This window comes from Thermoflexus hugenholtzii, assembly GCF_018771565.1.
Classification (GTDB): Bacteria; Chloroflexota; Anaerolineae; order Thermoflexales; family Thermoflexaceae; genus Thermoflexus; species Thermoflexus hugenholtzii_A.
The window spans coordinates 2,494,075-2,549,588 of record NZ_CP076326.1 but is presented as its reverse complement, the minus strand read 5'-3'; the positions used below and the strand labels follow the sequence as shown (position 1 = coordinate 2,549,588).

The window sequence follows — 55,514 nt, the reverse complement described above, 5'->3', positions numbered from 1 at the left end:
TTCTTCTTCCTGCTCGCCCTGGTGATGATGCGGGACGGAGCCTCCCGGCTGGCGCCTCCGCTGCTCAGCTCCGGCAGGCCGCTTTCGCCCGGACGCAGCCTGGGGCTGGGATGGCTGATGGCCTGCCTGGCCCTCAGCGGGTCGCCGGTGGCGGCGGCGGCCGTCAGCATGCAGGATGCTCATCTGCTCTCCCCAGCCGCCGCCCTCACCATGCTCACCGGATCCCGACTGGGTGCTTCCTTCGTCCTCTTCCTCATCGGCTGGAGCTATGCCCTGCGAGGAGGTCATCGGCGGAACAGCATGACGGCCGGCTTCGTGACGTTCTGGGTGACTGCGACCACCTATTTCCCTGCCACCGCCCTGGGGCTTCTCCTGCTCGCCTACACGCCGATCCGCTGGGTTCCCGTCCGGCTGCCGATGGATCTTCCGTCGCCCTTGAGCCCTGTCCGCGCGCTGGCGGCGGCGGTGGAGCAGGCCCTGCAAGGCGGGCTGGGGCGCCTGGCCGGCCGTCCCGTTCCGGAGGAGGTGGTGGGGGGCAGCCTGTTCCTCCTGGGTTTCTTCCTGATCGGCCTGGCGTTGCAGGCGCTGGATCGCGCGATACCGCTGCCCGTTTTGCGATCCCCCGGCGACGATCCCCCGGACGATTCGCCGTGGCCGATGTTCCGCGTCGGCCTGGCTGTCACCGCTCTCACCATGTCCGTGTCCGTCTCCATCGGGCTGCTGGTCCCCTCTGTCGCCCGCGGATGGATCCGTCGGGAGCGGCTGATCCCCTACGTGATGGGAGCCAACATCAGCACCTTCGTAGACACCCTCTTCGCAGCCCTGATGCTGGGGAACCCGGCCGCGGCGGGTGTGGTGCTGACGGAGATCCTGAGCGTCGGCTGGATCTCCCTGGGGATCCTCGCCCTGGGCTACGCATCTTATTGCCGCTTGCTCGCAGCCGTCTTCGAGGGCGGGCTGAGGCATCCGCTGCTCCTCGGGTTCTTCCTGGCCGCCTTCCTCGGTGTTCCCCTGCTCCTGCTGGCCCTCGGATAGACCTCCCCGCTCCGCGCTATAATGGGCTGATGTAAGGAAGCGCAGGCTTGGGGAAGGAGGAGCGTCGAATGCGCGTCACCGAGCCGGGTTACGTGCCGCCCTCGGAGGAATACTGGACCGCTCTGATGGAGCAGGGGGAGTTCGCGCGATGGCCGGCCCCGGAGGCCGAGCCGGAAGAGATCTGGGAGGGCCTGGGGATGGGGCAGGGACGCCCGATCCCGATGCCGGGGCCCTGGGATCTGGGAGCCGGGGAGCCGGACTGGCGGGCTGCCCGGGCCTGTCTGGAGTCGGGCCAGCCCCTTACCGTCACCGTGGTGGGCTACAACCGCGGCGGGCTGATCGTCCAGGCCGAAGGGTTGCCCAGAGGGTTCGTCCCAGCCTCTCATCTCCTGCACTTCCCCAACGCCCTGGACGGGCCCTCCCGCGCCTCCGCCCTCGCCCGGTATATCGGCCAGACCCTGCAGGTTCGGGCCATCGAGGTCGATGAGGTGGGCGGCCGCTTCGTCCTCTCGGAACGGCTGGCCCATCAGGATCCCCGCCGCGTCGAGGCCCTCTTCGCCGAGCTGCGGCCCGGCCAGGTCCGCCGCGGGGTGGTAACCAAGGTGACCTCCTTTGGGGCCTTTGTGGATCTGGGCGGGTTCGAGGGGCTGTTGCATCTCTCGGAGATGTCCTGGGGTCGGGTCAACGACCCCGGGGAGGTGGTCCGCGCAGGCCAGGAGCTCGAGGTGCTGGTCCTGGAGGTCAACCCTCAGGAGCGCCGGGTCCAGCTCTCCCTCAAGCGCCTGCAGCCGGATCCCTGGGAGACCCTCCCGCAACGTTATCGGGTGGGCCAGGTGGTGGAGGGGGTGGTCACCACCGTCACGCATTTCGGGGCCTTCGTCCGTCTGGAAGAAGGCGTGGAGGGGCTTCTGCATATTTCGGAGCTGGGGGCGACGGTGGATCATCCCCGGGAGGCGGTGCGGGAGGGCCAGCGGGTGCGGGTTCGGATCCTGAGCATCGACCCGGCGGCCCGGCGGATCGCGCTGAGCCGACGCGGCCTGGAGGCCGACGTTTGATGGATCCGGAAGGATCTCGGTCAGGATGAAACGGCGCACGCGGACGATCCACGCCCGACCGGCTCGCGATCGCCTGCCCCGCGCGGGCCGGAACGGACACTCCTCCTCGCCCACGCTGCCGGAGTGGGTTCGCCGTCTGGGCCCGCCCCGCTGGTATGGCACGCCGTCCTTCGGGCGGCGGGAGCGGCAGATCGTCGCCTGGCTGCTGATCGGCCTGGGGCTGTTCTCGGGGCTGACCTTGCTGGGGCTCAGCCCGGGCCGGTGGAGCGATCTGTGGGCCGGGTTGCTGCGGCGCCTCTTCGGTTGGGGCAGCCTCCCCGTGGCCCTGAGCTGGGTCGGAATGGGGGGCTGGATCCTCTTGCGGACGATGGGGCGGGCTCCGCTCCCGAACGGCTGGCGCCTCCTGGCCCTGGAGGTCGCCTCCCTGGGGCTGTTCGGCCTGGCCCACGGTCTGGCCTTGCTGGACGGCGGGGCGCCCTGGGAGATCATCGAGCGAGGCGAGGGTGGGGGAACCCTGGGCTGGCTGGTGTGGACGGCGGTCTCCACGCCGCTGGGACCGGGGATGGGGACGGTCCTTCTGATCGGGCTGACCGGGGTGAGCGGCTGGCTCGCGCTGGCCCGCTCCGGACTGCCTTCCCCGCCTCCGGTGGAAGCCCCTGCGCCGGCCGCGCCGGCGCCTCAGCCGGCCCCGGTGCCTGCGAAGCCCCCTGCGCCCAAGCCTTCCCGGCCGGCCCCGGCGGACCTGAAGATCGTCACCGCCTCGCCCTCCCGCCCCGCCCGGGTCAAGCGGGATCGGCGGCTGCCGCCGCTGGACCTGCTGGAGGAAGAGGAGCCGGCGGCGGTCTCCCCGGAGGAGATCCGGCAGAAAGCGGCCATCATCGAGGAGACCCTTCGCCAGTTCGGGCTGGAGGCCCGGGTGGTGGAGGCCACCCAGGGCCCCGCGGTCACCCAGTTTGGATTGCTGCCGGGCTACATCGAACGGCCGGGGCCGGAAGGCGAGGTGCGCCGCCAGAAGGTTCGGGTGGCCCAGATCGCCGCCCTGGCCAACGACCTCGCCCTCGCCCTGGCCGCGCCCTCCCTGCGCATCGAAGCGCCGGTCCCCGGCCGCGGCCTGATCGGCATCGAGGTCCCGAACCAGCAGATCCACGTGGTGCGCCTGCGGGGGCTGCTCGCCTCCCCGGAGTTCCGGAAGGTGGGCTCCCCGCTGGCCATCGCCCTGGGGCGGGATGTGGCCGGACGGCCGGTGGTGGCCGACCTGGCGGCGATGCCGCATCTGCTGATCGCCGGGACCACCGGCTCGGGCAAGTCGGTGTGCATCAACGCGCTGATCACCTGCCTGGTTTACAACAACACCCCGGAGGAGCTGCGGCTGGTCCTCATCGATCCCAAGATGGTGGAGCTGGTGCGGTGGAACGGGTTGCCGCACCTTTACGGGAAGGTGGAGTTCGAGATCGAGCGCATCGTGGGGGTGCTGCGCTGGCTGACCCGACAGATGGAGGAGCGCTACCGGCAGTTCGCGGCGGTCGGCGCCCGTAACCTGAGCGACTTCAACGCCCGGGCGGAGGCGGCCGGGGAGCCCCGGCTCCCGTATATCGTGCTGTTCATCGATGAGCTGGCCGATCTCATGATGGCGGCGCCGGTGGATGTGGAGCGGACCATCACGCGGCTGGCGCAGATGGCGCGGGCGACGGGGATTCATCTGGTGATCGCCACGCAGCGGCCGAGCGTGGACGTGGTGACGGGGCTGATCAAGGCGAACTTTCCGGCGCGGATTGCGTTTGCGGTGGCTTCGTCGGTGGACTCGCGGGTGATCCTGGACATGCCGGGGGCGGAGACGTTGCTGGGGCGGGGCGATATGCTCTTCCTGCCGCCCGACCAGGGGAAGCCGGTGCGGGTGCAGGGAGCCTACGTCTCCGACGCCGAGGTGGAGCGGGTGGTGCGCTTCTGGCAGGAGCGCTACGCCGATGAGCGGCCGGAGCCCGCCCCCTGGGAGGGGATGGTCACCCCGTTGGAGGTGGGCAGCGGGCGCGCCGTCAGCCGCATCGAGGGCGAGGAGATGGACGAGGAGGCCCTGCTGCGGGAGGCCCTGGAGGTCATCAAGCGCCATCGCGGGGCTTCCACTTCGTTGCTCCAGCGGAAGCTGCGCATCGGCTACCCCAAAGCGGCCCGCCTCATCGACCGCCTGGAGGAGCTGGGGATCATCGGTCCCCCGGAGGCCAGCGGCCGGCTTCGACCCCTCCTCATCCCGGAGAACTGGGAGCCACCCCCGGACTGGTTCCGTCGCGGATAAGCGGGACGGGCTTGACGCTTCCCCATTCCGTGTTAAAATGGAATTGCAGTCTGATCAAACGAAGCCAATGCAACCAGGGGCGCGGGATGCGCCCCTGTGTTGTTGATAAGGCGGGTGGGTCCAAGCCTGTTCCCAGCCGGGTGGTCAGGGAGAACGAGAGGATGGCCAAGAGCGAGCTGCTGCTTGCCGTCAACCAGATCGCAACGGAGCGGAACCTCCCCCGCGAGGTGGTGGTGGAGGTGCTCAAGGGCGCGCTGGCCACGGTGTTCCGCCGCATGACGGAAACGGCGAGCACCCAGGCCGTCGAGGTGGAGATCGACCTGGAGAACGGCCAGGTTCGGATCTTCACCCAGAAAACCGTGGTCGAGGAGGTCCGGGATCCGCGCGTGGAGATCTCTCTGGAGGAGGCGCGACGGATCCGTCCGGACGTCCGGGTGGGGGAGACCCTGCGGGTGGACGTCACGCCGGCGAACTTCGCCCAGCGGATCGCCGCCCAGAACGTCCGCCAGATCATCCTGCAACGCATCCGCGAGGCGGAGCGCGAGCACCTCTACCGCTATTTCTCCGAGCAGGAAGGGGAGATCGTCCACGGGGTGGTCCAGGCGGTCACCCCGCAGGGGGCCACGGTGTTGCTCGCCCAGGGCCGGGCGGAGGCCATCCTGCCCCGTAACCAGATGGTGCCCGGGGAGCGGCTCCAGCCTCATCAGCGCATTCGGGCCTACCTGGCTGAGGTGCGCCAGACGCCGCGGGGGCCGCAGATCATCCTCTCCCGGACCCACAAGAACATGATCCGGCGGCTGCTGGAGACGGAGGTGCCGGAGATCTACAACGGTCTGGTGGAGATCAAGGCCATCGCCCGGGAGCCCGGCCAGCGCACCAAGGTGGCAGTGGCCGCCACGCAGCCCAACATCGACCCCGTGGGCGCATGCATCGGCCAGCGCGGCATGCGGATCCAGAGCCTGGTCCACGAGCTGGGCGGCGAGAAGATCGATGTCATTGAGTGGCATCCCGACCCGACGGTCTTCATCGCCAAGGCCCTGAGCCCGGCTCGGGTGTTGACGGTGCACCTTTTTGAGGAGAAACGATCGGAGCGGACGGCCCAGGTGGTGGTGCCGGACGATCAGCTCTCCCTGGCCATCGGACGGGAGGGCTTGAACGCCCGTCTGGCGGCCCGCCTCACCGGCTGGCGGATCGACATCCATAGCCTCACCGAGGCCCTGGAGCAGTGGCTGCCGCGGGTGGAAGACCCCGAGCTGCGGGAGCGCATGGGCGAGGCGGCCCGCCTGATCCCGGCGATGCAGGAGGCGCTGGCCCGCCATAAAGCGCAGCCCAACCTCACCTGGACGGCCGAGGAGCTCCGGGATGCCCGGACCTTCCTGGAGGCCGCCTACCAGGCCTATATGGCCCGGCGGGAGGCCGAACGGGCTCGCCGCAAGGCCCAGAAGGAGGCCCGGGTCGAGGCCCCGCCGGCGGCAGAGGCCCTGGAGCCCGCTCCCGCGGCCGCCGAGGAGCTCCCGGAGGCGGTCGCAGAGGCCGCCCCGTCCCCGGAGCCGGAACCGGTCGCGGTGCAGGCGGCCTCCGCTTCAGAGCCGGAGCCGGTCGTCCTCCCGGAGCCCGCTCCGGACGCCCGGGAGGCGACCCCGGAGCCTGCCGAAGCGCTCTCCGTCCCGGAGGCGCTCCCGGAGCCCTTCGGGGTCCCCGAACCCGAACCGGGTGGGGTGGAAGTGGAGGTTGAAGCCGAAGCGGTGCTGGGAGAGGATGCGGACGAAGATGAGGAGAAAGAGGAAGAGGAACGCCGCCGGCGGAAGAAGGCGGGGAAGGCGAAGGAGCGCCGGCGGGTCCGCTACGAGGTGGACTTCGAGGATGAGACCTGGTTGCGACGCATGCGCGGCGGCCGGGTGCGGGACTGGCTGGAGGAGTAAGGCCCATGCGGGTTGTGGTGGTGGGTCCGCAGAAGGAGCTCATCCTCCTCTTCGGGGGCTCTTAGACGTGGTGCGGGAGCCGGATCTCTTGCCGCCTGCGGCGGCGTGCTTGACGCGGATCCTTTCGGGGGTGTGAGCGCGAGAAGGCCGGGAAGGCGCCGGAATGAAAGGCCTGGGGAAGCGGGCGCGGACGATTGAGGTGGCGGAGCTTTATCCTCCTCCGGGACAGTGGACGGAGGAGGAATACTTCATGCTCCCGGAGCGCAATCGGATCGTGGAGCTCTCGGAGGGGAGGCTGGTGGTGCCGCCGCACCCGACATACAGCCATCAGACGGCGTTGCAGAACATCTTCCTGGCCCTCCATGCCTTTGTGCAGGAACGCCGGTTGGGTGTAGTGCGCTTCGCTCCCCTCCCCGTCCGATTGTGGGCGGGCAAGATCCGGGAGCCGGACGTCTTTTTCATCGCTCGCGAGCACATGGATCGCATCGGAGAGCAGGCCTGCGGGGTTCCCGATCTCGTAGTGGAGGTGACCTCCCCGGCCACCCGTCGGACGGATCGGGTGGAGAAGTTTGTGGAGTATGCCCGGGCGGGGGTGCGGGAATACTGGATCGTGGACCCGGAGGCCCGAACCGTGGAGATCTACGGGCTGGAAAGCGGCGCGTATGAGCTCGTTGGGAAGTGGGGGTCAGGCCAGCGGGCTCGCTCCCGGCTGCTGGAGGGGTTTGAGATCGGGGTGGATCGGATCTTCACATCATGAGCGGATGGAGATCGGCGCGATCCGGAGCGGAGCGCGATGGTCCGGAAACACATCCCACAGCGCACATGCGTGGGCTGCCGGCAGGTGCAGGCGAAGCGGGAGATGATCCGCATCGTCCGCACGCCGGAGGGCCGCGTGCAGATCGATCCCACCGGCAAGAAATCCGGTCGGGGGGCGTATCTGCACCCCCGTCGTTCCTGCTGGGAGCGCGCTCTGAAGGACGGGCGCCTGGAGCATGCCCTGCGGATCGAGGCGATGCCGGAGGAGGATCGGATGGCCCTGGTGGCCTACGCCTCGACCCTGCCGGAGGAAGAGGATTGATGTGACCCGGAGCGGGGCATCGCGCGAGCCGGGCGCTCCCCGGCTTGTGAGGCCTCCCGGATCCGCCGGCACGGTCGGCCTGGGCCACCGTGCCGGTTTTCGTGCCGGTGTTCCGTGAGGAGCGGACCGGCTGGATGACGGAGATCACCGCATGGCCCGGCCCTCGAAGGGGCCGGGCGCGATTCAGGGCTTATGAAAGGAGGAGGGGATGCGGCAGAACGGTCGGAAGGAGATCGAGATCCCGGCGACCATCACGGTGCGCGAGCTGGCCGCCTTGATGTCGGTCAGCCCCATCGATGTCATCAAGGTCCTGATGCACAACGGCATCATGGCCAGCATCAATCAGCGCATCGATTACGAGACCGCTGCCCTGGTGGCCCACGAGTTCGGCTTTGAGCCCCGGGAGCAGCGCCCTCCCGAGGCGGTGGAGGAGGAAGGCCCTTCGCTGCTATGGCAACGCCTCTACGCCGGGGAGGATCCCTCCAAGCTCAAGCCGCGGCCGCCGGTGGTGGTGGTCCTCGGGCATGTGGATCACGGGAAGACCGCCCTGCTGGATGCCATCCGGCGCACCAACGTAGCGGCCCAGGAGGTGGGGCAGATCACCCAGCGCATTGGCGCCTATCAGGTGGAATACAACGGGCGCAAGATCACTTTCCTGGACACGCCGGGCCACGAGGCCTTCACCCAGATGCGGGCCCGGGGCGCCCAGGTCACGGACATCGCGGTGCTGGTGGTGGCTGCCGACGATGGGGTGATGCCCCAGACCCGGGAGGCCCTGGCCCACGCCCGGGCCGCCCGCCTGCCGATCATCGTGGCCCTCAACAAGATCGACAAGCCCACGGCCAACGTCGAACGGGTCATGAGCCAGCTCGCCGAGCTCGGCTTGGTCCCTCAGGAGTATGGCGGCGACACCATCGTGGTGAAGGTCTCGGCCAAGCAGCGCATCGGCATCGAGGACCTGCTGGAGGCGATCCTGCTGGTGGCCGAGACCCGGGAGATCAAAGCGAACCCGGACCGCCCGGCGGTGGGCACGGTGATCGACGCCCGGGTCGACCGGCGGGGGCCGGTGGCCACCCTCCTGGTCCAGAACGGCACCCTGAAGCAGGGCGACATCATCGTGGCCGGCGCGACCTACGGTCGCGTCCGCGCGATGTTCGATGACCGCGGCCGCCCGCTGAAGAAGGCGCCGCCCTCCACCCCGGTGGAGGTGCTGGGGCTCTCGGACGTGCCAGAGGCGGGAGATCTGTTCGAGGTGGTGGAGAGCGAGCGCCAGGCCCGGGAGCTCGCCGAGCGCCGGGCGGCGGAGCGCCAGCGCCAGCGCCAGGTCCGGCGGATGAGCCTGGAGGACCTTTACCGCCGGATGCAGGCCGGGAAGGTCCGGGAGTTCAATGTGATCATCAAGACGGACGTTCAGGGCTCCATCGAGCCCATCGTGGGCCTTCTACAGCGGCTGGTGGAGCGGCACGCTAAAGATCAGCTTCAGCTGAACATCCTCCACGCCGACGCCGGTGAGATCAGCGTTTCGGATGTGACCCTGGCCGCGGCCTCGGACGCCATCATCATCGGGTTCAATGTCCCGGTGGACGCGGCCGCGAAACGACTGGCTGAGAGCGAAGGGGTGGACATCCGGGTGTATTCCGTGATCTATCACATCGAGGAGGATCTGGAGAAGGCCCTGAAGGGGATGCTGGCTCCCACCATCCAGGAGCGGATCCTCGGCCACGCAGAGGTCCGCCAGGTCTTCAAGGTGAAGGGCGGCCAGGTCGCCGGCTGCTACGTCCGGGACGGGGAGATCCGCCGCAACGCCCTGGTGCGGGTCCTGCGAGGGGGCCAGAAGATCCATGAGGGCCGCATCGCTTCCCTTAAGCGCTATAAGGACGATGTGACCGAGGTGCGGGCCGGGTATGAGTGCGGCGTCGGGCTGGAGGGATTCCACGACTTCGCCGTGGGCGACATCCTCGAATGCTTCGTCCGGGAGGAGGTAAGCGCGGCCTGATCCCCGTCCAGGGGTCCGGCCGCCCCTTCTCCTCAGGGCATCGGGCGGGGAACCTTGACAAACCTCCCCACCCGTGTTACATATTCTTTGTGGAAAGGGCCGAGATAGCTCAGTTGGTAGAGCACCCGGCTGAAAACCGGGGGGTCGGCGGTTCGACTCCGCCTCTCGGCACTACAGGCGGGCGTAGCTCAGCTGGTGGAGCGCCTCCTTGCCATGGAGGAGGTCGCGGGTTCGAGTCCCGTCGCCCGCTCTGTGGCGGCGTAGCCGAGTGGCCCAGGCGGGGGTCTGCAAAACCCCAGACGTGGGTTCGATTCCCACCGCCGCCTCTGCTCCACGCAACGCCCCGGGCCTTGGGGACCCGGGGCGTTTTGCTCTCCGGCCTTCTCCATTCGTTTCCTGGAAACCACCGTGACCGCCCGGCATATCGCGGAGGGCGTGGCGATCGATGATGCGGCCGAAGGAGGGGATTTCAATCCGCACCTTCTTGCCGGAGAGGCCCGCTTCTACCGCCGGGAGTCCGTCCCCCTGAGGCTCTGGCGGGGGATGCGGTTCTGCCAGTCGAAATAGCGAACGCGGGTCGGATCGTTGCGCTGGCGCTGGAGCCAGTCCTCGAAGGCCTGTTGCTGGCGGGCCTGCAGATAGCCGGGCGCCAGCTCCCGATCCTCGCGGCCGGCCACGAAGGCGATGTGAAAACCCAAGGGCGAGGTGATCACCGGGGTCGTCGAAAGAACCGGCGTGGCGAAGACGATCTTCTCCAGCTCCGCCCCATATAGCGGCCCCAGCCCGCCCACCGGGGTCCAGCCCGCATCCAGGGCGGTGGCGCTCACCACCTTGCCCGCCTTCACCTCCTCAAATACCGGATCGAACCCCTCGCGCTCAATCCGACGGCGCAGCTCGCCGGCCAGCTCCGGGGTCTCCGCGGTGATCAGACGGACGTTCACCTGCTCCTCGTGGGTCGGCACCTCCCGGGCGAAGGCCTCCCGGAGCTGCTGCTCCAGCAAATCGGCCTCCACCATGGCCCGGTAGTCCGCCTCCGTGATCCCCAGCTCCCCCCATTGCTTGAGCCGCGCCGCGTAAAGGGCCCGGAAGCTGGCTTCCGACATCGGCGTGGGCGTGGGAAATGGGGTCGCCGTAGGGGTGCCGGTGAGGACGGTCCCAACGGGAGGGGTGGCCGGGGGTGTCGGGGAGGCCGCCGGCGTGGGCGTTTCCCGGAAAAACCCGAAGCGCCGCTCGATCTCCCGGTCCACCGCCTCCGGCGAAACCCGGATCCCCCGCCGTTCGGCCTCCTGGCGGATCAGCCGCTCGTCGATCATCTGCTGGAGGACCGCCCGGCCCAGGACCACGGGGTCCTCGAGCTGCAGGTTGATCTGGTTCAGCTGCTGCCGGTAGATGGCCGCGATGGTGCCCTGGGTGGGATCGTTGGGGTCCAGCGCCGCGATCTCCTGCTGAAGGAAAGCGGCCTGCTGTTGCAACGCGGCCCGCGCGAACCGGAATCGCTTCTGGAACTCCCGGGTTGAGATGGGCTGGCCGTCCACAGTCGCCACCGGCTGTTCCGGCCAGATGGCCTGCTCATAAACCCATCCCCCTACGATGATCAGCAGGGCGAGCAGGACGACCCCGCCGGCGGCGAGCAGAAGAATCCGCTGCAGGCGAGCTTCCTGTTCCGCCCGGGAGAGGGCCTTGCGGTTGATGCTGCTCGGTTTCCGGGCCATACCCTCGCCTCAGGAGCGCTCGGAGGATGCACCCATAAACTCCCCCGGCCCGGCGCTCGGTCGCGCGGCCGGGGGAGCATGCCGGAGATGCCGGAGGGCCCATGGGGCCCCGGGCTTCCGCAGGCGTTCAGGGACCGCCCCAGCCATACTTGCGGACGTGCTCGGCGGTGAAGGGCAGGAGCCCCAGATGGCGCGCCCGCTTGATGGCCACGGAGAGGCGTCGCTGATGCTTGGCGCAGGTGCCGGTCTGTCGGCGCGGCTTGATGCGCGCGCGATCGTTCACGAACCGGCGCAGCAGATCGACGTTCTTGTAATCGATGGCCACCCGCTCGACACAGAAATAGCACAGCCGGGGTGGCTGCGCGTAGCGGCGCGTCGGCGCGGCCTTCGCCGGGGCCGCGGGCGCCGGAGCCGGGGCGGCGCTCTCCACCGCCGCTTCCACCGCCTCCGCGCGTGGTGTTTCGATCTCCTTCCGATCTTCCGTCAAGGCGAACCTCCTTCCATGCGATCTGGGCATCCCCGGGCGCGGTCATGCCCGGCGATCTTCTTCGCGGCCAGCATAAAGATCTGGCGAATCCATCCCCCGCTTAAAAGGGGAACTCCTCCGCGTTCTCCTCCTCGCCCGCCTCCTCTGCGAAGGATGGCGAGCCGGCTTGACCTTCCCCCAGCACGATCATCTCATTGGCCACCAGCTCCGTCCGATAGTGCCGGCGGCCCTCCGCGTCCTCCCATCCCCGGGTCTGCAGGCGCCCTTCCACATAGACATACATGCCTTTGCGCAGGCGCTGCTTGCAGACCTCCGCCAGTCCACCCCAGGCCACGACGTTGAACCATTCCGTCTCCTCCCGCCGATCGCCGTTGCTGGCGATCCAGGTGCGGGTGGTGGCCACCGGGAACGTCGTCACAGGGCGCCCGTTAGGGGTGAACCGCATCTCCGGATCCCGCCCAACCTGGCCGATGATCATCACCTTGTTCAGCCCACGCATGGAGCCCTTCCCTTCTCTTCTCTCCGGATCCACGAGACGGCCTCGCCCCCATTCAATCCTCATCCAGACGGACCAGGAGGTGGCGGAGCACCTCTTCGGTGATGCGCAGCGTGCGCTCCAGGGAGGCGGTCGCCGGCGCGGGCATCTCCGCCCGCATGAGGACATAATGCCCTTCCATCTTCTTGCGAATGGGGTAACAGAAACGGCGGCGACCCCAGGGGATGACCTCCTGGATCTGCCCACCGTTCGAGGTGATCACCCCTTTGATGCGCTCGATGGTCTGGTCCAGCTGCTCCGGGCTGAGATCCGGATCCAGGACCACCATCAGCTCATAAGGTCGAATGCGCGGCGCAGGCTGGATCAGCACGGAAATGACCTCCTTTCCACGGGTTTGCCCCCGCTCGGGGCGGGAGCGGAAAGGCGCAAAGCCGGAGGGTATCCTACCACATCCGGGGCGATTCGGCAACCATCTCGCGGGAGCTTACCCGAATCCGCCGGCGCTCAGAAGATATCCCAAGCTGTAGCCCAGGAGCGCTCCTCCGGCCAGGAACGGCAGCCCGGCCTGGACCTGTCGCCGGGCGCTCAGCCGGGCGGTCAGGAGCAGCTGCCCCGCCAGGATGCCGATCAGCGTTCCGATCGCCGGCCACGGGGCAGGATGTTCCCGCAAGGCGGAGAGCGTCAGCACGGCGGGCAGGACGGCATCCCCGAACCCCATGGCCAGGATGGGCCCTTGGGTCTTCGCGCGGGGGATCTCCAGCGGGATGATGAACAGCATGGGAAGGCGCTCCTCGAAGGCCCAGCGGGCCAGCTGCTGCATATGCCCCAGGACGTGCACGGCCAGCACGTCGTAGAGGATCATGATCAGAAGCAGGGCCGCAGCGGCCGGCGGGGGAAGCAGAGATCCCAGGTAGATGACGGCCCCGCTGCAGGCCAGGAGACCCATCAGGTTCGAAAGGGCCCAGGAGGAGCGCCGCCGTCCCTCCCGGATCAGGCCTACGGTCAGTCCTCCCAGCACGAGATCCGCCCAGACCGGCGGGGGAGCCGCGAGCAGCGCGGAGAGCAGCTCGTGCAGGGCGAAGAAAAGCGCTGCCCCGAAGGAGGCGAGCAAGGCGAAGCTCAGGATCCGGGAGAGGAAACGTCGATCCCGCAGCTGCAGGAGGAGCGCGAGGAGGGCTCCTGTGGCAATTGGGATCAAGGCGAGAGGAACGGCGAAGACCACCTGCTCGCCGATCGGCCGGGCGGCCAGCCGTTCCGAGAGCTGGCGGATGGCTTCCAGGGCCTCCCCCGGGGCAGAGGTCTGGGAGTTCGGAGGGAAGCCGGACCCCAGAAAAGCCAGGAAGTGCACGGAGAGGAGGACGGCCATCGCCCCGCCGATGCCGGTCGGCCCGATGGACCCTGGAACGGGATCCGGCGCGTCGGCGGACGGCTCGCCGGCTTCCGGAGGCGGTGCGACCCGGGTGACCTGCAGGCGGAGCCCCTGCACCGCCATGACCCGAACCCGCTCGCCGGCCGCGATCCGTTCCCCAACAGCCCGGGCGGTCCACGTTTCTCCCCGCACCCAGACGGTTCCCTCGGGATCCAGATCCGTCTGGGCGATCCCCTCCGCCCCGATCAGGCGCTCCGGGGACTGAAGGGGAGGGCGCCGGCCCATCTGACGCATCAGGTGCGCCAGGCCGAAAGAGGCGGCCGCTCCTGTTAGGGCGGTCCCTATGAGGATCGCCGGGGCCACGCGTTGCCCGGTGCCGGGCGGCAGCAGGAACAGGCCGCCCAGGCTCATGGCCAGGGCCCCGGAGAGCCCCAGATATCCCCCGCTCTGGAGGTAGAGCTCCCCCAGGAAAAGAAGGGAGCCCAGCAGGATCAGCAGGAGGCCGGCCGCGCTCACGGGCAGCCGGAGCAGGCCGATCACAGCCAGGCCCAGCAAGAGCACGGCCAGGCCCTCTGCCAGCCCGGTCCCCGGGATGCTCCACGCGGCGACGGCGGCCAGGATCCCGCCGACCAGAAGGAGATACGCGACATTTGGATCCGCCAGCCAGCCCCAGAGCAGCTGCAAAAGGTCCATGCGGGTTTCCGCCTCATCGCCTCATGTCTTGCGCAGGACGATGGCCATGGCCTCCTTCAGGCCCTCCAGGGCGGAGCGGCTCTCCGCGTCCATGGCGCAGGCGATGATACAGGCCTCCATATGGCTTTCCAGGAGCATCAGGATGGCTTGGTTGAGGGCGGACTTGACCGCCGCCAGCTGCACCAGCAGGCTGTTGCAGTCCTGGTGCTCGGCCAGCATCCGCCGGACGGCGGCCAGGTGCCCTTCGATGCGCGCCAGGCGGGCGTCTAAGGCGCGCTCCTGTTCGGGCGTGAGATACACCTGCACCTGCGGCCCTCCGGTCGTCCGGAGGAGGGCGTCCCGGGTCGGTTTGCGGCGCGATGAGGGTCGTCGGGGCATCCGGCCTCCTGATGGCGATCAGGGTCTTCTTCCAGCATACCACCGGTATGAAGGTAAGTGGGGGAGCCAGGCCATCCCCCGGCGCCCGGAGCGGGGATCCGGCCCCTCTTGTCAAAACGGCCGGAGGTGGTTATAACTAATAACGCAGAGCCCGAACGGAGGGGGAGCGGCCTTCGAGCTCGGCGTGAGATCAGCGCTGGCCCCGCTGCGGAGAAGTCAGTCATCTCAAGGCTAAAAGGAGGAGGTGCGATGAACCGCTCACGTGCTTGGTGGTGGCTCTCGCTGGTCGCCCTGGTGGGCCTGGTGCTCTCGGCCTGCGCCCCGGCGGCCACGCCAACCCCGCAGGTGATCGAGAAAGAGAAGGTCGTCGAGAAGGTCGTCACCCCGACGCCGGTTCCTCGTAAGGTCCTCCGCCTGAACCTGGGCCCCGGTGACGTCCCGACCCTGGATCCCTCCCTGGCGACGGACACCTCTTCGATCCAGATCATCGAGCTGGCCTTTGTGGGCCTGACCCGCCAGAACGAGGAGACGGCGGCGGTGGAGCCCGGGATGGCGGAGCGCTGGGAGGTCTCGCCGGACGGCAAGGTGTGGACCTTCTACCTGCGCAAGGGCATCCCGTGGGTGCGCTGGAACGGCCAGGAGGTGGAGCAGGTTAAGGATGAAAAGGGCAACGTCCGTTACGTGACCGCCCACGACTTCTACTATGGGGCCATCCGCACCCTGGATCCCAAGACCGGCGGCGAATACGCCTACGTGCCGGCCTTCTTCATTGAGGGCGCCAAGGAGTTCAACGAGGGGACCATCACCGAGCCGGAGAAGGTCGGCATCAAGGTGATCGACGACTACACGATCCAGTTCACCCTGAAGGAGCCCGTAGGCTTCTTCGCCAACATCGCCGGCCTGTGGATGCTGCGGGCGGAGCCCAAGTGGCTGATCGAGGAGAAGGGCGAGCGCTGGACGGAGACCGGCGCTTACCACTCCTATGGGCCCTATGTGATGAAGGAGTGGGTGCACGACAGCCACATCGTGATGGTGGCCAACCCCTTCTGGCCCGACAACATCCCCAGCGTGCCCAAGCCGAAGATCGAGGAGATCGTCTTCCGCATGCTGGATGAGTCCCCGGCCTTCGCTGAGTATGAGGCCGGCAACCTGGATGTGGCGGGCGTGCCTCTCTCGGAGATCGACCGGGTGAAGGCCGATCCCAAGCTCTCCCAGGAGCTGAAGATCGCGCCGATCCTGTGCACCTACTACTACGGCTTCAACGTCACCAAGCCGCCCTTCGATGATGCCCGCATGCGCCTGGCCTTCTCCCTGGCCGTGGACCGCAAGGCCATCGTGGAGAACGTGACCAAGGGCGGCCAGGAGCCGGCCCAGTGGTTCTCCCGGCCCGGTCTGCAGGCGGCGCCCACCCTCCAGACCCATCCCAACCTGGGCGTGAAGTATGACCCTGAGCGGGCCAAGCAGCTCTTCCAGGAGGTCCTCAAGGAGAAGTATGGCGGCGATGTGAAGAACCTGCCGCCGATCACCCTGATGGTCAACCAGGTGGAGGGCCACATCAAGATCGCCGAGGCCATCCAGCAGATGTGGAAGGAGGTCCTGGGCGTTGACGTGAAGCTGGAGACCCAGGAGTGGAAGGTCTACCTGAAGACCCTCCAGACCGACCCGCCGCAGGTCTGGCGGCTGGGCTGGTGCCAGGATTACCCCCACGCCAGCAACTTCCTGAAGGATGTGTTCTACTCCACCTCCGACAACAACCACACGAAGTGGGGGAATCCGGAGTTCGACCGCCTGGTCGATCAGGCCCTGCGGGAGACCGATGAGAACAAGGCCCGAGAGCTCTACGCCCAGGCCGAGGACATCCTGGTGGCCAAGGACGCGGCCATCATCCCCATCTACTGGTACACCCGCGTCACGGTCACCAAGCCGTATGTGAAGCGCACCTTCTCGGTGCTGGGCGGCCTGGAGCACATCGAGAAGTGGGACATCCAGCAGTGAGCCTTGACGCCGGCAGGAGGGGGCGGCGCGCCGCCCCCTCCTGTTCAAACGAGCCGACATGAGGTATAACAGGGGAGGCCGGGGGAGAGGACCCTTGCCGGCCTCCCCTGTTTTCGGGAAGAGGAGATCGATCCGGAGCTCAGCCGAACGGAACTCCGTCTCAGGAGTGAGGGGAGATGCTCCGTTACATCGTGCGGCGGATGCTATGGAACCTCTTGGTGCTGTGGGTGATCACGGTGATCACCTTCGCCCTCATGCACGCGGTGCCCGGAGGGCCCTTCGACCGGGAGAAGCCGCTCCCTCCGGAGATCCGGGCGAACATCGAGGCCAAATATCATCTCGATAAGCCGGTGGTGATCCAGTATCTTTACTACATGCGCGACCTCCTGGTCCCCCGATATTCCCCCACTTTGCCGACCTCTCTCCAGGAGGACGCGCTGATCCGCTGGAAGATCGGGCCGGGCTATTTCCTCTGGATCAACCTGGGCCCGTCCTATTCCTCCCGCAGCCGCTCCGTCAACGACATCATCCGCCAGAACCTGCCGGTGTCCTTTGAGCTGGGCGTCTACGCCCTGCTGGTGGCCGTAGGCATCGGGATCCCCCTGGGCATCCTGGCCGCCCTGAACCAGAACACCTTCCTGGATTACTTCGGGATGAGCCTGGCGATCTTCGGGGTCTCGGTGCCGGTGATCGTATTGGGCCCGATCCTGGTCTCGGTCTTCGGGGTGTGGCTGAAGTGGCTGCCGCCGACGGGGTGGGGGACCCCGGCGCACGCCATCATGCCCTCCATCGCCCTGGGGCTGGCCAGCTCCGCCCTCATCGCCCGCCTCACCCGGGCCAGTTTGCTCCAGGTGATCCGGGAGGACTACATCCGCACCGCCCGGGCGAAAGGCCTCGCCGAGCGCCTGGTCATCGTCCGCCACGCCCTTCGGAACTCCCTCATCCCGGTGGTCACGGTGCTCGGTCCCCTCTTCGCCGCCCTGGTGACCGGGACCTTCGTGACGGAGACGATCTTCGGCATCCCGGGGCTCGGCCGTTACTTCGTCACCAGCATCACCAACCGGGATCACCCGGTGATCATGGGGACCATTTTGATCTACGCCATTTTCCTGGTGATCGCCAACCTGGTTGTTGACATCACCTACGCCTTCCTGGATCCGCGGATCCGTTACACCTGATCTTGAGAAGCGAGGTGGACGATGGCGACGCAGGCGATGCGTCGAGGGGCAGAGGCCCTCGCGGTTCCCACCCGTCGGCCGGTGGGGTTCTGGGAGGACGCCCTCTATCGGCTCTCCCGCAACCGGGCAGCCATGGTCGGGGCGGGGATCGTCATCCTGCTCGTCCTGGTGGCGATCTTCGCACCCCTCATCGCTCCCTATCCCTACGACAAGCAGGTGCTGACCGACCGGGATAAGGTCCCGGCCTGGATGGTGAAGGTCTTCCCCTTTATGCAGCCCTACGCGCGGATCAGCGACCGCTATCTGCTGGGAGCGGACTACGTGGGGCGGGACCTCTTCAGCCGCATCATCTACGGGACCCGGGTGTCCCTGACGGTGGCCTTCGTGGGGCCGCTGATCAGCCTCATCGTGGGGACCACCTACGGTCTGATCTCGGGCTACTTCGGCGGGCGGCTGGATAACATCATGATGCGTCTGGTGGATGTTCTCTATGCTTTCCCGGGGTTGCTGTTCATCATCCTGTTGATGGTGTTCTTCCGTCAGGTGCCCCAGGAGGCCCGCTCGGTCTGGGACGCCATCCGGATCCAGATGTATAAGATCGACGCTGCCTTCGGGGGGATGTTGTTTATCTTCGTGGGCATCGGGCTGACGGCCTGGGAGAACATGGCCCGCCTGGCCCGGGGGCAGGTCCTCTCGGTCCGGGAGAAGGAGTTCATCGAGGCCGCCCGGGCCATCGGGGCGGGGCACCTGCGCATTATGTTCCGCCACATCCTGCCCAACATCATCGGCCCCCTGATCGTGGCCGAGACCCTGGCCATCCCCTCCTACATCACCACCGAGGCCTTCCTGAGCTTCATCGGCCTCGGGGTGAACCCGCCGACCCCCAGCTGGGGGCTGATGATCTCCCAGGGCGCCCAGGCGATCCGCACCTATCCCAACCAGGCCCTGGCCCCCGCCCTCGCCCTGGCCATCACCATGTTCGCTTTCAACTTCCTGGGGGACGGCCTGCGGGACGCCCTGGACCCGCGGATGCGGGGCACGCAGTAAAGGGAGCTCTCCCATACTCCCCGGGCCGGGATCGCCCGGCCCGGGGATTCTCGTACTGGATCCTCACGGCGGAGGCTGCGGATGGGACGCCTGATGAGCGAGGTGGCCATCGTCGGGGTGGGCTGGAGCGGCTTCCGATCGATCACCCCCGACCTCTCCTTCCGGGAGATGATGTTCGAGGCCGCGGCCATGGCCTACGCCGACGCAGGGATCCATCCCCGCCGGGACCTGGACGGCCTGGTCACCGCGGAGGAGGACTTCCACGAGGGCATCGCCATCAGCGACGAATACGTCCCGGACCAGATGGGGGCGGTGCTGAAATCGGTGCATACCATCGCCGGCGACGGCCTCCAGGCCCTGGCCGCGGGGGTGATGCAGATCGCCGCGGGGGCCGCCCGCATCCTGGCCGTCGAATCCCACAGCAAGGCCAGCAACATCCAGAACCTCCCCCAGATCACCGCCCTGGCCATGGACCCGGTCTTCCAGCGCCCCCTGGATGCCCACCCCCTCTTCATCGCCGGGCTGGAGATGCGCCGCTACCTGGAGGCCACGCGCACCCCTCTGGAGCATGTGGCTCGGGTGGTGGTCAAGAACCGGCGCAACGCCATGCGCAACCCCCGCGCCGCCTTCCCGGCGGATCTCACCGTCGAAGATGTGCTGAGGAGCGAGCCCCTGGCTGAGCCCCTCACCCGCCTGATGGCCGCCGAGCCGGCCGACGGATGCGTGGTGATCGTCCTGGCGCGGGGGGATATCGCCCGCTCCCTGACCGACCGGGCGATCTGGATCCGCGGGATCGGATGGGCGACCGACTCCTACACCCTGGAGGGGCGGGATTGGGAGGGCGCCCGTTACCTCCGCCGGGCGGCCGAGATCGCCTATCAGCAGGCCGGGATCCGTTCGCCCCGCCGGGCCTTCGATCTGGTGGAGATCGACGACACATTCGCCTATAAAGAGCTCCAGCACCTGGAAGCCCTGGGCCTCTGCCGTCCCGGGGAGGCCGGATGGTGGACGGCCGAGGGGGCGACCGAAATCGGGGGGGAGTTGCCGGTGAACCCCTCCGGCGGGTGTCTGGGGGAAGGCCATCTCCTGGACGCCTCCGGGCTGGCCCGGCTGCTGGAAGCGGTGCTCCAGCTGCGCGGGGAGGCCGGTCCCCGGCAGATCCCGCACGCCGGCACGGCCCTGGTGGCCTCCTGGCGCGGGCTGCCCACCGCTACCGGCGCGGTGGCCATCCTGAGTCGGGAGCCCTGACGATGGGCCTTGCCCGGATGTCCCCGGAACGCTTGTCGGTGAACGCCGGCCCTTCGAGCCGACCCGCCATGCCTCCCTGTGGCCGGGCCAGAAGCATCGGGGCGGCGCCTCGAACGGTCCGCCGCCGGGAGGAGGGGGAGAGGTTCCCCGCGCCGCGGGATGAACTTCCCCGCGATCGGCCGGAGGTGCCCATGCATCCGGAGGAGCTACGCGGAAGGCTGGAGCAGCTGGAGAACGAGGTCCTGATGCTCAAGCACGTGCTGCGCTTCATCCTGGCCGCTCACCGCCGCCATCTTCCCTCCTTCTCCGGCCAGCGGGTGGACCCGGAGCTCGTGCGCCAGGTGCGACGGGAGATCCAGGCCCGGTGGCATGAAGAGTGGGAGGATCTGATCCCGCCGAAACCGAGGCTCCTGTGAGAACGTACGTTCTGGATACTCACGCCCTGATCTGGTATCTCACGCGGGATGAGCGGCTCAGCCCGGCGGCCCGGCAGGCTTTCCGGGAGATCGAGCGAGGGGAGGCCAGAGGGCTGATCCCCATCGTTGTCCTGTTGGAGCTGATCCGGATCGAGGAGAAGGAGCTGATCCCGCCCCTCTGGGAGGCCGTCCTGGCCACGCTGCTCGGCGGGGGGAGATTCGAGGTGGTGCCCCTGGACCTCAACCTGTTGGCGCTGGTGCGGGAGCTGCCGGAGATCGAGGACCTGCACGACCGGGTGATCGTGGCCATCGCCCGGCGCTATGAGGCGGTTCTGGTCACCTACGATGAGATCATCCGGCGCTCCGGCCTGGTGGAAACCCTCTGGTGATGCGGATCTGCCCGAGGAGGTAAGGCCAAATGGCGGGACGGCGAGTGGCCATCGTCGGTGCGGGGATGACCAAGTTCGTGCGCCGGGCCCTGGAGACCGGCCCGGAGCTGGCCTGGGAGGCCGCCCACAAGGCCCTGGAGTCTTGCGAGATGACCCTGGATCAGATCGACGCGGTCGTGCTGGGCTCCGCCCCCGATGCCTTCGATGGGGTCCATATGAAGGTGGAGTATCTGAGCCCGGGGGCAGGCGCCTGGGGCAAGCCCACCATCCGGGGTTACGTGGGCGGCGGGACCGGGGTCTTCGCCGCCATCCAGGGCTGGTATCACATCGCCAGCGGGATGTTCGACACGGTGCTGGTGGTGTGTGAGGAGAAGATGTCCTCCTGCCACCCGCACCCGCAGGCGGCCTTCAATTACATCTTCGATCACACCCTGGAGCGCCCCCTGGGCCCCAACCTCCTGTGGATCTTCGCCCTCGAGATGAACGCATATATGACGAAATACGGGCTCACGAAGCGGGACATCGCGATGGTGGCGGTGAAGAACAAGCGCAACGCGGCCGACCATCCGGCGGCCCAGCTGGGCGATCCGAACATCACGGTGGAGGATGTGCTGAACTCAGAGGTGCTGGCCTGGCCGGTGCAGCGGCTGGACGTCTCCCCGACCAGCGACGGGGCGGTGGCTATCGTGATGGCCGCCGAGCATGTGGCCCGGCGGGTGACGAACAAGCCGGTCTGGGTGGAAGGCGTGGGCTGGTCCCTGGACACCCAATACTGGACCAACCGGGACCTCTCCTACCCCACGTATGTGGAAGAAGCCGCCCGCAAGGCCTACGCGATGGCCGGCATCAAGGAGCCCCGCAAGGAGATCCACATCGTGGAGCCCTATGATCCCTTCGATTATAAGGAGCTGCATCACCTGGAGGGGCTGCTGCTGGCGGATCGCGGGAAGGCCGCTGAGCTGATCGCCCTCGGGATCGCCAACCGGGACGGGGACATGCCGGTCACGCCCTCCGGGGGGCTCCTGGGGGTCGGGAACCCTATCGCGGCCGCCGGCCTGATGAAGGTGGCCGAGATCTTCTGGCAGCTCCGGGGGGAGGCCGGCAAGCGCCAGGTGCCCGGCCAGCCCCGACGGGGCCTGGCCCAGGCCTGGGGGGATCTGATGCAGGTCGGCACGGTGATCATCCTGGGAATCTGAGAGGAGGAAAGCCCCATGGAGCGCTGGGTCTACCCCACCACCGGCCTCCGGCCGGAGGACATCGAACAGGGACGGGTGCTCACCACCCGGGCGCCGTTGCGGGGCGAATACGCCTGGGACACCGGGGTGGCGGTGGGGCGCTTCCTGGCCGAGCTGAAGAACGGCCGGCTGATCGGCCGGCGCTGCCGATCCTGCGGCCGGGTGATGATCCCGCCCCGCATGTTCTGCGAGCAGTGCTTCCGCCCCACCGACGAATGGGTCCCCCTGGCCGATACCGGCACGGTGATCACCTTCTCGGTGTGCACCATCTCCTGGGACATGCGCCGCCTGGAGGTCCCGGAGGTCCCTGCCGTCATCGCCATCGATGGCGCCTCCCCCGGGATGGGGATTCTGCACAAGCTGGGGGAGGTCGGGCAGACCCTCGAGGAGATCCTCCAGCGGGTCCGGGTCGGCATGCGGGTTCAAGCGGTCTGGAAGCCGCCGCACGAGCGGGAGGGCGCGATCACCGACATCCGGTATTTCCGACCCCTGGAAGCCTGAAGGAGGCCCTGATGGCGCTCATCGAACGGATCCTTCATGCCCGGGACGCCCGCGCCTGGCACGGCACGATCCGGCTGGAGGGGGTCTACACCGCAGGGGTGGCCGGGGAGCGCTGGCTGCGCGGCCTGCAGGCCGGCAAGATCTACGGGACCCGCTGCCCCCGTTGTCAATATACCTACGTTCCGGCCCGCCGTTTCTGTGAGCGCTGCCTGGGTGGGCTGGACGAGGGGGCATGGGTGGAGGTGGGCCCGCAGGGGACGCTCCTCTCATGGACGCGGGTGTATCTCGCCCCGGACGGGAGCCGGCTGGCGCATCCCCGCACCCTCGGCCTGATCCGCCTGGATGGAGCCGACGCCCTCTTCATCCACGACCTGCTGGATGAGGGAACCCCCTGGGCCGTCGGCATGCGGGTGGAAGCCGTCTTCCGCCCGGCCCCGGAGCGGGTCGGCAGCCTCCTGGACCTTCAAGGCTTCCGCCCGATTCGGTAGCGGAAGCCCTCTCGTTTGTTTTGATTTTCACAACCATGGCTTGCGGGGGGAGGGGGGATCCCCTATAATGGGGGCAACCCGCTCGGACCCGGGCGGGAGGGAAGGCTGAGGGCCTTCCATCCGCGGGGGAGGAAAGCCGCCATCTCGCCCTCCCCCACACAGGAGGATCCGAGGGATGAGTTCCCACTCCTCGGTGCCAAGGTCCCCTCGACGGGGGAGGATTGAGGGCCGTCCGCAACGTCGCGCAATTGAGGATACAGAGTGGATGTCGCGAGTAGGTTCCTGGGCGCGGGCCTGGCTGGAAGGATGGGCCGCCCGGCTGCAGGAGCCGATCCGGAGAGCGGGGGCGTTCGCCCTCGATTTGTGGACCCATTACAGCCGGCACGTGGGACTGGTCCTGGCGGTGGGCCTGGTCTATCTGGGCCTCGTCCAGGGCCGTGCGGCTCCGGCCTGGCTGTTCCAGCCGGTGCGCCTCCCTCAGGCCGCCTCGGCTCAGCCGGCTTCCCCTGAGGTGCTGCAGGCCCTGCTCCGTCGATCCGCCTATCTGGGCGGAACCCGTCGGAACAGCCCGGCCTTGCTGATCCGCCAGGTGGATCTCCACACCGAGATCCCGGAACGTCCCCGGAGGGGCATCATCACCTACACCGTCCAGTCCGGCGACACCCTCTTCGGCATCGCGGAGAAGTTCAAGCTGCGGCCTGAGACCATCCTCTGGGCAAACTACGATGTCCTCCAGGATGATCCCCACATGCTGGAGATCGGCCAGGTCCTGAACATCCCGCCGGTGGATGGCGTGCTTCATGTGGTCAAAGAGGGGGAGACCCTGGAGGCCATCGCCCAGAAATACAACGTGAGCCCGGAGGCTATCCGCAACGCGGAGTGGAACGGCTTGCAGGACGGCGGGGAGCCCCAGGTGGGCCAGATGCTGATCGTGCCGGGCGGCACGCGTCCCTTCGCGGGGTGGACCCCGCCCCGTCAGGCCTATGTGGTGGTGGCGGGCGGCAAGCGGCTGCCCTCGGGGGCCTGCCCCAGCGTGCAGGTTCCCCCGCTGGGCACGGGAAGTTTCATCTGGCCGGTTAACAGCCGCTGGCGGTCCGGCTACGATTTCACCGCCTACCATCCGGGGGTGGATTTCGCCGGCCGCCTGGGCGATCCGGTCTATGCGGCGGACGCCGGCACCGTGGTTTACGCCGGCTGGAGCACCGTTGGCTACGGCAACTTGATCGTTCTGGACCACGGGAACGGTTATCAGACGTACTACGCGCACCTCAGCGCGATCTTCGTCGGTTGCGGGCAGCAGGTGGCCAAGGGGGCGACCATCGGCCTGGTGGGCTCCACCGGGCGTTCCACCGGGCCGCACCTGCACTTCGAGATCCGGGGACCCGGCGGCTTCGTGAACCCCTGGCGCGCGCTTCCGTAGTTCAGCGTCGCCTCTCGGATCTAAAGGATGAGGCTGGGAAGCGTTGCGAGCCTTCCCAGCCTCTGTTTTTCCTCGCGCATGAGGCATGAGCGTGGCGCGTTGCTTACAATAAACTCAAACACGCGTGCGTCGGAGGCAGGGGATGACCTGGGAAGCGGTGGCGCCCATCCTGGGGGTGGGGATCCTAACGGCCCTGGGGGCGTATTTCTTGGGGATCGCGGGGGTGTATGAGCAGCTGCCGGCGGCCCGGCGGCGGGCCCATCTCGGATGGTTCCTGCTCGGCCTGGGCTGGGCTGCCTTCGGCTTCATCCCGTCCCCGCTGCTGCTGGGCCCGGATCTCCGGTTCACCGTCAACATGGCCCAGTTCGTGGCCTTGACCGGCCTGGCTGCCCCCCTGCTCTGGATGGGCCTGCCGGAGCCCTTCTTCCGCCCCCTGGTCCGGTGGCCTCCCCTGGCTGGGGCGGGCCGCCGGCTCATCCGGCCGATCCCGGCCTATCTGGCCGCCAACCTGATCTTCTTCGCCTGGCACACGCCGGCCCTCTTCGAGGTGTCCTCCCGCAGCGTGGCCCTCTGGGCCCTCAAGCAGTTCCTGTTCCTGCTCGCCGCGATGCTGGCCTGGGGGCCGGTGCTGAGCCCGACCCCGGCTTGGCCCCGCCTCTCCGAGCCCGGCCAAGTCCTCTATCTGTTCTTCCTGGCCATGCCGACCACCTTGTTAGGCGCTCTGTTCACGTTCCCGGACACCCGGATTTACAACCCCTCCGCCCTGGGCTTTGAGGTGTGCGCGCCGTCCTCTCTGGAGGACCAGCGGCTGGCGGGGCTCTTCATGTGGGTGCCGGGCGCGCTGATCTACCTGGGCGCCCTGACCGTGGTGTTCTTCCGCTGGTTCGGAAAAGAAGAAGCCCGGGCCTGAACGGCCCCGGTTCCCGGGCTCAGGAGTCGCTGGCCCACGGCGGGGCACGGCGGGGCCGCCGGGCCTCCTCGCCGCCGTTCAGCAGGCGGCGGCCCCGCTGGAGGTCGGCCTCGTGCTTGAGGAGGACCGTGAGCGTGCTCTCCAGGGTCTTGCGGTCCAGGTGCTGGGCGTTCAGGGCCACCAGGGCCCGGGCCCAATCCAGGGTCTCGCTGATGCTGGGCTGCTTTTTGAGATCCAGGCGGCGCAGACGCTGCACCAGCTCCACCACCTGCCGGGCCAGCTGAGGGGCCAGCTCGGGCACCTTCAGCCGCACGATGGCCAGCTCCTGCTCCAGGGACGGGTAATCGATGAACAGATAAAGACAGCGCCGCTTGAGGGCTTCGCTCAGCTCCCGGGTGTTGTTGCTGGTGAGGAAGACGGTCGGGACATGCTTGGCCCGCAAGGTCCCCAGCTCGGGGACGCTGACCTGGAAGTCGCTGAGGACCTCCAGGAGGAAGGCCTCGAACTCGGCGTCGGCGCGGTCGATCTCGTCGATGAGGAGGACCACCGGCTCGTCGGAGAGGATGGCTTTGAGCAGGGGTCGGGGCAGCAGGAAGCGCAGGGAGAAGAAGACGTCCTCCTCCTGGGCGATGCGGTCGGCGGCCTCCCGGAGGGTGGCGGCATCGGCCAGGACCGCGTTGAGCTTGTCCCGCAGCAGCTGGGTGTAGAGCATCTGCTTGGCGTATTCCCACTCGTAAAGGGCCTTGGTCTCATCCAGCCCCTCATAGCACTGCAGGCGGATGAGGGGGCGCCCCGTGGCCGCGGCCCAGGCCTTGGCCAGCTCCGTCTTGCCCACCCCGGCGGGGCCCTCAATCAGCACGGGCTTGCCCAGCCGTTCGGCCAGGAAAACCGTGGTGGCGATCTCATCGGAGGCGATGTATTGCTGAGCCGCCAGCCGTTCCCGGACCTCCTCAATCGAAGAGACCATGACCCCCTCCCGAACCGCCGGCAAAGTCAGACAGCCGCCCGCCCCGGCCTTACCGCTTATTCTAATCCCCTCATCGAAAACCGGCGAACCTCGCTCTGTGCCAGTATTCACAAATCCGAGGAAGGCGAGGGGTGGTTTCTGAACCTCTTCTGAACTTTTCGGGAATAAACTCGTGCGTGCAGATCGCGGAGCGTTGAGGAGGCGATGGGGCGGCAGGGGGCGCGGGCGGCTTCGTTCGTGGTGCGGGTCTGGCTGGAGGAGTCCCGCGCCGAGGGCCGGTTGCGGGGCGAGATCTCCGACCTCCGCACCGGGGAGGTCCGGCCCTTCGGCGACGAGCTCCATCTCCTCCGGTGTCTCTGGGATTGGGTTCGGCAGCCCGACATCGGGCGATCCTCACCCTCTTCTCGGAAGGAGGTTCCCATGAGCGAGCTGACGGCGCGGGATGTGATCTTGCGGATGCCCGAGGCCTTCCAGCCGGACAAGGCCCAGGGCGTGAGCGCCACCATCCAGTATTCCCTCACCGGGGAGGGCGGCGGCGACTGGTATCTGGTGATCTCCGAGGGGACCTGCACGGTCCACGAGGGGAAGGCGGAGAAGGCCGACGTCACCCTCACCATGGACGCCCGGGATTTCGTGGACATCGCCACCGGGAAGCTGGATGCGATGAAGGCCTTCATGAGCGGCAAGCTCAAGGTCAGCGGCAACATGATGCTGGCTACCCGTCTCACCTCGTTCTTCCGCATCGGCTGACCCGGACCTCGGGTTGAAGCGGAGTGTGGAGGAGGTGGCCATGGAGGAGCGGCGATGGCATCGCTTCTATGATTTCTGGGTGCCGCGCTCCCTGACCTACCCCCGGCAGCCCCTGAGCGCCCTCATGGACTTCGCCGCGAACCAGTATGGGGAGCGCACGGCAACGATCTTCTACGGCGCGGAGATGAGCTATCGGGACCTGCGGGCTCACTCCGTCCGTCTGGCCACCGCCCTGGACGCCCTGGGGATCCGGCCGGGGGATCGAGTTGGGATCATGCTCCCGAACTGCCCCCAGTTCTTCATCGCCTTCTACGCCATCCTCCGACTGGGCGCCGTGGTGGTTCCCCTGAACCCCCTCTATGTGGAGCGGGAGCTCCGCTACGTGGTGGAAGACAGCGGGATGCGGGCCCTGATCGCCCTGGACACCATGGCGCCCAAGGTCATGGCGGTGCGGGAGCAGGCCGGGCCGGAGCTCGTGATCTTCGCCGGCCTCCAGGACTACATGCCGGAGCCCGTCCGCCCCATCTACCTCGAGCGGGTCCGGGCCCAGGGGATGAGCACGGAAACCCCGGTCGGCCCCGGCCTGTATCGGTGGACGGAGCTGATGGAACGGGCAGGGGAGCGCTTCTTCCAGCCGCCGGTGAACCCGCTGGAGGACGTGGCGGTCCTCCCCTACACCGGCGGCACCACCGGCCTGCCGAAAGGGGTGATGCTCACCCATTTCAATCTCTTCGCCAACGTGATCCAGGCCTACGTCTGGGCCCGGGAGTTCGTCCGCCGTGGGGAGGAACGCTATCTGGTGGTGCTCCCCCTCTTCCACTCCTTCGGCATGACCTCCCTGATGAACGTGGGGATGTTCAACGGGGCGTCTTTCATCCTGCTCCCCCGCTTTGATGTGGAGGAGGCGCTGAACGCCATCCGGACCTATCAGCCGACCTTCCTCCCCGCGGTGCCGACGATGTATATCGCCCTCCTCAACCACCCCCGGGCGGCCGAGTCCGGCCTGGGCTCCATCCGCCTCTGCAACAGCGGGGCCGCCCCCCTTCCCGTGGAGGTGATCCAGCAGTTCGCCCGCTTCTCCTCCGGCACCTTCATCGAAGGCTACGGCCTCACGGAGGCCTCGCCCATCACCCACATCAACCCCATCATGAACCTGAAGAAGCTGGGCAGCGTCGGCCTCCCCATCCCGGACACGGACGCGCGCATCGTGGACGTGGAGACGGGGACCCGGGAGCTGGCGCCCGGGGAGATTGGGGAGCTGGTGATCCGGGGACCTCAGGTGATGAAGGGCTACTGGAACCGGCCGGAGGAGACCGCCCAGACCCTGCGGGACGGCTGGCTTTACACGGGGGACATCGCCCGGATGGACGAGGACGGCTACTTCTACATCGTCGACCGCAAGAAGGACATGATCCTCACCGGCGGCTTCAACGTCTACCCGCGGGAGGTGGAGGAGGTCCTCTACGCCCATCCGGCCGTCCTGGAGGCGGCGGTGGTGGGGGTGCCGGATCCTTACCGCGGTGAGGCGGTGAAGGCCTACGTGGTCCTCCGGCCGGGAGCCCAGGCCTCCGAGGCGGAGATCCTGGAGCACTGTCGGCGGAACCTGGCCCCCTACAAGGTCCCCCGGGAGATCGAGTTCCGGGATTCCCTGCCGAAGTCAATGGTCGGGAAAGTGCTCCGCCGGGTGCTGCGGGAGGCTGCCCCTGCGGCGCCGCCGCCCCCGGTCACAGTGCCCCCCGACGTCTCCATCCGCGCCTTCTTCACCGAATGGGTCCCCCGGCTCTTCGAGGCGGCGTCCGCCACGCCCCCCGAGGGGATGGAGGGGACGGTGCTCCGAGTTCGTTACCGCGTGGGGGAGGAGGTGTTCACCCTGCGGGTGGAGGACGGGAAGCGCCTGACAGTGATCGAGGGGGAGACCGACGAGACGCCCCACGTGGAGCTGAGCATGGGGACGGAGGAGTTCCGGGAGGTCCTGGCCGGACGCCTCTACCTCGGGGAGCCGCCCTACCTGGCCTTCCGCTCCCGGCGCCGGTTCGAGGCCCTGCAGCGGGTGAAGGGGACGGTGCATCTGGAGCTGGAGCGGCCGGACGGCACCCTGTGGCGGGCGACGGCCATCTACAACGGGGCGGCGGAGCCGACCGGGACCCTGCGCATGAGCGCCACGGATTACAGCTCGATGCAGCGCGGGGAGCTGGACGGCCAGGTGGCTTTCGCCACCGGCAAGCTGCGGTGGGAAGGGGATTTCACGTTGCTGATCGGCCTGCGGGCCTTGCGCGAATAGCGGGCGTGGCCTCCAGCCGCGCCCTGAGCGAATGGGAAGCACCGAATCGATGTGGGGAGCCGGGCGGCGGGCGGATCCCTCCTCGCCCCCGCCGGCTCCCGGGAGGGAACGGACGATGATTGCGTTCGAGCCGACGGATGAACAGCGGATGCTGATCCAGACGGTCCGGGCCTTCGCCGAGGAGCACCTGCGCCGGGTGGCCCGGGAGAGCGATGAGACCGGTCAGGTCCCGGAGGATGTGATCGCGCGGGGATGGTCCATCGGGCTGTTGCCCAGTATGATCCCCGAAGCGTATGGGGGCTTCGGCGAGCCCTCGGCGCTGACCAGCGTGCTGGCCCTGGAGGAGCTGGGCTGGGGGGATTTCACCCTTGCCCTCTACCTGCTGGCGCCCCACGCGGTCGCCCTCCCCATCCTGCTGTATGGGACCGAGGAGCAGAAGCGGACATATCTGCCTCGTTTCTGCGGGGAGCGCTTCGTCCGGGCGGCGGCGGCCTTGATCGAGCCGAGCTTCCTCTTCGATCCCCTCCATCTCCGGACCACCGCCCGCCGGGAGGGGGAGGAATACGTGCTCCATGGGACCAAGATCGGGGTCCCCTTCGGGGCGGAGGCGGAGCTGCTCCTGGTCTACGCCAGCGAGGACGGGCGCACCCAGGCCTTCCTCGTGGAGCCGGGGACGCCGGGGCTGACGGTGAAGGAGCGGGACCGTTACGCGGGGATCCGGGCCCTGCCCACTTATGAGGTGGTCCTGGAGGGCTGCCGGATCCCGCGCTGTCAGCGGATCGGAGGCGAGGAGGGGATCTCGATGGAGCGGCTGCTGGAGCGGTCGCGGGTGGCCCTGGCGGCCCTGGCCGTGGGGCTGGCGCGGGGGGCTTTTGAATACGCCCGGGATTACGCCAAGCAGCGGGTGCAGTTCGGCGAGCCCATCGCCCATCGCCAGGCCATCGCCTTCATGATCGCGGAGATGGCCATCGACATCGACGCCGCGCGCCTGATGGTCTGGGAGGCCGCATGGAAGCTGGACCGCGGGGAGGACGTCGCCCGGGAGGCGTATCTGGCCAAGCTCTTCGCCGACGATATGGCCCTGCGGGTGACGGACGGGGCGGTGCAGACCCTGGGTGGCCACGGCTACATCCGGGATCATCCGGTGGAGATGTGGCTGCGCAACGCCCGCGGCCTCCCCATGCTGGAGGGGCTGGTGATGGTGTGAGGAGCTGGCGGAGGATCGCTGATGACTCTGTCGGTCTTCCGGAGGGAGGTGACGCATGATCAGCTTTGAGATCCCGGAGGAGATCCAGCAACAGCGTGAGATGGCTCGGATGGTGGCCGAGCAGCTGATGCGGCCGAACGCCCGCTACTACGACGAGCACGAGCACGAGATCCCCTGGGACTTCGTCAACACCATGTGGCCCATCGTGCAGCAGGACTGGATCCGCATCGTGCGGCGGGCGGAGCGGCAGCTGGCCGGGGAGCAGCCAGCGGAGAAGAAGCGCGAGGGGCCGCGCTACGACAACCTGCGCATGATCTTCCTGGTGGAGATGCTGACCTGGGGCGACGCCGGCCTTTATCTGTGCATGCCCGGACCCGGCCTGGCCGGCTACTCCATCAACGCGGTGGGCACGCCGGAGCAGAAGGTCCGCTTCCTCAAGCGCTACACCGAGGGCGGCCCCAAGTGGGGGGCCATGGCCGTGACCGAGCCCGGCGCCGGCTCCGACGTCTCGGCCATCCAGACCACGGCCAAACGGGAGGACGATCACTGGGTGCTCAACGGGGAGAAGATCTTCATCACCAACGGGTATCTGGCCCTGGAAGCCTCCGAGGGGATCGTCGTGGTCTGGGCGACCATCGACAAGACGGCGGGGCGGGCCGGGATCAAACCCTTCGTGGTGGAGGCGGGCACGCCCGGCGTGAGCATCACCAAGCGGGAGCGCAAGCTGGGCATCCGGGCCAGCGACACGGCGGCCATCCGCTTCGACAACGCCCGCATCCCCCTCGACAACATCCTGGGCAGCCCGGAGATCCTGGACACGGCGCGCACCGACGGGTTCAAGGGCGTGATGGTGACCTTCGATGCCTCCCGGCCGGTGGTGGCCGCCGGCGCCCTGGGCATCGCCCGCGCCGCCATCGAGTTCACCAAGGAGGTCCTGGAGAAGGAGGGGATCCGCATCCGCTACGGCCTCCCTCGCCATCAGCTGACGGCCATCGAGCGGGACGTGATGGAGATGGAGGCCATGCACAAGGCGGCCTGGCTGCTCACCCTGCGGGCCGGCTGGATGCTGGATCAGGGGAAGCCCAACGCCCTGGAGGCCTCTATGGCCAAGGTGAAGGCCGGCAAGGCGGTGACCTGGATCACCTACAAAGCCGTGGAGATCCTGGGGCCGCTGGGCTACTCCACCCGCTATCTCGTGGAGAAGTGGATGCGGGACGCCAAGATCAACGACCTCTACGAGGGGACCGGCCAGATCAACACCCTCATCGTCGCCCGCCGCGTGCTCGGCCTGACCAGCCGTGAGCTGAAGTGAGCGGAAGCAGGGAAAGGAGGCCGCGCCCCTCAGGCGGACCGGGAGCACCCTGCTCATTCCGGGGCCGGAGCATCCGGTATGGCTCCCGGCTGATAAGATAGAGTCGGCTTCTTTGCTTGGGGGAAAGATGGCCCGTCGGATCACCGTCTTCCTGGAAGAAACTCAGCATCAATGGTTGCGTCAGGAGGCGAGGCGGCGGGGCGTTTCCGTCTCCGCGCTGATCCGGGAGGCGATCGAGACGCTGCGGGCTCATCAAGCCTGGCGGCCGTTGGACGAAAGCCCCTTCTGGGAGCTGGTGGGCGCGGGACGGAGCCGCCGCAAAGGGCCGGCGATCAGCGAGCACGTGGACGCGTGGGTCTATCCGGTTCCCTCTCACCGTCGGCCTCGTAAGCGGCCTTCAGGATCTAAACAGAGGACGTGAGGAGGCAGGCTTCGGATGCGGATCGATCTGCGGGAGCAGGTGGCCATCGTCACCGGGGCGTCACGGGGGATCGGGCGGGCCATCGCCCGGGCCCTGGCCGAGGCGGGCGCGAAGGTCGTGCTCTCCAGCCGCCGGGCGGAGAACCTGGCCCCGGTCGTGGAGGAGATCCGCGCCCTCGGCGGGGAGGCCCTGGCGGTGCCGGCTCACACCGGCCGCATGGCGGAGGTCGAGCGGCTGGTGGAGGAGACAGTGAAGGCCTTCGGGCGGGTGGACATCCTGGTCAACAACGCGGCCACCAACCCCCATTTCGGCCCCACCCTGGAGGCCGATGAGGGCCAGTGGCAGAAGATCCTGGAGGTGAACCTCCTGGGCTACTGGCGGATGGCCAAGGCGGTGGTCCCGGTGATGCGGGCCCAGGGGCGGGGCAAGATCCTCAACATCGCCTCCGTGGCCGGGCTGCGCCCCTCCCCCGGGATGGGGCTTTACGGGATCTCCAAGGCCGGGGTGATCATGCTCACGCAGCTTTTGGCCCTGGAGCTGGCCCCGGATCGCATCCAGGTGAACGCCATCGCCCCCGGGGTGATCCGCACCCGCTTCAGCGAGCTCCTCTGGAGCACGCCGGAGATCGCCGAACGCATCCTGCGGGCCACCCCCCAGGGGCGCTTCGGGGAGCCGGAGGAGGTCGCCCGGCTGGCCCTGTTCCTGGTCTCTCCCGCCGCCGATTTCATCACCGGAGCGGTCTACGTCGTGGACGGCGGGCTCTCCCTGACCGGCGGGCTGGCGTAATCGTTCCGCAGCACAGCGTATTGATTGGACCCGCCCGGGGTGAAACCGATTGCGGAGGAAACCCGATGCCCACCGCCCGGGAGCTCGGACCGGAGGGCTGGAAGCCTTACCTCGAGGCGGCCCGGCGGCGGCCGCGGCCGACGATCGCCATCGATCCGGAGGAGCGCGCTCGCCTGCTAAGTCGCGCCCGGGAGGCCGCGCGGGCGCTCAAAGAGCAGTTCGGGGCCCGGCGGGTGTGGCTCTTCGGCTCCCTGGCCCACGCGGCCTGGTTCGACCCGGACTCCGATGTGGACATGGCCGTGGAGGGCCTTCCCCCAGAGGATTTCTGGAAAGCCTGGGCGGCCGTGGAGGACATCATCCGGGAGCGCCCGGTGGATCTCATCGACTGGGACATGGCCAGCGACTCCCTGCGTCAGGCGATCGAGGAATTCGGGATCGAGCTGTGTTCGGGCGGATCCCAGAGCTCCAATGACGGAGGCACCAATGACCGTGGCGCCGCGGACGTGCTGGGTGTCCGGTGAGGTGCGGTTGCGCGTTCTGGAGTGGCCGGGGGAGAAGGGGACGATCCTGGCCCTCCACGGCCTGACAGGCTACGCGGAGACGTTCCTCCCGCTGATCCCGGCCCTGAACCCCCCTTACCGGGTCCTGAGCATGGACCTGCGGGGCCGGGGGGAGAGCGAGCAGCCCGAGGATCCCCAGGCCTACGGCCTGGAGGCCCACCTGCGGGATATCGCCGCGGTGCTGGAGGCCCTGGCCCCGGAAGGGGCGCTGCTCATGGGTCACTCCCTGGGCGCGATGCTCAGCCTGGCCGTCGCCGCAGAGCACCCACATCGGGTTCGAGGACTGATCCTGTTCGATGGAGGGCCGCTCCCCTCCCGGGCGTTCTCCGAATCCCTGAATCAGGTGCTGAACGCCCGCGTGGAGGAGCTGCCCTCCCTGGAGGCCTTCCGGGAGCTGGTCCGCTCGATGCCCTTCCTCCAGCCGTTCGACGAGCGCCTGATGCCGATCCTGGAGGCCGGGTTGATCCGCGAGCCGGACGGCCGGGTGCGGGTGAAGTTCCCTTCCCGGCTGGGGGCTCAGGAGGCCATGGAGCTGGGGGCGATCTGGAACGAGCGCCTGCACGGGTATGCCGGGCGGATCCGCTGCCCGGCCCTCCTCCTGAAAGCGCCTGTAGGCACCTTCGGGCCTCACGACCGCTTCTTCACCGAGGCCGAGGAGGGCCTGCTGCGGGAGGTCATCCCCCAGGTCCGCGTCGTGGAGGTCCCGAACACCACCCACTACACCATCGTGCTGGGGCATCACCCTGAGCGGGATCGCCTCGTGCGCGCCTTTGTGGAGGAAGTGCTGGGATGAGGGAGGACGGGCTTCTGCGGGATTTCGGAGGGGAAGGGCCGCTTCTCCATCTGGCGGTGGCCAATGGGTTCCCGCCCGCCTGCTATCGCCCGTTCATGCGCGCCCTAAGGGAGGTTGGCCACGGGGTGAGCCTTCTCCCCCGCCCGCTGTGGCCGGAGCGGCCCGGGCCGGAACGCGGGGTGACCTGGTATACCCTGGCGGACGACCTGATCGCCGCCTTTGAGGCCCGGGGGTGGCGGGGGGTGGTCGGGATCGGCCATTCCATGGGCGGGGTGATCACGATGGTCGCCGCCGTCCGGCGCCCGGAGCTCTTCTCGGCCATCGTCCTGATGGACCCCGTGCTGATGGATCCGAAGGTGCTGACGCTGTTCCGGATCATCCGGTGGTTGGGTCTGGGGCCCCGCCTGCATCCCCTGGCCCGGCGCGCCCGGCGCCGCCGGCGGGCCTGGCCCAGCCGGGAGGCCGCCGCGGCCCACCTGCGATCCCGCCCGCTGTTCGCCGCCTGGCATCCCGAGGCCTTCGAAGGCTACCTGGAGGAAGGTCTCCTTCCCGCTTCGGACGGCCAGGTCGTGCTGGCCTATCCCCCCGAGTGGGAGGTCCATATCTTCGTGAACTTCCCCCACGACGCCTGGCGGTTCGTCCCCCACATCCCGGTCCCCACGCTGGTGGTGCGGGGCGCATCCACGGACATCTTCACCGCGGACGCCGAGGCCCGTTTCCGCCGTCTGAAGCCCGACGCGCACTTCGCGGTGATCCCCGGAGGGCATCTCTTCCCGATGGAGCGGCCCGAGGAGACCGCGGCGCTGGTCCGGGAATGGTTGAGGCGGATCCTGCGGGGAGCATGATTTCCTGGCATCCCATAAGGCGTTGTCCCAACGATTTGCGGAATATCTTCGCAGGGAGGTTGCGATGGGTTACACCATCCGACGGGTGGCGGTGATCGGTGCGGGGACGATGGGCGCGGCCATCGCGGCCCATCTGGCTAACGCCGGCTTTGCGGTGGACCTGCTGGATATCCCCCCCAAATCCCTCACTCCGGAGGAGGAGGCGAAGGGGCTCACCCTGGACCACCCGGAGGTCCGCAACCGGATCGTCCGGGCGGGGCTGGAGCGGGCGAAGAAGGCGAAGCCGGCCGCTTTCTTCGTGGAGGACCGGGCCCGCCTGATCCGGATCGGGAACACGGAGGATCACTGGGATCGGCTGCGGGAGGCGGACTGGATCATCGAGGCGGTGGTGGAGGACCTGGCGGTGAAGCGGGAGGTGATGGCCCGGATCGAGGCGGTGCGCAAGCCGGAGGCCATCGTCACCACGAACACCTCCGGGCTCCCCCTGCGGGAGATCGGCGCCGGGCGCTCCCCCGAGTTCCTGGCCCATTTCGCCGGTACTCACTTCTTCAACCCCCCGCGCTACCTGAAGCTGGTGGAGCTGATCCCGGGCCCCGCCACGAAGCCTGAGGTCCTGGACGCCCTGGAGCGCCTTCTGGAGCTCCGCCTGGGCAAGCGGGTGGTGCGAGCGAAGGACACCCCTAACTTCATCGCCAACCGCATCGGCTTCCTCTCCGGGGCCTTCGTGGGCAAATACACCATCGAACAGGGTTACACCGTGGAGGAAGTGGACGCCCTGATGGGCCCGCTGATCGGCCGGCCCAAGACCGCCCATTTCCGCCTGCTGGACCTGGTGGGCCTGGATGTGGCGGCCTACGTCGGGCAGCACAGCATGGCCGCCCTGCGCCATGACCCCTTCGTCGCCCTGGTCCAGGATTCCCCGATGAACCAGGTCATGGCGGCGATGATCGAGCGGGGCTGGCTGGGGAACAAGGCCGGCCAGGGCTTCTACAAGAAGGTGGAGACCCCTGAGGGCGCCCAATACTGGCCGCTGAACCTGCAGACCCTGGACTATGAGCCCCCGAAGAAGCCCCGCTGGGAGTCGGTGGGCAAGGCGTTGAAGATGGAGGATCTGCGGGAGCGGCTGCGCTTCATGGCCGCCCAGGAGGATCGGGCCGGGCAGTTCGTCCGGGACGTCCTGGATTTCCACCTGGCCTACGCCGCCTATGTGGCCCCGGAGGTCGCCGACGACATCGTGGCGGTGGACAACGCCATGAAGTGGGGCTTCAACTACGAGCTGGGCCCCTTCGAGACGTGGGACGCCCTGGGGGTGGCGGAGACCGTCGCCCGCATCGAGGCCCGGGGCTGGCCGGTGGCGGAATGGGTGAAGGACTTCCTGGCGGCCGGGGGCCGGACTTTCTATCAGTATGAGAACGGGCGGATCGTGGGCTATTACGACTTCCGGGAGCGGGCTTACCGTCGGCTGGAGCCCCATCCCCGGGTGATCGTCCTCCGGGAGCTCAAAAGCGAGGGGCGCGTCCTGGAGCGCAACCCCAGCGCCAGCCTGATCGACCTGGGCGACGGTGTCCTCTGCCTGGAGTTCCACACCAAGGCCAACGCCCTGGACCCCGACATCTTCGCCATGATGGAGCGGGCGCTGGAGCGGCTGGATCGGGAGGACTGGGTGGGGATGGTCATCGGCAACCAGGGGGAGCATTTCTGCGCCGGGGCCAACGTCTTCGTGATCGGCGTCTCCGCCCAGCAGGGGATGTTCGAGGCCATCGACCAGGGCGTCCGGGCGATGCAGCGCCTGATGATGACCATGCGCTACTTCCACAAGCCCATCGTCACCGCTCCCTTCGGGATGACCCTGGGCGGCGGCGCGGAGGTGGCCATGCACGGGGCCCGCATGGTGGCCTCGGCGGAGACCTACATCGGACTGGTGGAGGTTGGGGTGGGCCTGATCCCGGCCGGCGGCGGGTGCAAGGAGATGATCCGGCGCGTGCTCACCCCCGCCATGCAGACGGAGAACGCCGATCCGCTTCCCTTCCTGCGGCGGATCTTCGAGACCATCGGTATGGCGAAGGTGGCCACCAGCGCTGAGGAGGGACGGGCCTTCGGCTTCCTGAGCGAGGCGGACCGCATCGTGATGAACCCCGATTTCCTGCTCCACGAGGCCAAGCGCGAGGTGCTGCACCTGGCGGAGTCCGGCTATCGTCCTCCGGCGAAGGCGAAGCTCTATGCCGCCGGGCGGGATCTGCTGGCTGCGCTGCGCATCGGCGTCTGGCAGATGCGGGAGGCGCGCTACATCAGCGAACACGACGCCAAGATTGGGGAGAAGCTGGCTTATGTGCTCTGCGGGGGCGACCACCCCGAGCCCATGTGGGTGGATGAGGAGCACTTCCTGGACCTGGAGCGGGAGGCCTTCCTCTCCCTGTGCGGTGAGCCCAAGACCCAGGAGCGGATCTGGCACTTCCTGCAAACCGGGAAGATCCTGCGAAATTAAGCCCCGAATCCAGCCTGAACCGGGAGGCTCCGATGCGGGAAGCGGTGATCGTCGCGGGCGTGCGAACGGCGGTCGGGAAGGCGAAGAAGGGAACCCTGCGGACCACCCGTCCGGAGGCCCTGGCGGCGGCGGTTATCGCCGAGGCCCTGCGGCGGGCTCCAGGGGTGGAGCCGGCGATGGTGGACGATGTGATCCTGGGCTGCGCGATGCCGGAGGGCCATCAGGGCCTCAACATCGCGCGCATCGCCGCCCTGAAAGCCGGGCTCCCGGTGAGCGTCCCGGCCATGACCATCAACCGGTTCTGCTCCTCCGGATTGCAGGCCATCGCCCTGGCGGCGGAGCGCATCATGACCGGCGGGGCGGAGATCATCATCGCCGGAGGGGTGGAGTCCATGTCCCTGGTGCCCATGACCGGCTTCACCCTGCGGCCGGACCCGGAGCTGGCGGTCGCCTGGCCGGAGGTGTTCATCAGCATGGGGCTGGGGACGGAGCGGCTGGCGGAGCGGTTCGGCATCTCCCGGGAGGACGCGGACGCGTTCTCCCTGCGCAGCCATCAGCGGGCCATCGCCGCCATTGACGCCGGCAAGTTCAAGGAGGAGATCGTCCCTCTGGAGGTGGAGGTGGCCGAGCCGGGGGAGGACGGCCGGGCCGTGCGCCGGAAGGTGATCTTTGAGGTCGATGAGGGGCCGCGGCGGGACACCTCGATGGAGGCGCTGGCGAAATTGCCTCCGGCCTTCAAGAACGGGGGCGTGGTGACCGCAGGGAACTCCTCTCAGATGAGCGACGGGGCGGCGGCGGTGGTGGTCATGGAGCGCCGGCGGGCGGAGGCCCTGGGCCTGCGGCCCATCGCCCGCTTCGTCTCCTTCGCCGTAGCCGGCGTCCCGCCGGATTTGTTCGGCATCGGCCCGGTGGAGGCGATCCCCAAGGCCCTGCGGATGGCGGGGTTGCGCCTGGAGGACATCGATCTGATCGAGCTCAACGAAGCCTTCGCCGCCCAGGCTCTGGCGGTGATCCGCCAGCTGGAGATGGATGTGGAGCGGGTGAACGTCAACGGCGGGGCCATCGCCCTGGGGCACCCCCTGGGCTGCACGGGGGCCAAGCTGACCGTCCAGATCCTCCACGAGCTGCGCCGCCGCGGCGGCCGCTACGGCATGGTCACCATGTGCATCGGCGGCGGGATGGGGGCGGCGGGGATCTTCGAGATGCTCTGAGCGCCGGGGCAGGGAGCGACGAAGGATCGAGAGGGCCCTCTCCATCCGGGCATCTTCCTTTCGGAAGCCCTGGCCTGCCGGATGGAGAGGGCCCTTGTGGAACGCGTTCGGCCTTCAGGGGTCCGCTCGGGAGGGACGGGGGCGCCGGCGAGCCCCTCACTCGAAGAGGGGCTCCAGTTCCAGGGTGAAGCCGGGGAGCTCGGGGTCCAGGGGCACCTGCTGGACTCCTTCGTATCGCTCCACCGGGGCGCCGGGGCGGTAGATTTCCACGGCTTGCCGGTAGGGGTCGATCAGCACGCCCAGGCGGGCGCCGTTGGCCAGGTAGGTTTTCATTTTTTCTCGGAGTTCTTCCAGGCTTTGGGAGGCGGAGCGGACTTCGAAGACGGCGTCGGGGCAGAAGGGGCCGAATCCTTCTCGCTGCTGGGGACTGAGGGCTTCCCACCGCTCCCGTCGCACCCACGAGGCGTCCGGAGAAAGCAAGGACCCATCCGGAAGCCGGAAACCCGTGGAGGAATCGAAAACCACCCCCAAACGGGTCCGACGGTTCCACTCCCGAAGCTGCCCGAAGACTTCTCCGCTGCGTCGTCCGCTTGCCAGTCCGGTGGGGGTCACGAGGAGCCTCCCGTCGGCGGTGCGTTCGAACTGATAGCCGGGGTTGCGTTCGGAAAGCTCGCGCAGCTCCTCATCCGTCACCCGATGCAGCAGATCCAGCCGGATCCCCATCCCCGCCTCCATCAAAGCCAGAATTCCTCTGAAAGCCATTATACCCCGTATAATTCAACGAGAGGGATCTGTGCGACGGGGCGTTCTTCACACGGATAGTCTGCGCATGATTTGTGCGGCACCCCACGCGGGAGGAGCGGATGCAGCCGGGCGCGATCGTCCGCTTCCGCAATCGGGACTGGGTGCTCATCGCCGCCGAAGATGAGGTCCTCCGACTCCGACCCCTGACGGGAACCAGCGATGAGGCCCTGGCCGTCCACCGCCGGCTCTGCGACCTGCTCGGGTATACGCTCCCGACCGAGCGGGTGGAACCCTCCCGGTTCCCCCTTCCGGATGCACGCCAGGTCGCGGACGTCCAGAGCGTGCGCTTGCTCTGGCAGGCGGCCCGGCTCCTGCTGCGGGAGGGGGCGACGCCCTTCCGTTCTCTGGGGCGCATCTCCGTCCGGCCCCGGACCGATCAGCTTGTCCCCCTGAGGATGGCCCTGCGACTGGACCCGGTCCGCCTGCTCATCGCCGACGATGTGGGCGTGGGCAAGACTGTCGAAGCTGCCTTCAGCCTCGAGCGGGAGGTTGGCAATGGAAGCGTTGTTCGAGGTCATTCAGAAGGTGCGGGCGCGGATTCAAAAGCACGGGGATGCGCTGCGAAACAATGAAATGCTGACCCGGTATGCCCTCGTCGATCCCATCCTGCGGGCTTTGGGCTGGGACACGGAGGACCCGGATGCGGTGGAGCCCGAGTTCCGGTTGGAGACCGGTCGCCCGGACTATGCGCTCAAGCATGAAGGCCAGCCCCTCATTATGGTGGAGGCGAAACCCCTGAGGGGAGCCATCGATCAAGCTCGGGAGGAGGGCTTCCGTTACTGCTGGAGGATGAAAGTCCCCTTTTACGTCATCACGGATGGCAATCGCTGGGAGCTTCATGATTTGAGGGAAATGGGGGGCAGGGAGGTTTTCCGCATTGAATTGATGAGTGAAGGTCCCGGTGATGCCGCTCGAAAGCTGATGGCCCTCTGGCGGCCTGCGATGCCCTCCGTGGAGCCGGCACCTCCCCTCCTCATATCCCTCCCCGCGCAACCTCCCGCTGCTCCCGCAGTCTCGACAGGGCTTCGGAGCATCCCCCTGGGGCAGTTAGAGCAACGTCGGAAGCCTCCGCAGCAGCCCCCCGATCCGTGCGCTTTCCGGATGGGGAGGTTCATTCGGTGGGTTCTTGGCGAGCGCTGCTGGTCGCGGTCGCCCGATGGGCGCTCCCCCGGTTGCAAGCATCGGGTCAGCTTCCGCTGGGAGCCCTGATCCAAAAGGACCCGAATCGTCTGCGGGAGTCCCGCCCCCTGAGCGAGGGCTGGCATATTGAGGTTCATCTTAGCGCGAAGGACTGTATCCATAACGCCGTTCGCATCGCTCGCGCGGCAGGGGTGGATCCGGATCAAATCACGGTCGAATTCGCCCCTTAAGGTGCTGGCCCGGCGCTCATCGGGGGAGGTGTTCGGCTGCTCCATTCGTTTGCCTTGCGGGCGGTCGGCCCGCCCATCGACGGCGCGCCCACTCGATGGCCCAGATCGCCCCCGGACGCATATACATGCTGGCCCGAAAGTTGCCCTCCGCATCCCACGCCTCCGGCGTCCGGAACCAGTAGCCTTTCTCCTCATAGGTCACCCGATAGGCCCCCCAGGCGGTCCGCCAGGCCTCCGCCTCCAGCCCCCGTAACCACATCGCCGAGGCCACCGCGTAAGTCACCCCCACCCACACCTCCGCCGACTGATTGCTGGAGGTGTCCACCGAGCCGTCCGGCCGCATCCCGTTCACCGCCCCCATCCGCCCTCCGGCAAAGCGCATCACGTTGTATTCGTAAACGGTCCGGAGCGCCTGCTCCGAGTGGGATTCCGGAACGATCGGAGGAAGCCCAACCAGATCGGCATACCATTGGCCGGCCAGCTGATCGGCCATGATGCTCTCACGATGGGGGCTGAGAGCATCGTAGCGATAATACCGCCCGTTCCAGAGGGCGGCCTCAAAAGACGCCCGGCCCCGCCGCAGCCAGTCCTCGTAGCGGGCCCGAGCCTCCTCGTCCCCTACCAGATCCGCCATCCGAACGGCTGCCTCCAGGGCCGCCAGCCACAGCCCCCCGCAGTAAGCGCTCGGCCCTCGCATCGACCATGTGTCATACGTCTGATCCGGGACCCCTTCGTTCTCGGGCAGCCCATCCCCATCGCGATCGAAGAGCTTGAGGTAGTCCAGAGCCATCCGCACCGCGGGCCATCCGTCCTCGATCAGGGTCCGGTCACCGGTGAACACATAGTCCCGATACAGCAGCAGAACGAACTTGCTGTTCAGATCCTTCCAGATGTTGGGGTCCTGGAAGGAATAGGCGTTCGGCAGTCGCCATGGGGCCTCGGACGGCGAGCCCAGATCGTGGGGAAGGGCCCCCGCCAGCTTGCGGGGCGCCTGAGATCCGCTGGATTCGATGGTCCGCAGGGTGAGGTCGACCTGGGGGACTGTGGCGATGAAATCCCGCATCACCGCCTTCTCCAGCTCCGGCCAGAGCATCAGCAGGGGGAAGGAGCCGTAAAAACGCACATCCAGGGTTTCGTAGAACGGATAGTCATAGCACTCGATCTGGGCGAAATGGCCGATCCCATCCGGGTCCTTCGGATCCACCACCCACACGGTGGCGCCATCTGCGATGAAGTAGAGTTCGTTGAACAGCGCGACCGGATACCAGTCCGGCACGTCGGGGTCCGTCCAGAGGGGTTGCTGCCAGGCCCGGATCTGCTCCCGCCAGTCGGCATAGCGATCCAGGGCCTCCTGGGCGATCCGCCATGCGTTCCGCCCGGAGGTTCCGAAGAAGCGGGTGTAGCGGCGGTGCCAGCGATCTCCGGCGCCGAACTCCACCAGGGGCAGATCCCATGCCAGGGCCATCGGCACCATCCGCCGCTCCCCCGGCTCCAGGCGAAGGGTTACGGCCAGACCCGTCCCGACCGGGACGCCGTCCGGGACCATAACGGTCTCGCCATCGCACTCCAGGCGGCCGTCAGCGGCGAAGTCCTCCCAGAGATCCGCGCCGTCTCCATCCGTTCGGAAGACGAGGCGGTAGCTGATCTCCATCCCCGGCATCGCCAGCGCCGCCAGGGCCCACGATCCGTCCCCGGGCTCCCGGACCGGGCCCTCTCCCCCCACGAGCTCAATCCCCATCATCCGGGCGTCTCCGCGCGTCGCCCGCTGGATCCGATGGAGCCGCCCCTTCGGCGTCTTCTCATCGCCTCCTCCCAGGAGGTTCTCCCAGGTGAACAGAAGGCCCACCGTGAGGGGCTGGGCGGTAGGATTCTCGACGGACCACAGGAACACGGCGACCGGGTAGCTGCTCTCGCGGTAGTTATGCGGGATCACAGGGGAGAACTGCTCAACAGCTAGCCGGATGGGAAGGCGATCCCACTGATAGATGAACCACGAGCGGGGGTAGAGGGCCGCGTAGAACCCGGCTCCGACCGGATACCGCCATCGCCAGGCCTCCAGCCCGCGGGCGGGCGCCTCCGTCCACAGGGCCTGGGCCAGGGCGCCTTCGGGGCCCTCCACGAAAACAGAGAACATGCAAGCGGGCCGCGGCTCGTAGCGGTGTTGCCTTGGATCCAGATGCCAGCGGGCGAAGTCCCCTCGATAGGTGCGGCCGATGGTCCCCGCCCCGATCCCTCCCAGTGGAGCCCCTTGCCAGTAGCCATCATCGATGCTGAGGTGGGGGATCGTCATCGAGCGGCCGGGGTTCTCCAGCGGCGACCCGATGGGCCGGCGCCACGCCCGCGGGGGGATCTCCGTGGGAAGAAGCGCTGGCGTTGCGGTCATGAGAGCCTCCTGTTCCGGTCAGATCGCCGGTTTCGAAGGGGATGGGCTGAAGGTTCGCAATGCCCCACACGAGGTGCGGATCACCAGCTCCGTCGGCAGGATCACCCGTTGGGGATCACGAGCGCCTTCCTCCAGCTGGCGCAGGAGGAGTCGGACCGCAACCCGACCGAGCTCCGCGATGGGCTGGCGGACCGTCGTAAGGGGCGGGTCGGTGTAGCGGGCCAGCTCCACGTCGTCGTAGCCGACCAGGGCGATGTCATCGGGAACCCGCAGGCCGGCCTCGCGGATGGCCTTCAATGCGCCCACGGCCATCAGATCGCTGGCCACGAACACCGCGTCGGGGTGTGCCGGGAGCAGGCGACGCATCGCGATGTATCCGCCTGCCTCTGTGAAATCCCCCTCGGCGATCCACTCCGGGGGAGGGTGGATGCCCCACGCCTGCATGGCGATCCGGTATCCCTCAAGGCGATCCACGCCCGGGGCCATCGTCTGGGGGCCGGCGATCGTGGCGACCCGACGCCGCCCCAGGCGGAGGAGATGCTCCGTGGCCACCCGGGCGCCCTCCACGTTGTCCACGTCCACATAGCTGACGTTCGGCTCCTCGGGATAGCGCCCGATGCTCACCACGGGCAGGCCTTCCCGGTAGGCCCGGGCGATCAGGGGATCGGTGGTCCGGGCGGAGACCACGATGATCCCGTCCACCACCCGCCCGCGCAGGGCCCGCCGATAGAAGTCCTCCTCCTGCTGCGGGGTGAGCAGGGAGAGCACCAGAAGGTATCCGCGCTCGGCCAGCGCTTCGGAGATCGCATGGAGCACGACCGGGAAATACGGATCGCCAAACACCTTGGGCAGCGTCTCAGGGATCACCACGCCGACGATCTGGCTGCGGCGGGTGACCAGGTTGCGGGCGGCCGCGTGGGGGTAATAGCCCACCTCCCGGATGACCCGCCAGACCCGCTCGCGGACCTCCGGGCGCACGTTCGGATGCTGATTGATCACCCGCGACACCGTGGAGCGGGAGACCCCCGCCAGCCGCGCGATCTCCTCCAGGGTATATCCCATCGTCCCCTCCCCTGAGAGCGCTCTCAAAATATGCTGGAAGGTTCGGCTCCTCCGGCGTGCTGCGCTCAGGTCCTACGGAGTCTATCATAGCCAGAATCGACCTTTCTGTCAATCCGAGCTGCTTTGCATAGAGAGGTCCAATGAAGCGAACCCCTGGTAAGGGCCCCTCTTGACAAAACCAGATGGATATGCTAAGCATGATATTGGGAGCGCTCCCAAAACGGGGGCGAATGGGGAAGGTTCCGCTGGCACCCAGGCCGATCCTCTTGGAGATGGGTCCTGCCGCCGGATCCGATCCCTCTCGTCCCGCGAGGGCATCCAGTGGCCATCCGGTTCTGGCCACCCTATCTTAACAGGAGGAAGTGCCATGAAACGCAAAGTCTGGTTGCTCCTCTGCGGATGGGTGATTGCCTCCTTGGTCCTGGCCGCCTGTGGTGGGACGCCGACTCCTCCGCCGAGTCCGACAGCGGCTCCTCCCGCCACCCAGGCCCCTGCGGCGCCCACACCCGCTCCCACTCCAACCCCGGCTCCCGCAGCGGTGGTGTATCCACGCGAAGAGACGCTGTATACCAGCGGCACCCAGTGGGGTCCGCCCTCTAACTGGAATCCGCTCCAGCCCGGCACCTACGCGATGGGCACCATCGGCCTGTGTTACGAAACGCTGTTCCTCTATAACCCGCTGAAGAACGAATACATCCCCTGGCTGGCCGAGAGCGGGAACTGGACCAGCGACAAGGTCTACGAGGTCAAGCTTCGCAAGGGGATCACCTGGGCCGATGGCAAACCCATGACCGCCCAGGACGTGGCCTATACCTTCGAGCTGGGCAAGCTGGACGGTGTCTACTACAAGCCGCTCTGGGACTACCTGGAGAAGGTGGAGGCGGTGGACGACGTCACCGCCCGCTTCGCCTTCAAGGAAGTCCATCATCAGGCCTGGAGCAACCTGCTCTACTCCGTGGCCATTGTCCCCAAACACGCCTGGGAGGGCCGCTCGGCCCAGGAGATCGTCAACGGCCAGAACGTGCCGCCGCTGTGCTCGGGCCCCTACCTCTATGAGGCTCACTCGGAGGACCGCGTGGTGTGGAAGCGCAACGACAACTGGTGGGGGATCAAGCTCCTGGGCAAGTCGGTGGCCCCACGCTACATTGTGGACATCGTGAATCCCAGCAACAACGTGGCCCTCGGCCTGGTGCTCAAGGGCGAGGTGGACCTGAGCAACAACTTCCTCCCGGGCATCGCCACCCTGGTCCAGGGCGGCTATGGGATCAAGACGTGGTATGACAAGCCGCCCTTCATGCTGGCCGCCAACACCGCCTTCCTCTTTATGAACCTCAAGAAGAAGCCGATGGACGATGCCAACTTCCGCAAGGCCCTGGCCTACGCCATCAACGTCGACGAGATCGTCAACCGCGTCTACGGCAACATCGTCCAGAAGGCCAACCCCACCGGCTTGCTGCCGGTCTGGGAGCGCTTCGTGGACCAGGGGGTCGTCCAGCAGCTCGGCTTCTCCTATGATCCCAACCGCGCCAAGCAGATCCTGGCCCAGGCCGGTTACAAGGACGTCAACGGGGATGGCTTCGTGGAGGCCCCCGACGGCTCGCCCATCCAGCTCAAGGTCATCGTCCCCAACGGGTGGACGGACTGGATGGAGGCGGCCAAGGTGATCGCCAGCAGCGCCCAGGCCGTCGGCATCAACCTCCAGGCCGACTTCCCGGACTTCGGCGCCTACTGGGACCAGCTGACAGGCGGCACCTTCGACACGGCCATCAACAACTTCGGCTCCCAGATGAGCAACACGCCGTGGACCTTCTACCAGTGGCTGTTCCGCCATCCGATCACCGACAAGATGAGCGACGGCAACTTCGGCCGCTATGCCAACCAGCAGGTCTTCGACCTGGTGGATGAGCTGGACCGCGTCCCGGTGACCGATGAGGCCCGGATGAAGCAGGTCATCGCCCAAATCCAGCGGATCCAGCTGCAGGAGATGCCGGCCATCCCGCTGTGGTATAACGGCCTGTGGGCCCAGTGGAATACGACCTACTGGACGGGCTGGCCGTCGGCGGCGGAGGGCGCGCCGAAGTATCCGCCGTGCACCTGGCGGGGCTACTGGAATATGGGAGCCATCTTGATGCTCACGGAGCTGAAGCCCGCCAAGAAGTAGGAGTCTGATTCCGGATGCAGAAGTTTCCGTTCCCCGGGGCCCCGAGCCCAGCTCGGGGCCCCGGGGGATCCCGGGAAGGCGGAGATCTGGAGTCGGGGGCGGGGATGGCCGTCGTGGAGTGCGCGGTGATCGACCGTGGGGAAGCGTTCCGAAAGGCGCTGGAGCGTTCCCTGGAGACCTTCGGGCGCCGGGAGCGTGTCGAGGTCCGCGTCACCTACCTGACGTGGTCGAATGCCTGGCCTGAGCGGGTGGAGCGGATCGTTCACCGCGTGGCCTCCGACGTCAATGGAGATCGGCTCCCCGTGAGTCCTCACCTTCCGCGCGATGGAGGTCTTGCGGCCCTTCACGCCTGTCGGGATCTGGATGATCAGCAGCCTGGATCGCTTCCTCTTCTTCTTATGCCAGCAGTCTTTTGAGTTTTTCGCTCTGGAGGACCTGAAGGATCGCCCGAGCACGGTGTTTGGCCGGATTGGATGGGATCTCCTCCCATGTCCGGAGAACGCGGAGGAGATCATTCGGGGTCGTCTGAGGAACGCGAAGGCGGCCCTCAGCCGGATCATCCCGCGCCCGAACGCGAGGGCCGGATGAACCTTGAAGAGCGGGGGAAGCTGTGATCCGGTATCTGGGGCGTAAGCTGTTCGTTTATCTGCTGACTTTCTTCTTCGCCGTCACCATTGACTGGTTGATCCCTCGCCTGATGCCCGGCAACCCGGTGGACATCATGGTCTCCCGCATGGCGTTGCGGGCGGATGCAGCGGAGGTGGTGCGAAGCTATTACATCCAGGCGTTCCAGCTGGATCTCCCTCTCTGGCGGCAATATCTCAATTTCTGGATCGCCCTGTTCCGGGGCGATCTGGGCGTTAGTATCTGGCTGTTCCCCCAGCCGGTGATCTCGGTGATCGCCCGGGCCGTTCCCTATGACCTTCTCCTGCTCCTGCCGGCCATCCTTCTGAGCTGGGTCCTGGGCAACCAGGTGGGGGCCATGGCCGCGCGCGTGCGATGGCTTGACAACACCGTCCTCCCCCTCGCCTATATCCTGACCGCGACGCCTTACATGTGGCTGGCGCTGTTGCTCGCCTGGTCCCTGGGGCAGGTCGCCGGCCTCTTCCCCATCTCCGGCGCCTACGGCTACAACATCCGGCCTCATCTCTCGTGGGTCTTCATCCGAGACTTGCTCTGGCACTGGACCCTTCCCTTCCTCTCCCTGTTTCTGGTCATGTTCGGGGGATGGGCCATCGGGATGCGGAACATGATCATCTACGAGCTGGAGGCGGATTACTCCCGCTACCTCAGCGCCCTGGGGGCGCCCCAGCGCCTGATCCGCCGGTATGCCTTCCGCAATGCGGTGTTGCCTCAGATCACCGGCCTTGCCCTGCAGCTGGGGGCCATCGTCGCGGGCGCTGTGGCCACGGAGATCGCCTTCGCTTACCCGGGAACCGGCTATCTGATCCTGCAGGCCGTCCTGAACCAGGACTACTTCCTCCTTCAGGGATGCTTCCTGTTTATCATCACCGGCGTCCTGGTGGCGAATCTCATCATCGACATCGTTTACATCCTGGTGGATCCGCGCACCCGCCTGGGGATGGTGGGGGAGTGAGCCATGGGATCCCGATCGGAGCTCCTGTATTTCGCCTGGCGTAACACCAAGGTGCGCGTGGGTGTGCTGATCCTGGCGCTGTTTGTGATCCTGGCGATCGTGGGACCGCTGTTTGCCCGCCACGATCCGAACGCGTATGTGGGGCCACCCGCTCATCCCCCTTCCCGGGAATACTGGCTGGGCACGACCACGTTCGGTCAGGATGTTTACTCCCAATTCGTGCATGGGCTCCGGGCCACTTTTATCGTGGGGCTTCTGGGCGGGGGGATCGGGACCTTGCTCGGGGTGTGCATCGGGTTGCTGGCCGGCTACCGCGGGGGGATGGTGGATGAGATCCTCAATATGTTCACAAACATCGTCCTCATCCTGCCCACCCTGGCCGTCCTGATCATCATCGCCGCCTATCTTACGGTGCGTGGGATCCTGGTGGAGAGCCTCTTCATCGGGTGCACCGCCTGGCCGTGGGCCGCCCGGGCCATCCGCGCTCAGACTTTTTCCCTGCGCGCCCGGGAGTTTGTGGATCTCGCTCGCATGAGCGGGCGGAGCTCGTGGAAGATTATGTTCTACGAGATCGCGCCGAACATGCTGTCCTATCTTTTCATGACCTTCATCCTTCAGTTCGGCGGGGCCGTTCTCATTGCAGCCACCCTGGATTTCATCGGCCTGGGGCCCACCCAGGGGATCTCCCTCGGCCTGATGATGAACAACGCGGTGCTATGGGCCGCCCTCCCGCTGGGGATGTGGTGGTGGCTGATCCCGCCCGGCGCGGCCATCACCGCCATCGTCGGTGCCCTCTATGTGATGAACGTAGGCCTGGACGAGGTTTTCAACCCCAAATTGCGGGAGCTGTGAGGTGGGCCATGGCCCTTCGCGTTGAGAACCTCCGCATCTACTACCGCACCCTCCGCGGCTACGTCCACGCGGTGGAAGGGGCTACCTTCTCTGTCGGCGACGGGGAGATCATGGGGCTGGCCGGGGAATCGGGCTGCGGGAAGACGACCCTGGGTCACAGCCTGATCTATCTGAAACCTCCCATGGCCTACATTGAAGGCCACGTTTTCCTGGACGGGCGGGAGCTTCCCATCTGGGACATGGATCGGATGAACGAGTTCCGCTTCCGCCATATCTCGATCATCCCTCAATACGCGATGAACGCCCTGAACCCCACCCGCCGCATCGGTCCGCTGATCGCGGACCTGCTCGCCACGCGGGGGATCGATTTCCGGCAGATCCTGCCGGAGCTTCAGCGAAGGCTGGACCTGGTCCAGCTCTCCCCGGAGGTCCTGAATCGCTATCCCTTCGAGCTGTCCGGAGGCATGCGCCAGCGGGTGGTGATGGTGATCTCGACGCTGCTCAATCCCTCGCTGCTGATCGCCGATGAGATCACCTCCGCCCTGGATGTGTCCACGCAGCGGGCCGTCTGCGAGATGATCGTCGAATTCCGCAACCGCGGCTTCGTGCGAAGCACGATCTTTATCACCCACGACATGTCTATCCTCTATCAGATCGCCGACACCATCCTGGTCATGTATGCAGGCCAGCTGGCCGAGAAAGCCCCCGTGGAGGCGATCTTTCGATCCCCTCGCCATCCTTACACCCGGATGTTGATCGCCTCCCTGCCCCGGGTCGGCGCGCGGCAGCGAGTGGAGCGCCTGAAGGGGATCCCGGGATCCCCGCCCCCGCTTCTGGACCCCCCGCCCGGCTGTCGATTCCGGGACCGATGTCCCCTTGCCTTCGAGCGATGTCAGGAGCCTCCGCCCTTCGTGGAGGTGGAGCCCGGACACTTCGTTGCCTGCTGGCGGGAGATCTGACCATGCTCGCCCTGGAGAACGTGACCAAGGTCTACCGAACCGGGGCCCTGGGCCTCCGCAAGCTCATCGCAGTCTCCGAGGTCAGCTTCGAGATCGGGGAGCGGGAGATCGTGGCCCTGATCGGGGAGAGCGGGAGCGGCAAGACCACCATCGGCAAGATGATCCTCCGCCTCTTCCGCCCCACCTCCGGGGTGATCCGCTTCGAGGGGAAAGATATCTTCTCCCTGCGCGGCCCCACTCTAAAGGATTACTATCGCCAAGTGCAGGGGGTGTTCCAGGATCCCTTCGCCTCCTACAACCCGATCTTCAAGGCCGATCGCGTGTTCGCCCTCATCCGGGAGGAGTTCTATCCTCGCATTCGACGCTCGGCGTGGGAGCAGCGGGTGGAGGAGGCGCTGCGGGCTGTCGGCCTGAACCCCTCTGACGTGCTGGGCAAATACCCCCACCAGCTCAGCGGGGGGCAGCTGCAGCGCTTCCTGATCGCGCGAGCCCTTCTGCTGGACATCCGCCTGCTGGTGGCCGATGAGATCATCAGCATGCTGGACGCCTCAACGCGAATCGACGTGCTGAACCTGCTGGGGGATCTGCGGGAGCGGGGCCTCTCCATCCTGTTCATCACCCACGATCTCTCCCTGGGCTATTACATCAGTGATCGCTCCATCGTCCTCTACCGGGGACGCGTCGTGGAGATGGGAGCCACCGAACGGATCTACGCCCGGCCCCTCCATCCCTATACGGAAATGCTGATGGAGTCCATCCCGCGTATCGATGGGCGATGGGGGGCGACTTCTCATCGGGTTGAGCGTTCGGCTGTCCTGTCGGGGGCCTTCGGGTGTGTGTATTACCCGCGGTGTCCCATCGCCCAGGAGATCTGCGCCCGGCGCGCCCCGGAGCTCACGGAGGTGGAGGCCGGCCACTTCGTGGCCTGCCACGTGCGCGCCGGGGCCTCCTCCTCAGCCGGGTAAACGGCCCACCCCGGGCGGTTGCCTCTCGGCAGGACCGCTCGGGTGCGGTGGGGGGATCACCTTCTCCCTTCCGGGGAGGATCCGGATGGGAGCAGCCCGGGGGGCAAGGAGGAGGCAGGCCCTTCCCCTGATCACGGCCGGTAGCGGTAGAGCATCCGCGGGAAGGCGATGGCCTCGCGGATGTGGTCCAGGTGGCAGATCCAGGCCACCGTCCGCTCGATGCCCAGCCCGAAGCCGCTGTGGGGCACTGATCCGTAGCGACGCAGATCCAGATACCACTGATATTCTTCCACCGGCAGGTTGTGCTCCCGGATCCGCTGCAGCAGAAGGTCGTAATCCGCGATCCGCTCGCTCCCCCCGATGATCTCCCCGTAGCCCTCCGGGGCCAGCAGATCCGCGCAGCGCACCACCTCCGGCCGCTGAGGGTCCGGCTGCATGTAAAACGCCTTCACCGCCGCCGGATAGTGGGTGACGAAGACCGGCTTCTCGAAGTGCAGCGAAAGGGCCGTCTCGTGAGGAGCCCCGAAATCCTCCCCCCATTCGATCCGCAAGGCCGCCTTCCGCTCCGGATCCGTCGCCTCCTCCGCCCACTCGTTCAGCAGACGGACCGCCTCATCGTAGGTGAGGCGTGGGAACGGCGGGACCACCTTCTCCAGCGGGGCGGTGTCGCGCTCCAGCACCCGCAGCTCGTTGCGGCGCTCCTCCAGCACCCGCGCCACCACGTAAGCGACCAGCTGCTCCGCGATCTCCAGCATCTCCTCGAAGGTGCAGAAGGCCATCTCCGGCTCCACCATCCAGAACTCCAGCAGGTGCCGCCGGGTCTTGGAGCGCTCCGCCCGGAAGGCCGGGCCGAAACAATACACCCGGCCGAAGGCGAAGATGTTGGCCTCGTTATACAGCTGGCCGGTCTGGGCCAGATACAGCCGCTCGCCGAAGTAGTCCACCGGGAACAGCGTGGTCGTCCCCTCCGCCGCCGTGGCCGTCAGCAGCGGCGTGTCCACGTTCAGGAACCCCTGGCCGTCCAGCCAGTCCCGGATGGCCCGGATCACCGTGGCCCGGATGCGCTGGATCGCCCACTGGCGGGAGGACCGCAACCACAGGTGCCGGTGGTCCATCAGGAACTCAACGCCGTGCTCCTTCGGGCCGATGGGGTAATCCTGGGCCAGGTGGACGATCTGGATCTCCCGAACCGCGATCTCATACCCTCCGGGGATGCCGGGCGCCCGGGCGTCCTGGCGGACGGTCCCGGTCACGATCAGGGAGGACTCCTGGGTCACCCGTCGCGCGGCCTCGAAGGTCTCCGGCGGGACATCCCGCATGGAGACCACGCACTGGACGATGCCCGTGCCGTCCCGCACCAGCAGGAAGTAGAGGCGGCCCTTGTCGGTCTTGTTGTAGAGCCACCCCCGCACGGTCACTTCCGCGCCCACGTAGTCCGCGATCCGCTCGATGCGCATCAGCGTGGCCACGAATGGAACCTCCCGATCGGGGAGTGCCGCTTTCACATCTCCTGACGGCCCTGGAGCGCCCGAACCAGGGTGATCTCATCGGCGTAGTCCAGATCCCCGCCCACCGGCAGGCCCCGGGCCAGGCGGGTCACCCGCACGCCCAGAGGGGCCAGGAGGCGGTGGATATACACGGCCGTGTTCTCTCCCTCCAGGCTGGGGTTGGTGGCCAGGATCACCTCCCGAGGGGCCTCCCGCCGCACCCGTTCGACCAGTTCGCGGATGCGCAGGTCTTCCGGCCCGACGCCATCCATGGGGGAGATCACCCCGTGCAGCACGTGATAGACCCCCGTGTATTCGCCGGTGCGCTCGATGGCCAGCACGTCCAGGGGCTCCTCCACCACACAGATCAGCCCGTGATCCCGCCGCTCGTCCCGACAGATGGCGCAGGGGCTCTCGTCGGTGATGTGGAAGCAGATCTCACACAGGCGGGTTTGCTGCTTGAGGTTGCGAAGGGCCTCCGCCAGGGCCAGCACCTCCTCCTCGGGGGCCCGGAGCAAATAGAAGGCCAGCCGGGAGGCGGTCTTCGGCCCGATCCCGGGCAGCTTCACCAGCGCCTCGATCAGCCGCGCCATCGGCGGCGGCGCGATCGCCGTGAAAGGTCGCATGGGAGCTCTCCTAAACGACAACCCTGATGCGAATGATCATCATAACACTGCAAGGCCAAGTCCCGATCGCTTTGCAGCCCAAGCAAGCCTGTAAGGAAAGCAGAAGCGAGAACTGCCGGATTGTCGGATCCCCCCTGAGGCCAGATCTCGCTTCGTGTCCATAGAGTGTTCATAGAAGTTATGTCTGTATCGGAGAGAGGGGCTCCAAGCGTAACGCTGAAGTTCTTACCCTCGCCTTTTTAACGCATGCGAACCCGATAGCGTCCAGGCTCAATCATTACAATGCGATTCTGGAGCGAGATCCCCTTCGTGTTCAAATCCTGAAGGGTTTCTGCGATGGAAGCGGCCATTCTGGGAATAGGAATGCGGCGAAGTATAAGCAATCCGAAATGCGGGTGGGGCATCCAAAGGGCCAGCCCCAGATCCTGGGTGACCAAGGTCATCCCGCGCTGGAGCGCGAACCGGATGATCTCCGGATCGCTGGCTTGTGCCAGCTCGACACGGCTCACGTGATCCACAGAGTAGCCCAGGGCAGACAGCTCATCCGCCACGCGAGGCGGGATGTTCTGATCGATGAGCAGATGCATCAAGCCAGGATACCCACGCGGATTTCCTCCAGCAAGTCCGCCGCATAATAAAGAGCCTGCCGAATCCGGTCCGAAGGAACTTCATACGCCTGGGCCGCTTCCTCAATGCTCCCCAGATCGGCGACGGCGCGAAGGACTGCCCACACCGGGATGCGGGTCCCTTGCAGCACCGGGGCCCCGCTGACCACCTCCGGGTTCGCTTCAATGCCTGGAGCAAGCTCCCGTCGCTCTGGATTCATGGGGCCTCCTCTTATCGAATTCTTCATTCACCATTATAGCCCGACCCTTTCTAATGAGTTTCCGCCACCAGCGCCTGGTCCAGATCCTCGATGAGGTCGTCGGGGTGCTCCAGGCCGATAGAGAGGCGCAGAAGGTCCTCCGGCGTGGAGGTCCCGGGGCCCTCTATGGAGGCCCGGTGCTCGATCAGGCTTTCGGGCCCTCCGAAGCTGGTCGCCCGGGTGAACAGCCGCACCCGACCGGCCACCCGCAAGGCTGCCTCCCGGCCTCCCCACACCTGAAAAGAAAGCAGCCCTCCGAAGGCTGTCATCTGACGGGCCGCGATGGCGTGGCCCGGGTGATCCGGGAGGCCGGGGTAGTGCACTGCTTTCACCGCCGGATGCCGGGCCAGGAACTCCGCCACCCGCATGGCGTTCTCCGAATGGGCCCGCATCCGATAGGGGAGCGTCCGCAGGCCGCGCAGGATCAGCCAGCACTCGAAAGGCGACAGAACCGCTCCGCCGGTGATCTGGATCTCCCGCAGCCGCCGGGCGAAGGCGTTCTCCTCCCGCAGCACCACCACCCCGCCCATGACGTCCCCGTGACCGCCCAGATACTTGGTTGCGGAATGCACCACGCCGTCGGCGCCCAGGGCCAGCGGCCGCTGGAGGATCGGCGTGGCGGCGGTGTTGTCGCAGAAACACCATGCCCCGGCCGCGTGGGCCCGGTCGGCCACCCAGGCGATGTCGGTGATCCGCAGCATCGGGTTGGAGGGCGTCTCCACCCACACCAGCCGGGCGGGCGTCCGCAGGGCTTCCTCGACGGCTGCAGGATCGGTGAGATCGACGAACTCCACCCGCAGGCCCCAGGCGGGGAGGATCTCCCGGAACAGCCGGGCCAGGCCGTGGTAAAGATCCTTCGAGATCACCACCCGGTCCCCGGGGGAGAGGGCCTGGAAGACGGCGAAGGCCGCCGCCGAACCGGAGGCGAAGGCCAGGGCCGTCGCGCCTCCCTCCAGGGCGGCCATGGCCTCCTCCAGGGCCGCCCGGTTCGGGTTGCCATGGCGGACGTAGATCCATCCGTGCGGATAGCTCCCATCCGCGGCCCGCTCGAAGGTGGTGGAGAGATAAAGCGGGGGAGCCACCGCTCCGGTGGCCGGGTCGCTGCGGGATCCTGCGTGGACGGCCAGGGTTTCCAGGCGCATCGGGAGCCACCGGCGGAGGGAGAGCGTCAGGCGCCGAGCAGCCCGCTCAGGCCCAGCTGGCCGGCCAGGGCGTTCAGCCGCTCCGCCGCATAGGCCTGAGAGCGCTCGATGGCCTGATTGATGGCCGCCACCAGCAGGTCCTGGAGCATCTCCACATCCCCCGAGGAGAGCAGGGCGGGGTCAATGGCGATGGATTGCACCCGCTGATCGCCGGAGATCACGATGGTGATGGCCCCTCCGCCCGCCGTCACCGTCAGGGTCTCCTGGGCGAGGGCCTCCTTCGTT

Annotated in this window: 53 protein-coding genes and 3 tRNA genes (2 of these 56 only partly in view); 40 read left to right on the top strand and 16 right to left on the bottom strand. The window is 67.4% G+C overall.

Annotation, left to right across the window (positions count from 1 at the left end):
* The 10 genes from KNN16_RS11520 to KNN16_RS11475 form a co-directional block, all read left to right on the top strand.
* Positions 1–1,035: the 3' portion of a hypothetical protein gene (locus tag KNN16_RS11520; RefSeq protein ID WP_303897057.1), read on the top strand. It extends 66 nt beyond the left edge of the window; the window shows 1,035 of its 1,101 coding nt (coding positions 67–1,101); the start codon falls outside the window, past its left edge; its stop codon occupies positions 1,033–1,035.
* A gap of 68 nt (positions 1,036–1,103) precedes the next feature.
* The gene (locus KNN16_RS11515) at positions 1,104–2,090 is read left to right on the top strand and encodes a 30S ribosomal protein S1 (protein WP_299284374.1); all 987 of its coding nucleotides are present in this window, start codon (positions 1,104–1,106) and stop codon (positions 2,088–2,090) included.
* A gap of 25 nt (positions 2,091–2,115) precedes the next feature.
* Positions 2,116–4,380: a DNA translocase FtsK gene (locus KNN16_RS11510; RefSeq protein ID WP_303897055.1), complete on the top strand. Its 2,265-nt coding sequence runs from the start codon at positions 2,116–2,118 to the stop codon at positions 4,378–4,380.
* A 161-nt stretch (positions 4,381–4,541) separates the two neighbouring features.
* Positions 4,542–6,302 (top strand): transcription termination factor NusA, encoded by a 1,761-nt coding sequence (gene nusA, locus KNN16_RS11505; protein WP_303897052.1) that lies wholly within the window; start codon positions 4,542–4,544, stop codon positions 6,300–6,302.
* A 163-nt stretch (positions 6,303–6,465) separates the two neighbouring features.
* A complete protein-coding gene (locus KNN16_RS11500; protein WP_303897050.1) occupies positions 6,466–7,059 on the top strand; it encodes a Uma2 family endonuclease in 594 nt (197 codons plus the stop codon).
* Between the two features lie 36 nt (positions 7,060–7,095).
* The gene (rnpM, locus tag KNN16_RS11495; protein ID WP_299284362.1) at positions 7,096–7,380 is read left to right on the top strand and encodes an RNase P modulator RnpM; all 285 of its coding nucleotides are present in this window, start codon (positions 7,096–7,098) and stop codon (positions 7,378–7,380) included.
* Between the two features lie 208 nt (positions 7,381–7,588).
* The gene (gene infB / locus KNN16_RS11490; RefSeq protein WP_303897047.1) at positions 7,589–9,376 is read left to right on the top strand and encodes a translation initiation factor IF-2; all 1,788 of its coding nucleotides are present in this window, start codon (positions 7,589–7,591) and stop codon (positions 9,374–9,376) included.
* 98 nt (positions 9,377–9,474) lie between these two features.
* A tRNA-Phe gene (locus KNN16_RS11485) sits at positions 9,475–9,547 on the top strand.
* Positions 9,548–9,553: 6 nt separating this feature from the next.
* Positions 9,554–9,626 (top strand) — tRNA-Gly (locus KNN16_RS11480).
* 4 nt (positions 9,627–9,630) lie between these two features.
* A tRNA-Cys gene (locus KNN16_RS11475) sits at positions 9,631–9,702 on the top strand.
* A 177-nt stretch (positions 9,703–9,879) separates the two neighbouring features.
* Here KNN16_RS11475 and KNN16_RS11470 read toward each other — a convergent pair.
* From KNN16_RS11470 to KNN16_RS11445, 6 genes are all read right to left on the bottom strand, one after another.
* On the bottom strand, positions 9,880–11,088 hold the full coding sequence (locus KNN16_RS11470; RefSeq protein ID WP_303897045.1) for a SurA N-terminal domain-containing protein: 1,209 nt from the start codon (positions 11,086–11,088) through the stop codon (positions 9,880–9,882).
* A gap of 127 nt (positions 11,089–11,215) precedes the next feature.
* Positions 11,216–11,575 carry a 30S ribosomal protein S18 gene (gene rpsR / locus KNN16_RS15205; protein WP_322794808.1) on the bottom strand — a complete coding sequence of 120 codons (360 nt, stop codon included), beginning with the start codon at positions 11,573–11,575 and terminating at the stop codon, positions 11,216–11,218.
* 100 nt (positions 11,576–11,675) lie between these two features.
* Positions 11,676–12,074 carry a single-stranded DNA-binding protein gene (locus KNN16_RS11460; RefSeq protein WP_088570255.1) on the bottom strand — a complete coding sequence of 133 codons (399 nt, stop codon included), beginning with the start codon at positions 12,072–12,074 and terminating at the stop codon, positions 11,676–11,678.
* A gap of 52 nt (positions 12,075–12,126) precedes the next feature.
* Entirely contained in the window at positions 12,127–12,441 is a 315-nt protein-coding gene (gene rpsF / locus KNN16_RS11455) for a 30S ribosomal protein S6 (RefSeq protein WP_200808046.1), read from the bottom strand.
* 114 nt (positions 12,442–12,555) lie between these two features.
* The gene (locus KNN16_RS11450) at positions 12,556–14,133 is read right to left on the bottom strand and encodes a presenilin family intramembrane aspartyl protease (protein WP_303897043.1); all 1,578 of its coding nucleotides are present in this window, start codon (positions 14,131–14,133) and stop codon (positions 12,556–12,558) included.
* A gap of 21 nt (positions 14,134–14,154) precedes the next feature.
* Positions 14,155–14,511, bottom strand: coding sequence for a metal-sensitive transcriptional regulator (locus tag KNN16_RS11445; RefSeq protein ID WP_299284341.1), 357 nt, complete (start codon positions 14,509–14,511; stop codon positions 14,155–14,157).
* A 249-nt stretch (positions 14,512–14,760) separates the two neighbouring features.
* Between KNN16_RS11445 and KNN16_RS11440 the strand changes: the two genes are divergently transcribed.
* The 11 genes from KNN16_RS11440 (at position 14,761) to KNN16_RS11390 (ending at position 25,338) form a co-directional block, all read left to right on the top strand.
* Positions 14,761–16,506: an ABC transporter substrate-binding protein gene (locus tag KNN16_RS11440; RefSeq protein ID WP_303897040.1), complete on the top strand. Its 1,746-nt coding sequence runs from the start codon at positions 14,761–14,763 to the stop codon at positions 16,504–16,506.
* A gap of 176 nt (positions 16,507–16,682) precedes the next feature.
* Positions 16,683–17,684 carry an ABC transporter permease gene (locus tag KNN16_RS11435; protein WP_299284475.1) on the top strand — a complete coding sequence of 334 codons (1,002 nt, stop codon included), beginning with the start codon at positions 16,683–16,685 and terminating at the stop codon, positions 17,682–17,684.
* Between the two features lie 21 nt (positions 17,685–17,705).
* The gene (locus tag KNN16_RS11430) at positions 17,706–18,731 is read left to right on the top strand and encodes an ABC transporter permease (protein WP_299284472.1); all 1,026 of its coding nucleotides are present in this window, start codon (positions 17,706–17,708) and stop codon (positions 18,729–18,731) included.
* 81 nt (positions 18,732–18,812) lie between these two features.
* Positions 18,813–19,979 (top strand): hypothetical protein, encoded by a 1,167-nt coding sequence (locus tag KNN16_RS11425; RefSeq protein WP_299284469.1) that lies wholly within the window; start codon positions 18,813–18,815, stop codon positions 19,977–19,979.
* A 191-nt stretch (positions 19,980–20,170) separates the two neighbouring features.
* Positions 20,171–20,395, top strand: a complete 225-nt coding sequence (locus KNN16_RS11420) for a hypothetical protein (protein ID WP_143597491.1) — start codon at positions 20,171–20,173, stop codon at positions 20,393–20,395.
* On the top strand, positions 20,392–20,784 hold the full coding sequence (locus KNN16_RS11415) for a type II toxin-antitoxin system VapC family toxin (protein WP_299284459.1): 393 nt from the start codon (positions 20,392–20,394) through the stop codon (positions 20,782–20,784). The genes KNN16_RS11420 and KNN16_RS11415 overlap by 4 nt, the downstream gene beginning before the upstream one ends.
* Positions 20,785–20,813: 29 nt before the next feature.
* Positions 20,814–21,980 carry a thiolase domain-containing protein gene (locus KNN16_RS11410; protein WP_088570248.1) on the top strand — a complete coding sequence of 389 codons (1,167 nt, stop codon included), beginning with the start codon at positions 20,814–20,816 and terminating at the stop codon, positions 21,978–21,980.
* A gap of 15 nt (positions 21,981–21,995) precedes the next feature.
* On the top strand, positions 21,996–22,520 hold the full coding sequence (locus KNN16_RS11405; RefSeq protein ID WP_303897036.1) for a Zn-ribbon domain-containing OB-fold protein: 525 nt from the start codon (positions 21,996–21,998) through the stop codon (positions 22,518–22,520).
* Between the two features lie 11 nt (positions 22,521–22,531).
* Complete coding sequence (locus KNN16_RS11400) at positions 22,532–23,008, top strand: Zn-ribbon domain-containing OB-fold protein (protein ID WP_299284450.1); 477 nt, start codon at positions 22,532–22,534, stop codon at positions 23,006–23,008.
* 265 nt (positions 23,009–23,273) lie between these two features.
* Entirely contained in the window at positions 23,274–24,428 is a 1,155-nt protein-coding gene (locus tag KNN16_RS11395) for a peptidoglycan DD-metalloendopeptidase family protein (RefSeq protein WP_303897035.1), read from the top strand.
* 142 nt (positions 24,429–24,570) lie between these two features.
* The gene (locus tag KNN16_RS11390) at positions 24,571–25,338 is read left to right on the top strand and encodes a cytochrome c oxidase assembly protein (protein ID WP_299284444.1); all 768 of its coding nucleotides are present in this window, start codon (positions 24,571–24,573) and stop codon (positions 25,336–25,338) included.
* Positions 25,339–25,357: 19 nt separating this feature from the next.
* On the opposite strand, the gene KNN16_RS11385 is transcribed toward KNN16_RS11390, so the two are convergent.
* Positions 25,358–26,305 (bottom strand): MoxR family ATPase, encoded by a 948-nt coding sequence (locus tag KNN16_RS11385; RefSeq protein WP_299284442.1) that lies wholly within the window; start codon positions 26,303–26,305, stop codon positions 25,358–25,360.
* A gap of 204 nt (positions 26,306–26,509) precedes the next feature.
* Here KNN16_RS11385 and KNN16_RS11380 point away from each other — a divergent pair, with 204 nt between their 5' ends.
* The 11 genes from KNN16_RS11380 to KNN16_RS11330 all read left to right on the top strand — a co-directional run bounded on the left by KNN16_RS11380 (position 26,510) and on the right by KNN16_RS11330 (position 38,956).
* Positions 26,510–27,055, top strand: coding sequence for an SCP2 sterol-binding domain-containing protein (locus KNN16_RS11380; protein ID WP_088570243.1), 546 nt, complete (start codon positions 26,510–26,512; stop codon positions 27,053–27,055).
* Between the two features lie 40 nt (positions 27,056–27,095).
* Positions 27,096–29,336 (top strand): long-chain-fatty-acid--CoA ligase, encoded by a 2,241-nt coding sequence (locus KNN16_RS11375; protein ID WP_303897034.1) that lies wholly within the window; start codon positions 27,096–27,098, stop codon positions 29,334–29,336.
* 115 nt (positions 29,337–29,451) lie between these two features.
* Positions 29,452–30,543: an acyl-CoA dehydrogenase family protein gene (locus KNN16_RS11370; RefSeq protein ID WP_303897032.1), complete on the top strand. Its 1,092-nt coding sequence runs from the start codon at positions 29,452–29,454 to the stop codon at positions 30,541–30,543.
* A gap of 55 nt (positions 30,544–30,598) precedes the next feature.
* Complete coding sequence (locus KNN16_RS11365; RefSeq protein ID WP_299284430.1) at positions 30,599–31,855, top strand: acyl-CoA dehydrogenase family protein; 1,257 nt, start codon at positions 30,599–30,601, stop codon at positions 31,853–31,855.
* A 127-nt stretch (positions 31,856–31,982) separates the two neighbouring features.
* Positions 31,983–32,276 carry a ribbon-helix-helix protein, CopG family gene (locus KNN16_RS11360; protein ID WP_303897030.1) on the top strand — a complete coding sequence of 98 codons (294 nt, stop codon included), beginning with the start codon at positions 31,983–31,985 and terminating at the stop codon, positions 32,274–32,276.
* 15 nt (positions 32,277–32,291) lie between these two features.
* Complete coding sequence (locus KNN16_RS11355) at positions 32,292–33,062, top strand: SDR family oxidoreductase (RefSeq protein ID WP_299284424.1); 771 nt, start codon at positions 32,292–32,294, stop codon at positions 33,060–33,062.
* A 65-nt stretch (positions 33,063–33,127) separates the two neighbouring features.
* Positions 33,128–33,583, top strand: a complete 456-nt coding sequence (locus KNN16_RS11350) for a nucleotidyltransferase family protein (protein ID WP_303897027.1) — start codon at positions 33,128–33,130, stop codon at positions 33,581–33,583.
* Positions 33,546–34,415 (top strand): alpha/beta fold hydrolase, encoded by an 870-nt coding sequence (locus KNN16_RS11345; protein WP_303897025.1) that lies wholly within the window; start codon positions 33,546–33,548, stop codon positions 34,413–34,415. The genes KNN16_RS11350 and KNN16_RS11345 overlap by 38 nt, the downstream gene beginning before the upstream one ends.
* Entirely contained in the window at positions 34,412–35,260 is an 849-nt protein-coding gene (locus KNN16_RS11340; RefSeq protein ID WP_303897023.1) for an alpha/beta fold hydrolase, read from the top strand. The genes KNN16_RS11345 and KNN16_RS11340 overlap by 4 nt, the downstream gene beginning before the upstream one ends.
* Positions 35,261–35,324: 64 nt before the next feature.
* Positions 35,325–37,745 carry a 3-hydroxyacyl-CoA dehydrogenase/enoyl-CoA hydratase family protein gene (locus tag KNN16_RS11335; protein WP_303897022.1) on the top strand — a complete coding sequence of 807 codons (2,421 nt, stop codon included), beginning with the start codon at positions 35,325–35,327 and terminating at the stop codon, positions 37,743–37,745.
* A gap of 32 nt (positions 37,746–37,777) precedes the next feature.
* The gene (locus tag KNN16_RS11330) at positions 37,778–38,956 is read left to right on the top strand and encodes an acetyl-CoA C-acyltransferase (protein WP_303897021.1); all 1,179 of its coding nucleotides are present in this window, start codon (positions 37,778–37,780) and stop codon (positions 38,954–38,956) included.
* 156 nt (positions 38,957–39,112) lie between these two features.
* On the opposite strand, the gene KNN16_RS11325 is transcribed toward KNN16_RS11330, so the two are convergent.
* A complete protein-coding gene (locus KNN16_RS11325; RefSeq protein WP_303897019.1) occupies positions 39,113–39,679 on the bottom strand; it encodes a Uma2 family endonuclease in 567 nt (188 codons plus the stop codon).
* Positions 39,680–39,819: 140 nt separating this feature from the next.
* Between KNN16_RS11325 and KNN16_RS11320 the strand changes: the two genes are divergently transcribed.
* Both KNN16_RS11320 and KNN16_RS11315 read left to right on the top strand, forming a co-directional pair.
* Positions 39,820–40,332 (top strand): hypothetical protein, encoded by a 513-nt coding sequence (locus KNN16_RS11320; RefSeq protein ID WP_303897017.1) that lies wholly within the window; start codon positions 39,820–39,822, stop codon positions 40,330–40,332.
* Between the two features lie 546 nt (positions 40,333–40,878).
* Complete coding sequence (locus KNN16_RS11315) at positions 40,879–41,130, top strand: hypothetical protein (protein WP_303897016.1); 252 nt, start codon at positions 40,879–40,881, stop codon at positions 41,128–41,130.
* Between the two features lie 16 nt (positions 41,131–41,146).
* Here the strand turns inward: KNN16_RS11315 and KNN16_RS11310 are convergent, their stop codons facing one another.
* On the bottom strand, positions 41,147–43,513 hold the full coding sequence (locus tag KNN16_RS11310) for a non-lysosomal glucosylceramidase (RefSeq protein ID WP_303897014.1): 2,367 nt from the start codon (positions 43,511–43,513) through the stop codon (positions 41,147–41,149).
* Positions 43,514–43,531: 18 nt separating this feature from the next.
* Complete coding sequence (locus KNN16_RS11305) at positions 43,532–44,602, bottom strand: LacI family DNA-binding transcriptional regulator (RefSeq protein WP_369685860.1); 1,071 nt, start codon at positions 44,600–44,602, stop codon at positions 43,532–43,534.
* 340 nt (positions 44,603–44,942) lie between these two features.
* On the opposite strand from KNN16_RS11305, the gene KNN16_RS11300 reads away from it, so the two are divergent.
* The 6 genes from KNN16_RS11300 (at position 44,943) to KNN16_RS11275 (ending at position 51,109) form a co-directional block, all read left to right on the top strand.
* The gene (locus KNN16_RS11300; RefSeq protein ID WP_303897010.1) at positions 44,943–46,736 is read left to right on the top strand and encodes an ABC transporter substrate-binding protein; all 1,794 of its coding nucleotides are present in this window, start codon (positions 44,943–44,945) and stop codon (positions 46,734–46,736) included.
* Positions 46,737–46,840: 104 nt separating this feature from the next.
* A complete protein-coding gene (locus KNN16_RS11295) occupies positions 46,841–47,152 on the top strand; it encodes a hypothetical protein (protein ID WP_303897008.1) in 312 nt (103 codons plus the stop codon).
* 194 nt (positions 47,153–47,346) lie between these two features.
* Positions 47,347–48,333, top strand: a complete 987-nt coding sequence (locus tag KNN16_RS11290; RefSeq protein WP_303897007.1) for an ABC transporter permease — start codon at positions 47,347–47,349, stop codon at positions 48,331–48,333.
* A gap of 3 nt (positions 48,334–48,336) precedes the next feature.
* Entirely contained in the window at positions 48,337–49,185 is an 849-nt protein-coding gene (locus KNN16_RS11285) for an ABC transporter permease (protein ID WP_303897005.1), read from the top strand.
* Between the two features lie 8 nt (positions 49,186–49,193).
* Positions 49,194–50,144, top strand: coding sequence for an ABC transporter ATP-binding protein (locus KNN16_RS11280; protein WP_303897003.1), 951 nt, complete (start codon positions 49,194–49,196; stop codon positions 50,142–50,144).
* A 2-nt stretch (positions 50,145–50,146) separates the two neighbouring features.
* Positions 50,147–51,109: an ABC transporter ATP-binding protein gene (locus KNN16_RS11275; RefSeq protein ID WP_303897002.1), complete on the top strand. Its 963-nt coding sequence runs from the start codon at positions 50,147–50,149 to the stop codon at positions 51,107–51,109.
* A gap of 131 nt (positions 51,110–51,240) precedes the next feature.
* On the opposite strand, the gene asnS is transcribed toward KNN16_RS11275, so the two are convergent.
* From asnS to KNN16_RS11245, 6 genes are all read right to left on the bottom strand, one after another.
* Positions 51,241–52,566: an asparagine--tRNA ligase gene (asnS, locus tag KNN16_RS11270; RefSeq protein ID WP_369685901.1), complete on the bottom strand. Its 1,326-nt coding sequence runs from the start codon at positions 52,564–52,566 to the stop codon at positions 51,241–51,243.
* 44 nt (positions 52,567–52,610) lie between these two features.
* On the bottom strand, positions 52,611–53,222 hold the full coding sequence (recR, locus tag KNN16_RS11265) for a recombination mediator RecR (protein ID WP_299288962.1): 612 nt from the start codon (positions 53,220–53,222) through the stop codon (positions 52,611–52,613).
* Positions 53,223–53,461: 239 nt separating this feature from the next.
* Positions 53,462–53,809 (bottom strand): DUF5615 family PIN-like protein, encoded by a 348-nt coding sequence (locus KNN16_RS11260; RefSeq protein ID WP_303897000.1) that lies wholly within the window; start codon positions 53,807–53,809, stop codon positions 53,462–53,464.
* Positions 53,809–54,048, bottom strand: coding sequence for a DUF433 domain-containing protein (locus KNN16_RS11255; protein WP_299283997.1), 240 nt, complete (start codon positions 54,046–54,048; stop codon positions 53,809–53,811). Before KNN16_RS11255 ends, KNN16_RS11260 begins: the two co-directional genes overlap by 1 nt.
* 50 nt (positions 54,049–54,098) lie before the next feature.
* Positions 54,099–55,229 carry a PLP-dependent aspartate aminotransferase family protein gene (locus tag KNN16_RS11250; protein WP_303896998.1) on the bottom strand — a complete coding sequence of 377 codons (1,131 nt, stop codon included), beginning with the start codon at positions 55,227–55,229 and terminating at the stop codon, positions 54,099–54,101.
* A gap of 26 nt (positions 55,230–55,255) precedes the next feature.
* Positions 55,256–55,514: the 3' portion of a YbaB/EbfC family nucleoid-associated protein gene (locus KNN16_RS11245; RefSeq protein ID WP_299283995.1), read on the bottom strand. The gene runs 77 nt beyond the window's last position; 259 of the gene's 336 nt are visible here — the last part of the coding sequence; its start codon lies off the right edge, out of view; its stop codon occupies positions 55,256–55,258.

What these genes read in the sequence shown, in the direction of transcription:
- KNN16_RS11425 (WP_299284469.1), top strand. Translation starts at nt 18,813, where the DNA reads ATGGGACGCCTGATGAGCGAGGTGGCCATCGTCGGGGTGGGCTGGAGC.
- KNN16_RS11350 (WP_303897027.1), top strand. Translation starts at nt 33,128, where the DNA reads ATGCCCACCGCCCGGGAGCTCGGACCGGAGGGCTGGAAGCCTTACCTC.
- KNN16_RS11355 (WP_299284424.1), top strand. Translation starts at nt 32,292, where the DNA reads ATGCGGATCGATCTGCGGGAGCAGGTGGCCATCGTCACCGGGGCGTCA.
- KNN16_RS11510 (WP_303897055.1), top strand. Translation starts at nt 2,116, where the DNA reads ATGAAACGGCGCACGCGGACGATCCACGCCCGACCGGCTCGCGATCGC.
- KNN16_RS11335 (WP_303897022.1), top strand. Translation starts at nt 35,325, where the DNA reads ATGGGTTACACCATCCGACGGGTGGCGGTGATCGGTGCGGGGACGATG.
- KNN16_RS11370 (WP_303897032.1), top strand. Translation starts at nt 29,452, where the DNA reads ATGATTGCGTTCGAGCCGACGGATGAACAGCGGATGCTGATCCAGACG.
- KNN16_RS11360 (WP_303897030.1), top strand. Translation starts at nt 31,983, where the DNA reads ATGGCCCGTCGGATCACCGTCTTCCTGGAAGAAACTCAGCATCAATGG.
- KNN16_RS11365 (WP_299284430.1), top strand. Translation starts at nt 30,599, where the DNA reads ATGATCAGCTTTGAGATCCCGGAGGAGATCCAGCAACAGCGTGAGATG.
- KNN16_RS11320 (WP_303897017.1), top strand. Translation starts at nt 39,820, where the DNA reads ATGCAGCCGGGCGCGATCGTCCGCTTCCGCAATCGGGACTGGGTGCTC.
- recR (WP_299288962.1), bottom strand. Translation starts at nt 53,222, where the DNA reads ATGCGACCTTTCACGGCGATCGCGCCGCCGCCGATGGCGCGGCTGATC.
- KNN16_RS11295 (WP_303897008.1), top strand. Translation starts at nt 46,841, where the DNA reads ATGGCCGTCGTGGAGTGCGCGGTGATCGACCGTGGGGAAGCGTTCCGA.
- KNN16_RS11470 (WP_303897045.1), bottom strand. Translation starts at nt 11,088, where the DNA reads ATGGCCCGGAAACCGAGCAGCATCAACCGCAAGGCCCTCTCCCGGGCG.
- infB (WP_303897047.1), top strand. Translation starts at nt 7,589, where the DNA reads ATGCGGCAGAACGGTCGGAAGGAGATCGAGATCCCGGCGACCATCACG.
- KNN16_RS11410 (WP_088570248.1), top strand. Translation starts at nt 20,814, where the DNA reads ATGGCGGGACGGCGAGTGGCCATCGTCGGTGCGGGGATGACCAAGTTC.
- KNN16_RS11445 (WP_299284341.1), bottom strand. Translation starts at nt 14,511, where the DNA reads ATGCCCCGACGACCCTCATCGCGCCGCAAACCGACCCGGGACGCCCTC.
- KNN16_RS11500 (WP_303897050.1), top strand. Translation starts at nt 6,466, where the DNA reads ATGAAAGGCCTGGGGAAGCGGGCGCGGACGATTGAGGTGGCGGAGCTT.
- KNN16_RS11325 (WP_303897019.1), bottom strand. Translation starts at nt 39,679, where the DNA reads ATGGGGATCCGGCTGGATCTGCTGCATCGGGTGACGGATGAGGAGCTG.
- KNN16_RS11515 (WP_299284374.1), top strand. Translation starts at nt 1,104, where the DNA reads ATGCGCGTCACCGAGCCGGGTTACGTGCCGCCCTCGGAGGAATACTGG.
- KNN16_RS11435 (WP_299284475.1), top strand. Translation starts at nt 16,683, where the DNA reads ATGCTCCGTTACATCGTGCGGCGGATGCTATGGAACCTCTTGGTGCTG.
- KNN16_RS11250 (WP_303896998.1), bottom strand. Translation starts at nt 55,229, where the DNA reads ATGCGCCTGGAAACCCTGGCCGTCCACGCAGGATCCCGCAGCGACCCG.
- KNN16_RS11395 (WP_303897035.1), top strand. Translation starts at nt 23,274, where the DNA reads ATGTCGCGAGTAGGTTCCTGGGCGCGGGCCTGGCTGGAAGGATGGGCC.
- KNN16_RS11380 (WP_088570243.1), top strand. Translation starts at nt 26,510, where the DNA reads ATGGGGCGGCAGGGGGCGCGGGCGGCTTCGTTCGTGGTGCGGGTCTGG.
- KNN16_RS11340 (WP_303897023.1), top strand. Translation starts at nt 34,412, where the DNA reads ATGAGGGAGGACGGGCTTCTGCGGGATTTCGGAGGGGAAGGGCCGCTT.
- KNN16_RS11430 (WP_299284472.1), top strand. Translation starts at nt 17,706, where the DNA reads ATGGCGACGCAGGCGATGCGTCGAGGGGCAGAGGCCCTCGCGGTTCCC.
- KNN16_RS11450 (WP_303897043.1), bottom strand. Translation starts at nt 14,133, where the DNA reads ATGGACCTTTTGCAGCTGCTCTGGGGCTGGCTGGCGGATCCAAATGTC.
- KNN16_RS11310 (WP_303897014.1), bottom strand. Translation starts at nt 43,513, where the DNA reads ATGACCGCAACGCCAGCGCTTCTTCCCACGGAGATCCCCCCGCGGGCG.
- KNN16_RS11285 (WP_303897005.1), top strand. Translation starts at nt 48,337, where the DNA reads ATGGGATCCCGATCGGAGCTCCTGTATTTCGCCTGGCGTAACACCAAG.
- KNN16_RS11460 (WP_088570255.1), bottom strand. Translation starts at nt 12,074, where the DNA reads ATGCGTGGGCTGAACAAGGTGATGATCATCGGCCAGGTTGGGCGGGAT.
- nusA (WP_303897052.1), top strand. Translation starts at nt 4,542, where the DNA reads ATGGCCAAGAGCGAGCTGCTGCTTGCCGTCAACCAGATCGCAACGGAG.
- KNN16_RS11255 (WP_299283997.1), bottom strand. Translation starts at nt 54,048, where the DNA reads ATGAATCCAGAGCGACGGGAGCTTGCTCCAGGCATTGAAGCGAACCCG.
- KNN16_RS11300 (WP_303897010.1), top strand. Translation starts at nt 44,943, where the DNA reads ATGAAACGCAAAGTCTGGTTGCTCCTCTGCGGATGGGTGATTGCCTCC.
- KNN16_RS11440 (WP_303897040.1), top strand. Translation starts at nt 14,761, where the DNA reads ATGAACCGCTCACGTGCTTGGTGGTGGCTCTCGCTGGTCGCCCTGGTG.
- KNN16_RS11390 (WP_299284444.1), top strand. Translation starts at nt 24,571, where the DNA reads ATGACCTGGGAAGCGGTGGCGCCCATCCTGGGGGTGGGGATCCTAACG.
- KNN16_RS11375 (WP_303897034.1), top strand. Translation starts at nt 27,096, where the DNA reads ATGGAGGAGCGGCGATGGCATCGCTTCTATGATTTCTGGGTGCCGCGC.
- KNN16_RS11260 (WP_303897000.1), bottom strand. Translation starts at nt 53,809, where the DNA reads ATGCATCTGCTCATCGATCAGAACATCCCGCCTCGCGTGGCGGATGAG.
- KNN16_RS11400 (WP_299284450.1), top strand. Translation starts at nt 22,532, where the DNA reads ATGGCGCTCATCGAACGGATCCTTCATGCCCGGGACGCCCGCGCCTGG.
- KNN16_RS11280 (WP_303897003.1), top strand. Translation starts at nt 49,194, where the DNA reads ATGGCCCTTCGCGTTGAGAACCTCCGCATCTACTACCGCACCCTCCGC.
- KNN16_RS11345 (WP_303897025.1), top strand. Translation starts at nt 33,546, where the DNA reads ATGACCGTGGCGCCGCGGACGTGCTGGGTGTCCGGTGAGGTGCGGTTG.
- KNN16_RS11330 (WP_303897021.1), top strand. Translation starts at nt 37,778, where the DNA reads ATGCGGGAAGCGGTGATCGTCGCGGGCGTGCGAACGGCGGTCGGGAAG.
- rnpM (WP_299284362.1), top strand. Translation starts at nt 7,096, where the DNA reads ATGGTCCGGAAACACATCCCACAGCGCACATGCGTGGGCTGCCGGCAG.
- KNN16_RS11385 (WP_299284442.1), bottom strand. Translation starts at nt 26,305, where the DNA reads ATGGTCTCTTCGATTGAGGAGGTCCGGGAACGGCTGGCGGCTCAGCAA.
- KNN16_RS11420 (WP_143597491.1), top strand. Translation starts at nt 20,171, where the DNA reads ATGCATCCGGAGGAGCTACGCGGAAGGCTGGAGCAGCTGGAGAACGAG.
- KNN16_RS11405 (WP_303897036.1), top strand. Translation starts at nt 21,996, where the DNA reads ATGGAGCGCTGGGTCTACCCCACCACCGGCCTCCGGCCGGAGGACATC.
- KNN16_RS11275 (WP_303897002.1), top strand. Translation starts at nt 50,147, where the DNA reads ATGCTCGCCCTGGAGAACGTGACCAAGGTCTACCGAACCGGGGCCCTG.
- asnS (WP_369685901.1), bottom strand. Translation starts at nt 52,566, where the DNA reads ATGCGCATCGAGCGGATCGCGGACTACGTGGGCGCGGAAGTGACCGTG.